The following is a 55,677-nucleotide window of genomic DNA, read 5'->3' as shown; positions in this document are numbered from 1 at the left end:
TTCCAGCGCCTTGAAGCTGGTCTGGCGCAGCAGGATCGGGCACCGACGCGGTGGTGGGCCTTCGATCACGGCCTTGGCGTCGATGCCACGGGCCAGCATGCCGTCCTGCGCAGCGTCGATGTCCAGCGTGCGCGGGGTCAGGTGATTGATGTGCGGGCCGCGGAAGCTGACCACATCGGCGATCAGCCGGTGCGCGTCATGCAGCGCGTGATAGGTATCCAGTGACACCGTGGCGTCGCCATGCCAACGGAAGGTCTCCAGTGCTTCGATGACGAAGCGGCGCGCATCGGCTTCGTCGAGGCCACCCTCGCGTTCGGCCTGCGCGATCAGGGCCAGCGCGGTATCGGTGAAGATCCGGCGCTGGGCGAGAATGGCAGCGGACTGCTCGCGCAGCGCGGCGTTCTCGATCAGCTCCAGCCGCAGCAGCGAGGTGAACACGCGGAATGGATTGCGCGCCAGCGCCTGCGCGGTGCGCGGGCGGAAGGCGGTGGAATGCACCGGCACGCCGGCCACCGAGAGGTCGTAGTAGCCGATCGGGTACATGCCCATCAGCGCGAACAGGCGGCCCAGCGTGGCCAGTTCTTCCGCCGTGCCGACCCGGATCGCACCATGGCGTTCCTGGTCCAGCCGGGCGCGTTCATCGGTGCGGTCCAACTGCTCGGCCAGCGCCGGAGTGGCGGTCAGCACGGCGTCGTTGATCTCGGCCACCAGGTCGACCAGGGTGCCGTACAGCGGCACCTCGGTGCGGTACATGGTGGACATCGCCTGGGCGAACAGGCTGCGGATATCGTCGGGTGAAACGAAACGGTCGGCGCTCATTACGTACTCGGCAACGGATCACGAGGGGGTGCAGCAATCGCGCATTGTCGCCGAGCGCGGGGGTTACCGCGATCTGCACAGCAGCAAAGAAGTCCCTCAGCGCGCGGGCGACGTGGGACTGCTCGCCGTGCGCTGGCGCTGCTCGCGGTTCCCCAGCTGGCGCTGCAGCGTCGCGTCCAGCTTCACCGGGCGGTCCCAGTGGTCGTGGCTGGCCACGATGGCGTGGCGCAGGGCACGCCAGTGCAGGTTGGTCGGCGTGACCGGCAGCTGGGACACCACCGCTTCCCAGCGTTTGGCCTCGCCCTCCTCCGGTACCGTACGCGACCACGTCTGCACGCTTTCGCGGCAGGAACGTTCGATCACATGCGCCCAGAAACAGGCGAAGTAGATGTCGCCGGCCTGCCAGCCGTGGGTGTGCATCAGCGCGGCGATGTAGCCGCGCGAGACGCCGGCATAGCGCGAGACTTCATCCAGAAAGCTGTCCGGGTAGCGCTCGGCGTAGTGGTTGATGTCCTGCAGCTGGGTGTCCACCCAGGCATCGCCGGTGTCCACCACGTAGGCGGCGGACTTCTCCGGGGTCTGCTCGGCCACGGCTGCCCAGGGCAGCATCAGCAGCAGCGCGAGCAGGCCGGCGCGCATCATCCGGCCTGTGCGGCCTTGGCTTCGATGGTCCGCAGCGCCTGCGGCCAGTCGAAGGCGGTCGGTGCATCGACCATGCGCGGTTCGTCGTCGGCCACGCCGTGCTGGGTTTCGTGCGCCCAGGTCACCGCGTAGGGAGTGTGGATGCCCCAGCCGCCGAGGGTGACCACCGGCTCGATGTCCGAGCGCAGCGAATTGCCGACCATCACGAAGCGCTTGATCGGCAGATCGAACTCCTCCAGCACGCGGGCATAGGTTTCCGGGTCTTTCTCGGAGACGATCTCGATGCGCGGGAACAGGTCGCGCAGGTTGGCCACCTTGATCTTGGCCTCCTGATGGAACAGGTCGCCCTTGGTGATCAGCACGACCGGGTAGTCGCGGGCGATCTCGGTGACCGACTCACGCACACCGTCGATCAGCTCGACCGGGTGGCGCAGGGTGTCGTGGCCGATGTCCAGCATCTGCTGCAGGTCGCGGGCGCTGATGGTCTGGTTGGTGATCTCGATGGCCGCTTCGACCATCGACAGGGTCATGCCCTTCACGCCGTAGCCGAACACGCCGAGGTTGCGCTGCTGCACTTCCAGCAGATGGCGCGCGGTCTGCGTGTCATGCACGTCGATGTAGCGCGACAGGATGTCCAGGTAGTCCTGCTCGGCCTTGCGGTAGAAATCCTCGCTCTTCCACAGCGTGTCATCACCGTCAAAACCAACCAGGCCGATAGCGCCTTGCGGCGTGGGCAGGGAAGTCATCATCGGCCAAGGATACCAACAGCGGCCCAGCGGCCCCACCCCCGGCAGCGCAAAAAGAAAGGGCGGCCGAAGCCGCCCTTTCCCCCTCACTGCGCTACCGGTGTCCCCGGTCCTTACTTGCTCTACTTGCTCTGCTGGGCGCCGTTATCGGCGGCCTTGCCCTGCTGGGCGGCCACATACGCCTTGTATTCATCCGGCGAGAGCTCGCCGTCCTTGTTGGTATCGGCCTGGTCGAACACCTGGGCAAGGCCCGCGTTGACCTGCGCCTCGGCCTTGCTGATGGTGCCGTTCCCGTCGGTATCGACGCTGGCCCACGTCTGGCCACCGCCACCATTGGCCTGCGCGGAGGCCTGCGCAGCGGCATTGGCCGCGGTATCGGCTGCGTCACCGGCCTGCGCCGCCGCCTGCTGTGCCTGGGCGGCCTGATTCTGCGCCTGCGCGGCACTGTGCTGTGCCGACTGGGCCATCGCCGGCATGGCCAGCACACTGCCTGCGGCGACGATCAGGGCGATCAGGGGCTTGCGGATGCGAGTAGTCATTGGGGTGGTCTCCTTGGTAGGTATTGCGCGGCCTGTTGTTTCCGCACGGCCCCACACTGCCACCCCGTTTGTGAATCGATATTGCCCCTCGACCGCGCTGCGCACGCGGCCTTAACCACCTGCGCGAACGTGTGCATTACCGCAGTGGTTAGCCGCAGGTGAGCAGTTGGTAACACGCCCATTCATTGGCCGGGCATTTAACCGGATGCGAACGCAATCTCACGCGGTGTTGCTGTTTTTTTCGCCTGAGCGGGAGCTGAACAAAAGCCACCCCAGCGCCACACCGCCGATCGCACCGGCCACTTCGAGCACCACGCGCGAGCCCAGCTCGTTCGGATCATGGATACCGGCGAGGAACAACCGCGCATACAGCGGCGACTCCAGCCGCATCATGCCCATATAGAAGAGATTCCACGCATCGATGCCGGCCGAGGCCACCACCGCGATCACGCAGGCCCAGCCGATCGCATGCCCGTCGGTCCAGCCTGCCCAGCGGCACAGGCGATGCCACAGCGCATACACCAGCAGCCCGACCAACAGCGCGATCAGCCCTGCCTCCAGCGTTCCCAGCAATCCAACGTGCAGCGGCAGGTTCATCGTGGTCCGATCCGGCGGTCAGCGCACAGTGTAGCGGTGCGCCTCAGCGGACCGGCACGTCGTAGGCAGTGGTCGGTGCCGGCTCGGGCTGCAGGGTGAAATGCCACCACTCCATCGGGTAGTTGGCGAAGCCATGCCGCGCCATCGCCTGGCGCAGGTGCTGGCGGTGGCTGCGCTGCGCCGCGCTGATCTCCGGCGCATCGGTATGCGCGCGCGGGCCGAAGAAATCGAAGTCGGTGCCCATGTCCACGGGCGCGCAGGGGCCGGTGCGGCAATCGAGCAGGGTCAGATCGACCGTGGCAGCGCGGCTGTGGCCGGAGGTCTCGGCGATGTAGCCACCGAGCAGGGCGGGCTTGTCGAGGTCCGGGTACTGCTGCGCCTTGCGCGACTGCTCGTGCGGATCCTGTGCCCAGGCGACGAAGGCCTTCACCGCGTGGGCCGGGCGGTAGCAATCAAAGAGCCGCAGCGCGAAGCCATCCGCACGCAGGTCGGCCTCCACCTGTGCCAGTGCAGTAGCCGCCGGGGCGAGCAGATAGCACTTGGGCGCGTCATAGCCGGGCACGCGCTGGCCAGTGAAGTTGTCGGGGCCGGCGTAGCGGATGTCCTGTTCGATCGCCGGTGTCAGCGTGCGGATGTCGACCAGTCCGGCCTCAGCCACATCGCGGGCGGGCGAGATCGTCACCGCTGGCGCTGCCGCGTGGGCACTGCCGGCCAGCAGCGCCAGCAACGCCCGCAGCAGCGGGCTACGGGCAATCGCCGGTGCGGGTGAAGTGCAGGTCCTGGTAGTCATAACTGAAGTCGATCTCCGGATCGATCGCGGCCAAGGTCAGGGCGGGCGTCGCGCCTGGCTGCAGCTGCAACCACGGCTCGGCATCGGCCCCGAGCGTATCCCACTGCACCAGCCAGCGCTCACCGAGCTGCATGACCTGGCCGCGCAGCATCGGCGACTTGGCCACGCTGAAACGCAGCACGCCCTGCTCCGGGCAAAGCAGCGCCTCGCCCAGCCACGGATCGCGATAACGGCCATGCGCGGCGGCGGTGGTGCGAAGCGAGGCGGCCCGGCGCGCGCCGGTATCCGGGCGCACCTGCCCGGCATCGCGGCGGCCAGTGCGCTCCTGGCCCAGCAGGGCCAGGTAGTGGCTCACGTCGGCCGTCTCCTCCGGTGCGGTGTAGGTCTTCAACGCGGCCTGCATCAGCGCGATGCGTGCATCCTCGGCGTCGCTGTTGATCAGGATCACCACGCCGACCTTGCGGTCCGGCAGCAGCGCCAGCGAGGAATACATGCCTGACAGCGTACCGGTGTGGGCCACCTTCCACTGGCCGTCCATATCCGACACGCGCCAGCCGTAGCCGTAGGCGGACACATGTGCGTTGTCCCAGCGGCGTTGGCGCTCGCCCAGCGGCATCGGCATGTGCGCGGTCCACAGCGCGCGGCGCTGCGCCGTGCTCAGCCAACCGGGCACGAGCGCCGGATCGAGCAGCACCTGCATCCAGCGGGTCATGTCGCGCAGGCTGCAGCGGATGCCGCCGGCGGCCATCGAGGTCAGATCGGCGCTGGTGTCACCATCGGCACCACGCACCACGTTGCGGCCGTCCTTCCGCGTGTGCGGCTGGGCAACGTTGCCCACCGCCGCGACCGACCACGCGCCGACCTGGCAGCGATCCATGCCCAGCGGCGAGAAGACTTCCTCGCGCAGCAGTTGATCGTACGGTTTGCCACCGGCTGCGGCGGCGACTTCGCCAGCGACCACATACATCAGGTTGTCGTAGGCATAGCCGCTGCGGAAGCTGGTGACCGGCTTGAGGTGGGCCAGCCCGGCGATGATGTCCTGGCGGGTGAAGCTGTTCGGCTCGGGCCACAGCATCAGATCGCCCGCGCCAAGGCCCAGGCCGCTGTTGTGGATCAGCAGATCGCGGACCTGCATCTGCTGCGTGACCCACAGGTCGTGCATGCGGAACTGCGGCAGGTACTTGATGACCGGGTCGTCCCAGCGCAGGAGACCGCGGTCGACCAGCCGGGCGAGCAGCGCGGCGGTCATCGCCTTGCTGTTGGAGGCGATCTTGAACAGGGTATCCGCATCGATGGCCTCGCCCTGCCCGGCGCGGCGCTCGCCACGGGTGCCGATGAAGACGGGGTTGCCATCGTCGACGACGGCCATGGCGATGCCCGGCAGCTGTTCGTGGGCGACGGTCTGATCGAGCAGGCGATTGAAGGTGTCGGTGGGCTCGGCTGCCCGTGCGCTGGGGGCGATGGCCAGGGTGCAGGCCAAGCCAAGCGTGAGAAGGCGGGATCGACTGTGTGTTGAAGCGCGTGACGGCATGGGTTCCCTCGTCATGACCGGAGGGCCTGCTTCTTTGGCCGCCGGTTGAAAGCTGTACCGACCAACGGTCGGTACCTACCAGTGGGTGTTTGAGGCACGTACCGACCAACGGTCGGTACCTACCGTATGGCGGTGAAGGCAGGTGCCGACGCACTGTCGGCACCTGCCACGCACGGGACGGATCAGAAGTTCCAGGTCACCATCAGCTGCGTGTAGCGCGGTGCCTGCCAGCGGGTGCCGGTGTTGAAGGTGTTCTCACGCACCTGGCCCGGCTGGGCTTCATAACGCTGGTGCACGTTGATGACGGTCTGGTTGTTGAACAGGTTGTAGACCGACAGGCGTGCGCTCAGGTCGATGCCCTCCACCGGCAGCCGCCAGGTGACGTTGGCGCCCATGGTCCAGGTCCACGGCAGGCGACCGAAGGCGCCGCGTGGGCTGTACTCGAACTGGCGCTGGTTGTACGCGCCCGAGCAGTTGGCCACGCACAGCCAGCCGGTACCGCCGCCGCTGCCTTCACTGGAGGTGCTGCCGCCGGCCACGGTGTCATTGGGCCACATCACGCCGAAAGCGGTGATCGGGCCACCGGACACCACCTGCAGCGTGGTGCCGAACGACCACTGCTCGTTCAGCGCGTAGGCGGCGCGGAACTTGAACTGATGGCGGAAGTCGTTGAACAGCGGGCCATAGCGCTGGTTGTTGGATGGATGATCCCAGTGCTGGACCATGCCGGTGTCGCCGTAGTTTGTATCCGAATTGACCGGACCTTCGAAGTTGCCATCGCTGCGCGACCACAGATAGGACGCGTTGAACAGCCACTTCTCATCCCACGCGCGGTCGATCTGGAATTCCAGCGCCTTGTAGGTGCGCTTGGGCTTGGAATAGCCCACCACCTCCAGGCTGCCGCCCTTGCGGTAGCCATCCTTGGAGGTATCAATGGTGATCCAGCCCTCGGTGGCGCAGCCGATGCTGGAGTCGCCCCAGATCGTCAGGCTCTCGCCCGGATTGGCGATCGGCCACAGGGTGGTGCCGGTCGGCCCGCACGGGGTGTGGTTGATGCGCATGTCATCCAGCGCGCGGTCCATCTTGCGGTAGGTGGCGTTGACGCCCCACGACCAGGCCTGGTTGATCATGGTCTGGAAGCCGAGGATGTACTCGTCCTGGTAGACCGCCTTCAGATCCTTGTCCACGCTCTGGCGCAGGTCGGCCGCACCGGTGTTCATGCGGGTATCGACCGGGCCGATCTGCTGGCCGATGACCGGGGCCATGTACGGCGCACCGGTGACCGGGTTGGCCTGCTGCTGCCAGCCGTTGAGCACGTAGTAGGAGTACTCGTCGGTGAGGCCACCGGCGAAGTTGACGTTGATGTTGTTGGTCACCGGCAGGTAATAGCGGCCGGCGTTGCCGAACAGCTTGGTGCTGCCGTCGCCCTTCATGTCCCACGAGAAACCGAAGCGCGGCGCGATCAGGTCGTCCATCTTGATGAAGGCGTCGCCATCGGCGGTGCGGTTCTCGAAGCGGTCCCAGCGCACACCGAGGTTCAACATCAGGTTCGGGGTGATGTTCCAGATGTCTTCCAGGTAGAACGCGTTGGCTTCGGTCTCGAAGGTGCCACCGGAGACGCGGTTGCGTGCGCGCAGCATCTCGGTCACACCGGCCGGCACATAGGCGTTGGCGCCATCCCACACTTCATCGCCGGGCCGGGCGACGTAGGCGGTGTAGCTGAGCTGGGTCGGGCCCGGGTAGCGGGTGGACTGCTCGGTGGTCATCAGCTCGCGGTCAACGCCGAAGCGCAGCAGGTGCGTGCCCAGCTGCCATTCGAAGTCCAACCGCGCGACTTCACGCGTGTCGTCGCGTTCGGCAACGGCCGCGCCGGTGGGGTGGCAGCCCGGGCGCAGGCCGTTGAGCTTGCCCAGACGTGACGCATAGCTGGCGTCGGTGAACACCGGGCTGCACGCTTCATCCAGCGAGGAGCTGGTGAAGGCGCGCTGGTTGTTCTCGCCCACCATGGCACGCGCGGTGAAGTTCTCGCCGAAGTGACCGGTGTAGGTTGCCGACCAGTTCTTGCCACCGGTCTCGGTGACTGAATCGCCGCCCCACGCACCGATCTGATCATCATCCCAATCGTAGTTGTACGCGCCGTTGGTGATCTCGCCCTCATCGGAGAACGCCAGCAGCGCCAGGCTGTGGTTGTCGTTGATGTTCCAATCCAGCTTGGCGCCCCAGAAGCCGTTGTCGCTCTTGTTCTTGAACCAGCTCAGTGCGTCGGAGGAGGTGTTGTGGCCGGTGTCGTCGCGGTCTTCATACATCGCGAACAGGAACAGCTTGTCCTTGATGATCGGGCCGGAACCCCAGACGTTGGTCTTCAGGAACGAGCTGTTGTCGCGGCTGGCATAGGAATGCGGCGTGCCGTCGCGGTGGAAGTGGTCACGTGGGCTGGAGCGCAGTGCGCTCGGTTCGGCAGTGACTTCCACGCCGCCTTGGAACTCGTTGGTGCCCGAGCGCGTCACCGCATTGATCACGCCGCCGGTGGAACGCCCGAACTCGACCGAGTAGCCACCGGTCTTGACCTGGAATTCGTTGAAGAACCCGAACGGCGCGCTGGAGAAGCCACGACGGGTGTACATGTCGGTGACGTTCAGGCCGTTGATGAAGACCGCGTTCTCAGCCACCGAGGAACCGGCGAAGGACAGGCCACCGAACGAGGAATTGCCGCCGACCACGCCGGGTGCCAGCAGCGCCACTGCCGATAGATCCTGCGCCACCGGCAGGCGCGACAGCTCCTGGCGGTTGACGTTGAACGAGGTCTCGGTGGAATACACATCCACGCGATTGACCACGCGGGCACCGATCACCTGCAGCGCATCGAGGTTGACCACGTCGCCGCTGCTGGCCAGGTTGACCGTGGTGGTGCCGCCGACTGCCACGCTCACCGCGAACGGCTCGCCCAGCTTCTGGCCATCACGGCTGAGCTGCAGCTGGTAATCGCCGACCGGCAACTGGCCCAGGCGGTAGCTGCCATCGCCACTGGCGGTGACCGTACGGGTCAGGCCGGTGGCGTTGCTGACCACCGTCACCTGGTCACCGGCCGTGGCACGACCGGCCACGGCACCACTGACGTTCTGTGCCGAAGCGCCCATCGGCACCAGGCTGCCCAGACACACCCCCAGCGCGGCGTACAACGCCGCACGCTTCAATCGCTTTGCATTCATTCCCTGCTCTCTCCTGCAGATGTGGAATCGTGGATACCGCCGTTTACCGCGTTGCCGCCAGTGGCACCACGTGCGACTGGACGTCGTAATGCCATTGATCGAAGTACAGGTTGCCGCCGGACCACTCGGCCTCACCGCGCTGGGAATCCACCGTGTCCGAGCGGACGTGCTGCTTGGCTGGCACCAGCGGCTGGCCGTAGTCGTCGTTGAAGGCGATGCGATAGGCATCCAGCCCGCCCAGATAGAAATCGCGCAGCGCCGGCTGCGGGCTGTCCAGCCGCCCGGTGGTGACATCCATCGGCACCCAGCCATACGGCGCCAGATACACCGCGCCCCAGTCGTGCAGGTTGTTGTAGCCGACCGCATCATCGGAATAGACCATGCCGGACTGCCAGCGCGCGGGAATCCCGTTCAAGCGCAACAGGGCGATCAGCAGCAGCGTCTGCTGCCCGCAGTCGGCATGGCCGGCATGCAGGGCGTAATCGCTGATGTTGGCGATCGTCGCGTACTCGCGCGCACCGGCCCACGGAATGGCGTCCACCGCGTCGAACAGCTTCTGCACGATCCGGTACGGATCGGTCTCCGTCCCGACTACCTTCGTCGAGAACGCGCGCAGCGCCGGGGTAAACACGATGTGCGGCGCCTGCTCGGCGAGGTACGGCTTCAGCGCAGGATCGTCCGGCGTGGGCTGGACCCTGGCCGGATCGACAGCGATATGCCGGGCGTACACAGTCACTGCGTAGCGGATCTGGAACTCCGTGGGCGCGCCGGCCACCGCCTTGCGCTCCAGGTAGGCGGTCCGCTGCAGGGTGGCTTCAGGCGCCACCTGCGCGCCGGCCGGTGTACCCACGATCCAGGTGATGTCTTGCTGCTGCCCGGGGATGGCGCGCGGGTACGGAATCCACGCGCGGATGATTTCGCCGGCAGGCACGGCATCGGGCTTGACCACCAGCGACTGGGTCACCTCGATGCGACGTGGCACCAGGCTGGTCGCGCCCGTGGCACGGGCGGCGGCGACGATCTCCTCGTGGTGAGGGTGCAGGTGCTCGTAAGGGCCGTCCTTCGGCACCGGGGCATCGGGCGCGCGCCGGGCGCGTGCCTCGGCGCTGATCCGGAACAGATTGGACGGCGCGCGTTTGAAGTAGCGGCGCTGGCCATCGATATCCAGGTGTTCGAGCAAGCCGGCCGCCTCCCAGCGTGCGAACTCGTCCTCGCGAAGGTCGGGGATCTGCCTGCGCAGCTGCGCCTTGGCAGCCGCCGCATCCAGGGTGAAGTCCAGGCGCATGCGTCGCATGCGTTCGCGCTCGAAGGCATAGGCCTGACGATCGGCTGCCGACAGGCGCGGATCCTGCAACGCCGTCGCGATGTCGGCCTCGGCCTGCGCGAACGCACCGCGGTCGATCCCGGCGATCACCGTCGGCAGCGCGGTCGGCGCAGCGGCCAGTCCCCACGGCGTTGCCAGCAGACCAGCGCACAGGCACCAGACAGCAGGCAGAGGCAATCGCGGTTTGCGCATCACAGGATCCACGGCGACACTTCCCAAGGTGCGGGTGGGGTAATCGCTGTGTAACACGGGCCTGATAGCCGGTCAATAATTTATTCTTGCTTTCGCCGAAAAAAGGAATAAATATTCCTGATGCTTCCGAGGAGGGTGACCGCGTGATGATCCTGACTTCCCCCCACCGCCCCGTGCGGTCCCGCTGGTTGTCGCGCACTTTACTGGCGGCGGTCCTTGCGACGACGCTGGCGCCGGCATGGGCCGAGGCGCCGCGTGCTGCGCCCACCGCCAATTTCGGCGGGGTCATCGCCCTGCGCGAGGCGTATCTCGCGCCCGGTTTCTGGGCCGATCGCCTGCCCGATCCGGACCGCGTGATCCTCGATCGCGCAGCTATCGCCGCGCAGAACGCCCGCATGCGTGCCGAAGACGCCTCGATCCACGATCTCCGCGCGCTGCCGGCGCAGCTGCCCCGCGCTCAAGTGCTGGGCAACATCCAGTCCCTGTCCACGTGGCCGGAGCGCACGCTGTATGGCCAGGATGGCAAGCCCATCAGCGACGGGCAGCGCAGTGAGACGCTGGCCAATCTCGCGCTGGACGCGATACCGGCGCAGCGCGCCCTCCAGTACGGCCTGGTGACCCATCGTGCCGCGCTGCGGGCGTTCCCGACCGCGCTGCGGGTGTTCAGCAGCCAGGGCGACACTGACATCGACCGCTTCCAGGAGTCGGCGCTGTTCCCCGGCGACGCGGTGGCGGTGCTGCATGAAAGCGCCGACGGGCGCTGGCTGTTCATCACCAGCGAACGGTATTCGGCGTGGATCGAGAAGCGCTTCGTGGGTATCGGCGATGCGGACACCGTGCTCGGCTACGGTCAGCACGGTCCTTACCGCGTGGTCACCGGCGCCACGGCGTTCACCGCCTACACGCCCGAGGAACCGCGGGTGTCGCGGCTTCAACTGGACATGGGCGTGCGCCTGCCGGTGATCGCCGACTGGCCGCTGGAGAAGACCGTCAATGGCCAGCAGGCCCACGCCGCGCATGTGGTGCGGCTGCCGGTGCGCGAAGCCGACGGTCGTCTGGCACTGATCCCGGCGCTGCTGCCGCGTTCGCAGGACACTGCGGATGACTACCTGCCGCTGACCCCGCGCACACTGCTGACCCAGGCCTTCAAGTTCCTCGGCGAACGCTACGGCTGGGGCCACGCTTACGACACCCGCGACTGCAGCGGCTTCGTCTCGGAGATCTACCGCAGCGTGGGCGTGCTGATGCCACGCAACACCAGCGCGCAGGCGATCAGCCCCGCGCTGGACCGCATCGCCTTCACCGCGAAGGACGGCAAGCCCACGCGCGACGCCGCCGTAAAAGAGCTGCAGGTCGGCGATCTGGTCTACATCCCCGGCCACGTGATGATGGCGATCGGCCACATCGACGGCCGCACCTGGCTGATCCATGACACCGCCGGCGGCGGCTGGATCGGCGCGGACGGCAAGCGCGTGCAGGCCCATCTCAACGGCGTGTCGGTCACTCCGCTGGAGCCGATGATGGCCAGCGATACCGTGAGCTACATCGACCGCATCACCAACATCCAGCGCCTTCGGCCACAGACCCCCTGAATGAAGATCACCGACATCGAACTCGGCATGCTGCGCGTGCCGCTGAAGACCCCGTTCAAGACCGCGCTGCGCACCGTGGACACCGTCGAAGACGTAGTGGTGCTGGTCCGCACCGACAGCGGCCACACCGGCTACGGTGAGGCGCCGGCCACGGCGGTGATCACCGGCGATACCCACGGCTCGATCATCGAGGCCATCGACAGCTTCATCAAGCCGCGCCTGATCGGCGAGGACGTGGCCAACCTCAACCGGCTCTGCGGGCTGATCCAGACCTCGATGGAACGCAACACCAGCGCCAAGGCGGCGGTGGAGATCGCGGTCTACGATCTGTGGGCGCAGCTGCACAACGCGCCGCTGTACCGCATGCTCGGTGGTGGCGACCCGGTGATCACCACCGACATCACCATCAGCGTGGACTACATCGACAAGATGGTGGCCGACTCGCTCTCGGCGATCGAACGCGGGTTCGAGTCGCTGAAGATCAAGGTCGGCAAGGACATCGGCCTGGACATCGAACGGGTCAAGGCGATCCACGCCGCGGTGCAGGGCCGCGCCCTGCTGCGCCTGGATGCCAACCAGGGCTGGACCGCCAAGCAGGCCGTGCACGCGATGCATGCGCTGGAAGAAGCCGGCGTGGTGCTGGAGCTGCTGGAGCAGCCGGTCAAGGCCGCCGACATCAGTGGCCTGAAATACGTCACCGATCGCGTCAACACGCCGGTCATGGCCGATGAAAGCGTGTTCAACCCCGGCCAGGTATTCGACCTGATCCAGCAGCGCGCCGCCGACATCATCAACATCAAGCTGATGAAGACCGGCGGGTTGTCCAACGCGATCCGCATCGCCGACATCGCCGCGATCTACGGCGTGCCGTGCATGATCGGCTGCATGATCGAATCGAGCATCTCGGTGGCCGCCGCCGTGCACCTGGCCGTCGCCAAGAGCGACATCATCACCAAGGTGGATCTGGACGGGCCGTCACTGGGCCAGTTCAACCCGGTCACCGGCGGGGTCAACTTCAACGAATCGGAGATCACCATCAGCGATGCGCCCGGGCTGGGCATCACCGAGGTGCGTGGGCTGGACATGATCACGCCGCGGCGGTGGTCCTGACCCCGTGCCCATGCCGCCCCTGGTGAAAATCCGCTCCGAGCGTGACCACATGTCGGCGATCGAACGTCGCATCGCCGACTTCATCCTCGACAACGCCCACCTCCTGCGCGATTACTCCTCCCAGCAGTTGGCCAGTGCATTGGGGATCAGCCAGTCCAGCGTGGTCAAGTTCAGCCAGAAGCTCGGCTTCAAGGGCTACCCCGATCTCAAGTACTCCATCGGCGAGGCCGTCGCGCGCGCCGGCAATGACCCGCACAGCCGACCACCCGCGCCGGAGGCGGCCGACGGCTTCACCCAGATCGCCGAGCGGCTGCGCGCAAGCAAAGCCGCCGCCGAAGAAGAAACCTGGCTGGCCAATCCACAGGCCGACATCGAAGCCATCGTGCAGCTGATCGACGGGGCACCCAAGGTGTTCGTCTACGGTCTGGGCGATGACGGCCTGTACGCGCGTGAGTTCGCCATGCGGCTGTCGCTGCTCGGCATGCTCACCGTGCACCACGCCGATCCGATCCTGATGATGGCCAACCTCTCGGCCGCGCGGCCCGGGGATGCGATGCTGGTGTTCTCCGAGTTCGGCAAGCTGCCGCAGTTGTTCCAGCTGTCGCGCCAGTTCCAGGACATGGGCGGCAAGGTGGTCTCGATCACCCGCCACAGCGCCAACCCGCTGCGCGCGCATGCAGATGCCAGCCTGGTGCTGTGCGCCCACGACCCGGCGCCGCACGTGGCGCAACTGCTGTACCGTTCCTCATTGCAGTCCCTGCTGGATGTTGTCTTCGTCCTGCTGTGCCACGCCAACCCGGACCGCCACCGCCAGCTCGGGGTGAACCTGGAACGGATCGAACACCTGATCGACAGCTGATCCCTGGAGTCCGCCACGATGATGTCGCTGTTCCGTTCCGTCACCGCCGCCGTGTTGCTGGTCGTCAGCGCGCCCGTTTTCGCCGCCACGCTGGAGGGCAGTACGCAGCTGGTCGTGGTCACCACCGAAGGCTGGGAGGCCACCCAGGGCAGGCTGCAGGCTTTCGAGCGCACCGACACGGGCTGGCAGCCACATGGCGCCGCCTTCGATGTGGCCGTGGGCCGCAGCGGCAGCGCGTGGGGCGAGGGACTGCATCCGGCCCAGGCCGGCACGCCGCAGAAGCAGGAAGGCGACGGGCGCAGCCCGGCCGGTATCTTTGCGATCGGGCCGGCCTTCGGCTATGCGCCCGGCGTCACCAGCGGCCTGCCCTACCAGCCGATGCGCGATACCAGCTACTGCATGGATGTACCGGATTCGCCGTACTACAACCGCATCGTCGATGCGGAGGTGGTCGGCGCCGAGGCCGTGGAAGGCTCGACCGAGCCAATGCGGCTGGACCTGCACAACAAGGGCGACGTGCGCTATCGCGAGGGCTTCGTCATCGAGCACAACCCCAGGGCCACGCCCGGCCGTGGCAGCTGCATCTTCGCCCACCTGTGGCGCGCGCCCGGTGAGGCCACCGCCGGCTGCACCGCGATGGAGCCTGCACGGATGACCACGCTGCTGGCCTGGTTGAATGCCAGCGCGCGGCCGCGCTTCGTGCTGCTGCCGCGTGCGGAGTACCAGCGCCTGCAGGCCGAGTGGCAACTGCCCGTACTGGCGGGGACCGTGCAGTGAGTACCGCACCGCCGGATCCGCAGCTCGAACGCGCGGTCAGCCGCTGGCAGATCGTCGGGCTCTCGATCAACGATGTGATCGGCAGTGGCATCTATCTGCTGCCGGCCGCCACCGTTGCCCTGCTCGGCCCCTTCAGCCTGTGGGGCGTGGTCGCCGCCGGCATCGTGGTCGCGCTGCTGGTGCTCTGCTATGCGCAGGCCGCCAGCTACTTCGACGAGCCCGGTGGCAGCTATCTGTATGCGCGTGAGGCGTTCGGCCGGTTTGCCGGGTTCGAGATCGGCTGGATGATCTGGCTGACCCGCATCAGCTCCGCGGCCGCGCTCAGCAATGCACTGGCCGATGCGGTGGCACGCTTCTGGCCGTGGGCCGGGCATGACATCGGCCGCGTCGCGATCATCGTCGTCTCGCTCGGTTTCCTCACCGCGGTGAATGTGGCCGGCGTGCGCTCGGCGGCACGCACCGGGGTCATCCTGGTGATCGGCAAGCTGTTGCCGCTGCTGTTGTTCGTGGCCATCGGCGTGTTCTACGTCGATACCGATCTGGCCTTCTCCGGCGTGCGCCCGGACCCGCACGATCTGCAGCGCATGGGCGAAGCCGCGCTGCTGCTGCTGTATGCCTACGCCGGCTTCGAGAACATTCCGGCCGCCGCCGGCGAGTACAAGAACCCGCGCCGCGATATTCCGTTCGCGTTGATCACCATGATCATCGCCGTCACCGTGATCTACGGCGCGGTGCAGTTCATCGCGCAGGGCACGCTGGCCGGGTTGGCCAGCTCGCCGACGCCGCTGGCCGATGCCGCCGCCAGCTTCGGTGGACTCACGCTCGCTTTGATCCTGACGGTGGGCGCGACGATCTCCATCCTCGGCACCAACAGCAACACGATGATGATGGGCCCGCGCTTCCTGTTCGCCTTGGCGCGCGATGGCTACGGGCCGAAGATCCTGGCCCAGGTGCACCCGCGCTTGCGCACACCGGCGGCGGCGATCATCGCGCAGGGCCTGATCGCGCTGGCGCTGGCCTTGTCCGGTTCGTTCGTGCAGTTGGCGCTGTTGTCGATGACCACGCGCCTGTTCGCCTACATCGGTACGGCCGCCGCGGTGCTGGTGCTGGCGCGGCGTTTCCGTGATCGCCCGGGTGCACTGAAGCTGCCGGGTGGCCCGTTGATTCCGATCCTCGCGCTGGTGCTGTGCCTGGCCCTGTTCGCCAGTGCGAGCTGGCAGAACATCGCCGCGGCGGGCATCGCGTTCGCCGTGGGTGCGGTGATCTACATGTTCCCGCGCCGCGATCACCAGGGCTGAGCAGATGCGCAGGTGAATGGCGCTTGATGTGTCATTCACCTCGCCGGTCCATGACGTTAACCCGGCTTTGGGTACGGTGAAACCTCACCCAACCGGAGCCAACACATGAGCACTGACTATCAGATTCCCGGCCGGGTGCCGGAAGACGGTGTCCCGCGCCAGGCCGTATCGGACTATTGGCGTGAGCGCTTTCCAAGCGAACCGTACTACGACAACAACCAGTTCTTCGATGATTACGAGCCCGCGTATCAGCTCGGTCATCGCACCCGTGCCGACGACATGATCCGCGCGTATGAAGAAGTGGAGGCGGAGCTGCAGTCCCGTTGGGCGCAGGAACACGGCCAGAGCAAGCTGAGCTGGGAACAGGCCCGCAATGCCGTGCGCCGCGGCTGGGATGAATCCACCGCGCTGCGCCAGGCGCACCTGGACAAGGGCGTGCCGCGCGGCACCTGATCGCGCTTGCCCGCAGAGCAACGGCGCAAACGACAACGGCGGCCTTCGGGTCGCCGTTGTCCTGTCTGCAGGACCTTTGGTCCACGCGGCCTTGATGGCCATGGTGTACAACAGGGGCTGGCCATCGCCTCCCCGACGGAGACTTCCATGACCCGCAAGCTGTTGCTCACCCTCGCCATCAGTCTCACCCCCGCCCTGTTCACCACCGCCTGTGTCGCGGCAGACACGGCCAGCCCGACCGCACCGGTCCTCAAGAAAGCCCAGTGGCCATTCGCCGCCACGGAGTTCGCCCGCTTCGACGAACCGTGGGCGATGAGCTTCCTGCCCGACGGCAGCCTGCTGGTCACCGAGAAGAAAGGCGCGCTGAAGCACTTCAACGTGCAGACCCGCAAGACCGCCACCATCACCGGCGTGCCCGAGGTGGCCTACGGCGGCCAGGGCGGTTTCGGCGATGTGCTGCCGCACCCTGACTTCGCGACGAACCAGCTGATCTATCTCAGCTACGCCGAGGAAGGCGATGGCGATACCCGCGGTGCTGCGGTGGCGCGTGCGCGCCTGGCACTGGCCGCCGATGGCAGCGGCACGCTGGAAGACCTCAAGGTGATCTGGCGCCAGACCCCCAAGGTCAGCGGCAAGGGCCATTACGGCCACCGCCTCGCCTTCGGTCCGGACGGCAAACTGTGGATCACCTCCAGCGAGCGCCAGAAGTTCGACCCGGCCCAGGACATGGGCGGCAATCTCGGCAAGCTGATCCGTCTCAACGACGACGGCAGCGTGCCGGCCGACAATCCGTTTGCCTCGCAGGGCGGCGTGGCCGCGCAGGTGTGGTCGCTGGGCCATCGCAATGCGCTGGGCATCGCCTTCGATGCGCGCGGCAAGCTGTGGGTGCACGAAATGGGTCCGGCCGGCGGTGACGAGTTGAACCTGATCGAGCGCGGCGCCAACTACGGCTACCCGATCGTCTCCAACGGCAGCCACTACGACGGCCGCGACATCCCCGACCACGACACCCGTCCGGAGTTCGCTGCCCCCAAGGTGACCTGGACCCCGGTGATCTCCCCGGCCGGTTTCATCATCTACAACGGTACGCAGTTCCCGGCGTGGAAGGGCAGCGGCTTCATCGGCGGCCTGTCGTCCAAGGCGCTGGTCCGCGTGGCCTTCGACGGCGACACCGCCCGCGAGGCCGAGCGCTTCGACATGGGTGAGCGCATCCGCGAGATCGAACAGGGTCCGGATGGCGCGATCTGGCTGCTGGAAGATGGCAGCAACGGCAAGCTGCTCAAGCTCACGCCGAAGGCCTGAGCCTTGGCAGGCTGCCGGCGCATCGCCGGCAGCCTGCATAACTCACGCGCGTTCCGGCGCTGCACCGGCTTATTGGATGGTCACGACCTTGACCTCGGTGCGGCTGCAGGCCGCATCCAGGCAGCTGCCGTTGAGCCAAACCTGGCCGTCGCCGATCATCACGCCCTGCTGGTTGACCATGACGTCGTCGAATTTCTGCGCGGCGATGGCCTTGCGCACGGCCGGGGTCAGGATGCGCTCGTAGTTGCGCTGGAACTCGCCGGGGCCGGTGATCCTGGCGCCGTTGGCGATGTTCAAGGGGAAGCGAACCTCCTCGACCACGGCGGCGCGATCGCCACCATTGACGGCTTTCTGGAAGGCGTTGAAGACGGTCTCATACTGGGCAGAATCGCCGAGGACCTGGTCGATGCGCTGGCGGACATCGCGGGTGCCAGCGCTGGTCGGCGCGGCGGGTGTGGCGGTGGCGTCCGCAGCAGGTGTCGTGGCACCGCCCGAAGCAGGCGCAGCGGCATCCGGCGCGGGGCTGCCGGCAGTGACCGCATCCGGCGACAGGCCCGAGGACGGCACGCTGTCACCCGGCGTCGGCCGGCCTTCGGGAATGGCCGTGGCCGGGCCCTGGGCGGGATCGGCGGCGGCGGCCTCGGCCGGCGGCGGCGCCGACGGACTGCAGGCGGCCAGCCACAACGGGCTGGCCAGGGCCAACAGCAACGGGGTACGGGTCAGGCGCATGGGGGGCTCCATCGGTTTCACGAGGGAGCCAGCGTACCCGCCGAAACGTCAGCCGCCGATGATGGCTCACGGTGGTGCCGGCCAGCGGCCGGCACTACGAGATGACGCGAGGCCGGCTCAGGCGGCCAGCAGCTCGAAGATCACCGGCTCGCCGCTGACCGACGATGCGCACACCCACAGCTCGAACTGGCCCGGCTCGGCGCGGAACACGCCATCGCGACCGGTGAAGCCCAGCGCATGGCGGTCCAGCGTGAACTGCACCTCGGTGCTCTCACCCGGCTGCAGGGCGATCTTGTCGAAGCCCTTCAGCTCGCGCACCGGCCGCACACGGCTGGCCACACGGTCGTGGATGTACAGCTGCACCACTTCCTCTCCCGCCACCGCACCGGTGTTGGTCAGCGTGGTGGTGATGGTCAGGGTGTCGTCCCAGCCCAGCTGCGCGCTGCTCAGCTGCGGCACGCCATAGGCGAACGTGGTGTAGCCGATACCGTGGCCGAAGGCGTATGCCGGCTCGTTCGGAATCTCGCGCCAGCGCGCCTTGAACTCGGACATGGTCGGCAGTTCCGGGCGACCGGTACGCGCGTGGTTGTAGAAGTACGGCTGCTGGCCGGACACCTGCGGGAAGCTGACCGGCAGGCGACCGGACGGGTTGTAATCACCGAACAGCACATCGGCCACGGCGTGCCCGGTCTGGGTGCCCAGGTACCAGGTGATCGCCACGGCATGCGCATTGCGCACGGCGCCCTGCAGGGCCAGCGCGCGGCCATTGCGCAGCAGCACCACCAGCGGCTTGCCGGTCATCGCCACTGCCTCGGCCAATGCCTGCTGCGCGGGCGGCAGCGTGATCTCCACGCGCGACTGCGCTTCACCGCTGTACCGCTGCGGTTCGCCCAGCGCGAGTACCACCACATCGGCACGCAGCGCGGCAGCGACCGCCTGTTCGATACCGTCCTGCACGGCCGCTTCCAGATCACAGCCCGCCACGATCTCCAGCAGCGCCTCATCGCTGATCGCCGCGCGGATGCCGGCTTCCAGGGTGACGTAGCGCGACTTGTCGCCAAACAAGGTCCAGCAGCCTTCGATGTTCTCGCGGTCCTGCACGAACGGCCCGATCAGCGCGATCTTCTGGCCGGCCTTCTTCAGCGGCAGCACCGACTCGGCATTCTTGAGCAGCACGATCGAGCGGCGCGCGGCATCGCGCGAGAGTTCGTCATGCGCAGCGATATGCGAAGTGTCCGCTTCGCGTGCCAGATCGAGCGAGCGGTACGGGTCGTCAAACAGACCGATCGCGTCCTTCAGGCGCAGGATGCGGCGCACCGATTCGTCCAGCGTGGCCATCGGCACTTCGCCGCTCTCGATCAGGCCCGGCAGGTGCTCGGCGTAGAAGCCGCTCTGCATGCTCAGGTCCAGGCCGGCAGTGAAGGCCTTGGCGGTGGCGTCGCGGTCATCGGCGGCGTAGCCGTGCGCGACCAGCTCCATGTCGGCGGTGTAATCGGAGATCACCACGCCCGGGAAGTTCCACTCCCCGCGCAGGATGTCGGTCAGCAGCTCGGCGTTGGCGCTGGCCGGCACGCCGTTGATGTCGTTGAAGGAGGACATCACGGTCAGGGCGCCAGCTTCGAAGGCGGCCTTGAAGGGCGGCAGGTGGACGTCGCGCAGGGTCTGCGGCGAGATGTCCACCATGTTGTATTCCATGCCGGCCATCACCGCGCCGTAAGCGGCGAAATGCTTCGGCGTGGCCAGCAGCGCATCGTCGGCGCGCAGGTCCGGGCCCTGGAAGCCGCGCACACGGGCGGCGGCGAATGCACAGCCCAGCACCACGTCTTCACCGGCACCCTCGGCACCCCGGCCCCAACGCTGGTCGCGGGCGATATCCACGGCCGGTGCATAGGTCCAGTGCAGGCCGGCGGCGGTGGCTTCCACCGCGGTGGCACGGGCGGTGCGCTCAGCCAGATCCGGCTCGAAGCTGGCGGCCTCGCCCAGCGGGATCGGGAACACGGTGCGCATGCCATGGATCACGTCCGCAGCCAGGATCACCGGGATCTTCAGGCGGCTTTCTTCCAGCGCGACCTGCTGGATGCGGCGGCCGGCTTCCACGCCCACGCCATTGAACAGCGAGCCCACCTTGCCCTCGCGCACCTGCTGCAGCACCTGGTCGGCGTTGCTGACGTTGGCTTCCGGATTCACATCCGGCGCGAACGGGCGGACCATGTCGGCGAACACACCCAGCTGGCCGACTTTTTCAACGACGGTCATCTGGGCAATGAGGGTTTCGATACGATCGGCGGCCACCGGCTGTCCTTATGAAAACGTTTACAAGCCCGGGATTCTAGCGTTCCCGAAGCCGTTGTGAATGACTTTTGCGTTCATTTTTCTTCCCCGGAGGGAGACCCCCGCCGCCGCGCGGGCGGCGACGGAGGCACAGGAGCTTACTCCGCAGCGGCCAGGCGCTGCTGCCCCGCCATCAACATGGCATCACTGGATTCCTGGAAAACCCGCAGCCCGAAGGCCGGGAGGATCGCCAGCAGGTGATCGAACACGTCCGACTGCACGCCCTCGTACTCACCCCACGCCGTGCTGCGGGTGAAGCAGTAGATCTCCAGCGGCAGGCCCTGTGTGGTGGGCTGCAGCTGCCGTACCAGCAGGGTCATCTCCGTATGGATGCCCGGATGGTGCTGCAGATAGCGCTCCACATAGGCGCGGAAGGTGCCCAGGTTGGTGACCCGGCGCGCATTGACGGCCGCTACGCCCTTGGCCTGGAGTTCGGCGTTGTACTGCTGCAGCTCGGCCTGCTTGCCGCGCAGGTAATCGCCCAGCACCGCGAACTGCTCCAGCTCGGCCAGCATCGGCGCATCGACGAAGCCGACACTGTGCTGGTCCAGATACAACGAGCGCTTGATCCGGCGCCCGCCCGCTTCCTGCATGCCGCGCCAGTTCTTGAACGACTCGGTCACCAGCTTCTTGGTCGGGATCGTGGTGATGGTCTTGTCGAAGTTCTGCACGGTAATGGTGTGCAGCGCGATATCGATCACGTCGCCATCGGCGTTCTGGCTGGGCATTTCGATCCAGTCGCCCAGCCGCACCCGGCCATCGCCGCTGATCTGCACGCTGGCCACCAGCGACAGTATCGTGTCCTGGAAGATCAGCATGAGTACCGCGGTGGCCGCGCCGAGGCCGGTGACCAGCGGGCCGAGCTTCACCCCCAGCAGGGTCGCCACGATCGACAGGCCGGCGATGACGAAGACGATGATCTTCACGACCTGCAGGTAGCCCTTGATCGGCTTGTTGCGCGCATCCGGGCGGCGCTCGTACAGATCGTTGGCGGCGTCCAGCGCATGCGAGACGGCCAGCGCCACGGTCAGCACCGCCCACGCCCGGCACGCCCCGATCACGAACTCCACCAGCTCCGGCGGCAGATCGGGCACGATCCGGATGCCGGCGGCGATCACCATGCTCGGCACCACGTTGGACAGCCGCGAGATCACCCGCAGGTTGTTGCCACCTTCATTGCCCGCGCTGTGGCCAGGCAGGCGGTTGACCAGCTTGCGCAGACCGCGCAGCAGGATCTTCTTGGTGACGAAGTTGGCCAGCCAGGCCGCCAGGGCCAGCGCCGCCAGCACCAGCAGGGTGTAGGCCCAGGGCCAGGGTTCCAGGGTCCGCTGGACACTGTCCAGCCATCGGGTTGCCACTACCGCATCCAACATCGTGTATCGCTCTCCTATCAGGGGTATCAGGGCGTTGCCAGGTCCTGCGCGCTGCGCTCGATGATCACGCCGACCGCGCGCGCGCCGCGTACCGCGCCGGGCTTGCTGAGCTTCAGGCGCAGCCACTGCACGTTGAATTCACGCAGCACGATCTCGGCGATGCGCTCGGCCAGGGTTTCGACCAGGCCGTAGTCCGAGTCACGCACGAATTGCTCGATGCGCTTGCTGACGGCTTTGTAATTGAGGGTATCGGCGATGTCGTCGCTGGCCGCCGGGCGGCGGTTGTCGAAGCCCATTTCGAGATCGAAACGCAGGGTCTGGCGGATCCGCCGTTCCCAGTCGTAGATCCCGATCAGGGCATCGATTTCGAGCCCTTCAATGAATACCTTGTCCATAGCCATGCCACGTGGAAGATGGCGACCATGGTAACGGGGCTGTCCGGAATGTGCCGGAACCGGGGTGAGTGGGCGCGCCCTACACCGCCGGCAGCGTCGCCATATCCCAGCGCGGCGTGACCTGCACCTGGGGCGGAGTGTGCTGGCCCGCTTCCAGACGCAGCGCGCCAGCGAAGGCGATCATCGCGCCGTTGTCGGTGCACAGCGCCGGGCGCGGGAAGCAGGCGCGGCCACCACGGCGGGCAGCCATCTGCTGCAGCTTGGCGCGCAGGCGCTTGTTGGCCCCGACCCCGCCGGCCACCACGATCACATCGGTGCCCGCCGCCTCCAGCGCGCGCTCGCACTTGATCGCCAGGGTGTCGACCACGGCATCTTCAAAGCCCCGTGCGATGTCAGCGCGGGTCTGCTCGCTCTGGTCACTGTCGCGCCAGGCCAGCAGGACCTGGGTCTTCAACCCGGAGAAGCTGAAATCCAGCCCGGGGCGGTCGGTCATCGGGCGGGTGAACTTGAACCGGCCCGGCGTGCCGCGCTCGGCCAGGGCGGCCAACTGTGGGCCACCGGGGTACGGCAGGCCCATCAGCTTGGCGGTCTTGTCGAAGGCCTCGCCGGCGGCGTCGTCCAGGGTCTCGCCGAGCAGGCGGTACTGGCCGATCCGGTCCACGGCGACCAGCTGGGTATGCCCACCGGACACCAGCAGGGCCACGAAGGGCGCCTGCGGCGGATCGTCTTCCATCAGAGGGGCCAGCAGATGCCCTTCCATATGGTGTACACCGACCGCCGGCACCTCCAGCGCCCAGGCCAGCGAACGGGCCACGCCCGCCCCGACCAGCAGCGCGCCGACCAGACCGGGGCCGGCGGTATAGGCCACCCCGTCGATGTCGGCCACGCTCATGCCGGCCTCGGCCAGGGTCTGCCGGATCAGCGGCAGCAGCTTGCGCACGTGGTCGCGGCTGGCCAGCTCGGGCACCACCCCGCCGTACTCGGCGTGAAGGGCAATCTGGCTGTAGACCGCATGGGCGCGCAGGGCGTGGATCCCGGACAGGGAGGTGTCATACACCGCCACGCCGGTCTCATCGCAGGAAGATTCGATACCAAGGACTCGCATAACGGGTATTATGGACCTCTTCAGGCCCCGGCAGACGTACGCTGGCCTGTCTGCGCATCACCCGTGGCCAAGAAGTTCGCCGGGGTGGGTTGCAACTTCTTTTCTCGCCGCTATAATGTGCGGCTCTCACCGGGCGTGACCCGGTTCTACTGTGTCCCGGAGATTCCATGCCCAGCGTTAAAGTCCGCGAGAACGAGCCCTTCGAGTTTGCGCTCCGTCGCTTCAAGCGCACCTGCGAAAAGGCCGGCGTGCTGGCCGAAACCCGCAAGCGCGAGTTCTATGAAAAGCCGACCCAGGAGCGTAAGCGTAAGGCTGCCGCTGCTGTGAAGCGTCAGCTGCGCCGTTCGTCGCGCGACGTCACCAAGCGTCAGCGCCTGTACTGATCGGACGCAACTTCGATACGGCAGGCCTTGGCCTGTCGTGACGGAGCCGAAGCCGGAACGCGCGAGCGTTACCGGCTTTTTGCGTTCCAGCGCTTCGGCGCCCCGCTTTCCTTTTCCACCGACACGAGGTGTTCCCATGAGCCTGAAGCAGCAGCTCACCGATGACATGAAGGCCGCCATGAAGGCCGGCGAGAAGCACCGCCTGGGCGTGATCCGCCTGATGAACGCCGCGATCAAGCAGCGCGAAGTCGACGAGCGCATCGAGCTGGACGACGCCGCCGTGCTCGCCGTGCTGGAAAAGATGGTCAAGCAGCGCAAGGACTCGGTCAGCCAGTTCGAAGCCGCCAACCGCGAAGACCTGGCCGTGATCGAGCGCGAGGAAATCGTGGTGATCGACCAGTACCTGCCGGCCAAGCTGGGCGAAGCCGAGATCGTGACCGCCATCCAGGCCGCGATCGCTGAAACCGGCGCGGCCACCCCGGCCGACATCGGCAAGCTGATGGGTGCGCTCAAGCCGCGCCTGGCCGGTCAGGCCGACATGGGCCTGGTGTCCAAGCTGGTCAAGCAGCAGCTGGCCGGCTGATCCCGCCGCCACGCCGCAGTGAAAAGGCCCGCATCTCGCGGGCCTTTTCAGTTGCAGCAGGCCCGTTGTTACGAGGCCTGGCGGCAGTTGCGCAGCGTCATCGAGCTTTCCTCGATCGAACTGATCTCGCCTTCCAGCTTGGCCCAGTCGCGCTCGCGCAGCATGGTGAAGTTGGCGGCCTGGTCCGACGCGAATTCGCAGCGGATGGTGTAGTTGTTGTTGTTGAACGTGTCGTTCTGGCGGACGCGCAGCAGGCCGCGGGTCGGGGTGACCAGATAGTTGATCGAGCCGACCTCGCCGGGCTTGGTCGAATACGTGTTGGTGTTGACCGTATAGATCTGGCCGTCGATCTGATAGCGCCGCCCCACGTACTTCGCGTACAGCGGCAGGAAGGTGGCCGAGCGATCGCCCTTGTCTTCCTTGTTGGTGGTGGTCCCCAGCAACATGTCCTTGAAGGCGCCGGCACTGCGGTACAGCGCCATGGTGTCTTTCACTTCCTTGCCCATTTTCTTGGACAGGTCCGGCGCGGCCACCGTCTCTACGGCCGGCATTGGATACTGCGAACGCCCCGCCGCAGCGAGCGCATCGCCCTGGCTGCCTGCCTTCAGCTTGCCAAGCATCTCGCACATCGACTGCTTGGCCGCCTGCGGCTCGATCGTCTGGCCGCGGGCCAGCTTGGTCGCCAGGGTGACGCGGCCGGTGCGGTCGGCCGTCGCAACCATCACCAGCGGGGTGCGCAGGCCTTCTCGCTGGATCAGGTACTGATCGCCGCTGTCGCCGTCCACCAGCTGGCCGCCGACCTCGAACTTGTCATCGCCGCCGATCTTGCGCAGCTGGTCCAGCGCGCTCTGAACCTTCAACCCCGGCAAGGTGAGATCGGCCATGTAAAGCGCGCCGTTGCGCGGATCCCCTACCGTCTTGAAGGCCTTTTCGCAGGCCGGGGACGCCATCGCTGGCCCTGCAGCGGCCAACAGCACCATCGTCGTGTAGACCATTCCTTTCATGAAGCGTCCTTTCTGCTGTGAAGGTGGAAAACCGGGCAAAAGGATAACGCGATATCCGTCAAGATCTTGACCTGATCGAACCACTTCACCCGGCTGAGCCCGGCGATTTGCTAGAACGGAGGCCTCGCTCCCGATCTGACGCCGTCCATGCCGCATACGCGCCCTTCCCTGTCCACCGTCCGCAAACACCTGGCGCGGCTGGAGCAGAGCTTCCCCGCCGTACTGCTGCGCCGCTTCATCGATGCGGACGTGATGACCCAGGCCGCCGCGCTGGCCTTCTACGCCCTGCTCTCGATGGCGCCGCTGCTGGTGCTGCTGCTGTGGCTGACCGCCTCGCTGTACCCCCCGGCGCAGCAGGCGCTGCTGGGCCAGATCAATGACGTGGCCGGCACCAGCGCCGCCTCGGTGGCGGAGACCGTGCTCAGCAACGCCAACAACCAGCCGGACATCGGCACGCTGGCCGGCGTGTGGAGCACCCTGCTGCTGTTCATTGGTGCCACGGCGGTGTTCGCGCAGCTGCAGAACGCCCTGAACCTGATCTTCAACACCAGCGGCGAGCGCCTGGACGGCATCGTGGCCTGGTTGCGCAAGCGCGTGTTTTCGTTCGGCGTGGTGCTGGCGCTGGGCTTCCTGCTGATCCTCTCGATGACCGCCACCACGATGCTGCAGGTCGTGTTCGCGCACCTGCCCTCGGTGCTGCCGGCGATCGGCTATCTGACCAGCCTGGCCCTGTACACCGTGGGCTTCGCCTTCCTCTACCACTACCTGCCCGACCGCCGCGTGGCGTGGCGCCAGGCCTTCATCGGTGGTGCGATCACCTCGGCCCTGTTCGCACTGGGCCGCTATGGCATCGGCCTGTACATCGCCACCGTCGCACCGGGCAGCGCGTATGGCTCGATGGGCGCGCTGGTGATCTCGCTGGTGTGGATCTACTACGCCACGGTGGTCTTCTTCGTCGGTGCACTGATGACCTCGGTGATTGATGAGCGCCTGCGCGCCCATGCCGTCCTCGCCGAGGCTGGGGTGGAGCCACCGAAACCGGGCGAACCGGCCGGCAGCTAGTAGACTAGCGGTACCCCCGCTTCCGTGCGTGGCCGTGACCGGCCATGCCCCCGCCTGCTGCCCATGGCCCGTATCCCCGACGCATTCATCGACGACCTGCTGGCCCGCTCCGACATTGTCGAGGTGGTGGGCAGTCGCGTGCCGTTGAAGCGCCAGGGCAAGGAATACGCAGCGCGCTGCCCGTTCCATGACGAGCGCTCGGCCTCGTTCACGGTCTCACCGACCAAGCAGTTCTATCACTGCTTCGGCTGCGGCGCGCATGGCACGGCGATCAGCTTCCTGATGAATTACGACCGCCTCGAGTTTCTCGACGCGGTCGATGAGCTGGCCAAGCGCGTGGGCATGGAAGTGCCGCGCGATACCCAGCCGCGCACCGCCCAGCAGCAGGACGACAGCCGCGATCTGTACTCGGCGCTGGATGCGGCCACGCGCTTCTTCCAGACCGCGCTGAAGGGCAGCGACCAGGCGCGCGCCTACCTGGACCAGCGCGGAGTCGATGAAGAGAACCGCGAGCGCTTCGCCATCGGTTACGCACCGGATGGCTACAGCGCGCTGAAGGATGCCCTGGGCAAGGACGAGCGGCGGATGAAGCTGCTCGACCGCGCCGGCCTGTTTTCCAAGAACGACCGTGGCCACGTCTACGACAAGTTCCGCGACCGGGTCATGTTCCCGATCTTCGACCGCCGTGGCCGCGTGATCGCCTACGGCGGCCGGGTGATGGAAAAAGACGACGGCCCGAAGTACCTCAACTCGCCCGAAACCGCGCTGTTCCACAAGGGCCGCGAGCTGTACGGCCTGTGGCAGGTGCGCCAGGCCAACCAGAAGATCGAGCGGCTGATCGTGGTCGAGGGCTACATGGACGTGGTCTCGCTGTTCCAGTTCGGCGTCACCCAGGCGGTGGCGACACTGGGCACGGCGACCACGCCGGACCACGCCGAGCTGCTGTTCCGCAATGCGCCGGACGTGTTCTTCTGCTTCGATGGCGATGCCGCCGGCCGGCGCGCCGGCTGGCGTGCGCTGGAGTCGGTGCTGCCGCGCATGAAGGACGGCCGCCAGGCCTTCTTCCTGTTCCTGCCCGATGGCGAAGACCCGGACACCATCGTGCGCAAGGAAGGCCGCGAGGGCTTCGATGCCCGCCTGCAGCAGGCCACGCCGCTGTCGCAGTTCTTCTTCGACGAGCTCACCCGTGAGGTCAACATGGGCACGCTCGACGGCAAGGCACGCTTGGCCGAACGGGCCAAGCCGATGCTGGCGCAGATTCCCGATGGCGCCTTCGGCGACCTGATGAAGCAGCAGCTGACCACGCTGACCGGCCTGGGCGCCAAGCCCGGTGCATCCGCGCAGCCCTCACGCCAACCGCAGCGCGCGGTGGCACCGGCACAGCGCCGCAGCCTGGTGCGCGCGGCCATCGCGATCCTGCTGCAGCAGCCCTCGCTGGCGATGACCTTGGACGGCCATCACTTCACCGGCCTGCGCCTGCCCGGCATCGAACTGCTGACCGAACTGCTGACCCTGGTCGAACAGCGCCCGGACATCAGCACCGGGGCGTTGCTGGAGCACTTCGAAGGCCGCGAGGAGCAGGAGTCGCTGCACAAGCTGGCCGCGCAGACCCTGCCAGGCGACGAGGCGATGTGGACCCAGGAGCTGCATGACGCGGTGGCCCAGCTGGAGAAACAGCTGCTGATGCAACGTCTGGATGAGCTTCAGGCAAAGCAGAGCCAGCAGGGTCTGGACGATACTGACAAGTACGAGCTGCGCGAACTGCTCAAGGCGCGCAGCACCCTCCGCTTCTGACCAACGGAGCCGTCGTGGCCTCCCTCCTTGCGAACCCCGCTGCATCGATTCTCCGCTGGCTCCGCGCTGCCGTAATCGCCGCACTGCTGGCGCTATGCATGCCCGCTTGGGCCGCGGAGCTGCCCTTCGCGCAGCCACGGCCGCAGCTGTACACCGCAGGACAACCCAGCGCCGCTCAGCTGCAGCAGGCCGCCGCGGCCGGGGTCACGACGCTGATCGACCTGCGCCAGCCCGACGAAGCGCGCGGCTTCGATGAAACCGCCGCGGCCGAACGCCTGGGGCTGCGCTATGTGCGCATCCCCGTTGCCGGTGCCGCCGGCCTGACCGACGCCAATGCGCAGGCCCTGCGTACCGCGCTGGCGCAGAGCCAGGGCCCGGTGCTGCTGCACTGCGCCTCCGGCAATCGCGCCGGTGCGCTGCTGGCACTGCTGCAGGCGCGTGACGGTGCCTCGGTGGATCAGGCCCTGCAGTTCGGCCGCGCGGCCGGCATGACCTCGCTGGAAGCGCCGACCCGTGTTTTGCTGGAGCAGGACGCCGCGCGTTGACCCTGCTCTTCTTCCCCCGCTTACTTCCCTGCTCTACAGGAACCTGCCCACCATGACCCGCTGGTGGTCGCGCCTGCGACCGGACAACTTCACCCTCGCCCTGCTCTGCACCGTGCTGCTGGCGTCCTTCCTGCCGATGCACGGCGCCGCCGCGATGGTGCTCGACGATGTCACTGACGTCGCCATCGCCGCGCTGTTCTTCCTGCACGGCGCGCGCCTGCCGCGTGAATCGATCGTCGCCGGCCTGCTGCACTGGCGCCTGCACCTGACCATCCTGGCCTGCACGTTCGTGATGTTCCCGCTGCTGGGCCTGATGTTCAAACCGCTGGATGGCTGGCTGCTCACGCCCGAGCTGTACATCGGCGTGCTGTTCCTGTGTGCGCTGCCATCCACCGTGCAGTCCTCGATCGCGTTCACCTCGATCGCCCGTGGCAACGTCCCGGCGGCGGTGTGCAGCGCCTCGCTGTCGAGCATCCTCGGCGTCTTCCTGACCCCGCTGCTGCTGGCCCTGCTGGCCGGCACCGAAGGCGGCATGCACAACCCCGGCCAGGCCATCGTCAGCATCATGCTGCAGTTGCTGGTGCCGTTCGTGGCCGGCCATCTGCTGCGCCCGTGGATCGCCCGCTGGGTCGAGAAGCAGCGCGCGCTGCTGCGCTATACCGACCAGGGCACGATCCTGCTGGTGGTCTACTCCGCCTTCGGCGAAGCGGTCAGCGAAGGGCTGTGGAGCAAGACGCCGCTGTTGTCGCTGCTCAGTGTGGCCGTGGTGGCGGCGGTGCTGCTCGGCATCGCGATGCCGCTGATCCGCTTCATCGCGCGCCGGCTGGGCTTCAACCGCGAAGACGAGATCACCATCCTGTTCTGCGGCTCCAAGAAGAGCCTGGCCACCGGCGTGCCGATCGCCAAGGTGCTGTTCGCCGGCGGCAGCCTCGGTGCGATCGTGCTGCCGATCATGATCTACCACCAGATCCAGTTGATCGTCTGCGCGATGATCGCGCAGCGGTATGCACGTGACCCGGTCACCCCGCGGTAGGGTCGCTCGACAGACGACCGCCGATATCGCAAGTCATCTGTCGAGCGACCCTACCGGAGGACAGCCCGTGGAAGCGTTGCGCTGTTATCGCCGTCGTATCAATCTTTCACACCAGCGGCGATCTGTTGCAACACGATGGCTTTTTGCTCCACGTCGCCTTCCCCGATAGCGATCAGCGAGTAGGCCTTGTTTTCCCCTGCCCATTCCAACGTTGCGCGGCTGCGCCCAAGATCATCCGAGACTTGTTCCAGCTGCGCAGGCACACCGTTAACGCGGATGTTCTGAAACTCTGCGATCACCTCTACTTTGCTGCCTGGGGCACGAAAGTTGTGTTCATTGAACTCGACGATACCCAAGCCATTCACGCGATAGAAACGGGTTAGACCGGTGGATTTGAGCCCATCCAGTGCGCCGCTTGGCTCCATTCCGATCAGCTCCGCCGCACCGAGAATTGTGCGTTGGAGATCGGATGGCGGCGAAGGCAATCGCCGACGCAGTTCTGCGTTGGAACGTACGGTTCTCGGAAGCGAAGAGATCAGCTGGCCCTGCGATGGGATCTCGCCATTGGAAACCCGTCGCACTCCGGCTCGACTTAGCGCTATTTCGGCACGGAAGTGTTGCTTGACTTCTTCGGGTGCATCCAACTCAGACAGGGGAATGACCTGATAGGTACCCTGCTCCGACGAGCGGCGCACTCCATTGCTGCTGTCTTCCATTGCGGCGCGCATGGTTCGCTCATTCAACCACTTTCCTACCGCATCCACGTCGTTCTGGGCACTGAAGCTCGGGGCACTGTACAGCGACGCGACAATCAGCAACGACACGGCCAAAGAATTCATGAGGGTCACCATTCGGTCAGATTGCAGTTGACTGCGTAAGTGCTTTCGGTATTTACCTTGCCCCTGAAAATCCAAGTGTGGTAGCCCTTCACCGTGATCCGCTCGTTGTGAGACTGGTCGCCCGCGCGAAACCGCCACCACACCGTTCCATTATTGGGCGCGCCCAGGGTGTGCCTCGGTTTCAGTTCACCTTGCGCATGATGTGTGCTCGCGGCTGATCCCGGCATTCTCCTGAAAAGCGGCCTGTCATACGTGATTGATTCATTGACGGACAACAGACAGTTGGCACGACTCAGGGTTTTCATCGCAGCAGATGCTTCTGCACTGATGAGCAGGCCAGTAGCCATCGCGGCTACGACCCCGATGTCTCTTATGGACGTCACTTGAGCACCATGAGATTGAGCGAGCAAAGTCTCGCGACGTCATTTCTACGGGGTTGTTTCTGATGAAAGTGAGCGCTGTGTATCGTTGCAGGTCGTGCAATCGGTTCCCCCCCCCTCGACGCGGGGGTTCCTTACAAGAGACCGTGCCTCAAGCGCCATCCATGTGAGGGGAGTGCCGGGAGGTCGTCTCCCAGATGACACCGCGCATGGATGCAGCGCGGCGCGGTCGCAGGATGCGGAGAAGCGCCCCGCCGGTATCGATGATTGGCGGAGGGTAAGCGCGGTCGCAAACGTAACGGCGCTTACAAAGCCGAACTCCGGTAAAGGTCATGCCTTACCGGGCTGGTGGTGTCTGCGTGCGGTCGTTTGGGAAGGGACCCTACCAGGGCACCGCATCCTCGGCATTCGGCCTCGCTACGGGTCCGTCAGCGTCCCCACGCTCAGCGCCGGCAGATGCACCCACACGTCGTAGGACCGTTCCGGATCCGTTTCGACGACCGGATCCTGCGCCGGCAATTCACGCAGCGTGAGCGCGCGGCAGGGGTTCATGCAGCCCCAGAACTGCCCACGCAGCGCTTCCACGCGCACGCTGTACAGCGGAAGGTCCAGCAGGTACGACGCCATGGTGCGGTGCTTCATCTCCGGCGGCGCGTCCGCGAAGGGGTGGCGCATCGCGTGCACGTTACCAGTGAGCACCACCATCCGCGCCCCGGCCGGCAGTGCGTTGAACTGCTGGCGCAAGTGCGTGGCCATCGCAGCGTCGCGATCCATATCGCTGTCGTACGTACTGATTTCAATGTCATAGCCGGCCACGCCTATGTCGCGCCCCTGCAGGCGCAGCACGCGCAGCGTCTCGATCAGCGCCAGCATGTCCCGGCTGCGGCGCCCGTCGTGCTGGTCGTCCTTTACCTGCCAGAACGGCGAGGTGCGCAGTGCCGCCCGCGCATCAGCATCGCCGCTGGAGCGCAGGTAACGCGCCAGAGCGGCGTTCTCGCTCATCGGCAGTTCCAAGCCCAACCGCACCGGTGCGGTGTCGCGGCTGTAGCGTTCCATCAGGTCGGCCACCAGCAGCGGTGTCTCGGCGGTGCCGTGGTATTCGCCCAGCATCACCAGCCGGTGGTTGCCCGCCAAGGTCACTATCTGCGTTGCGGTGTCAGCGACACTGCCTGCCGGCACGGCAGCGGCTGTGCCGCACACCATCGAAGCCACCATTACAGCCATCCAGAGCCATCGCTTCATACCGTCACGTCCTGTTGGGGTCATGAAAGCAATGGCGATGCTATGGCCGGTTTCAAGGCCGGCGCAGGAAGCTCACAGGAACGGCAGCATCCAGTGGTCCACCATCAGGAAGGCGAACAGCGCCATCAGGTAGACGATGGAGTAGCCGAACATCTTCATCGAGAACAGTTCGTCCGGCGGATTCAGCATGCGCCAGGCGTACCAGAGGAAGACCGCGTTGAGCACGATCGCGCCGCCCAGGTAGAACATGCCGCTCATGCCGAACACGACCGGCAGGAGGCTGACGATGGCCAGGGCGATCGAATAGACCATGATCGACTTGCGGGTGTACGCCACGCCGTGGGTGACCGGCAGCATCGGGATTTCCGCCTTGGCGTAATCCTCGCGGCGGAAGATCGCCAGCGCCCAGAAGTGCGGCGGGGTCCAGATGAAGATGATCAGCACCAGCAGCGACGCGTAGGCCCAGTCCCACGGGCCCTGCATGCCGGTGATCGCGGCCCAGCCGAGCATCGGCGGAGTCGCACCGGCGAGGCCGCCGATGACGATGTTCTGCGAGGTCGCGCGCTTGAGGTACACGGTGTAGATCACCGCGTACCCGATCAGCGAGGCGAAGGTCAGCACGGCGGTGATCACGTTGACCCAGACCACCAGGATCGTCATCGACAGCGCGATCAACAGGCCGGCGAAGACGAGCACCTGCCACGGCTTGACCTTGCCCACCACCAGCGGGCGCCACGAGGTACGCGCCATCTGTGCATCGATGCGCGCGTCCAGCAGCTGGTTGATCGCTGCGGCGGCCGAAGCGGCCAGCCAGATGCCGAGGAAGCCGAGGGCGCCGTCCAGCGCCTGCTGCGCGGTCGGCACGCCGGGGATGGCCAGGAACATGCCCACCAGCGCGGTGAACACGATCAGGGCGACGACCTTGGGCTTGGTCAGATCCCAGTACTGACGGTAACTGGCCATGCCGTCAGCCTGCCTGCACGGCAGTGGACGCAGCGCTGGCCTTGCCACCCTCGGCATCCGGCGCGCGCAGGCGCGCCAGCAAGGTCACCAGCACGAACAGCAGGGCCACGGCGCCCCCGCTGTGCGCGACAGCCACTTCCAGCGGCACCGCCAGCTTCACGTTGAGGATGCCCAGGGTGATCTGCAGCACCACCAGCAGACCCAGGGCGCTCGCCCAGCCGCGCATGCTCGGCAGGCGGAACAGGCGCACCGACAGCCACAGCAGGTACACGGCGACCACGATCGCCATCAAGCGGTGCGCCATCTGGATCGCGATGCGCGAGGCGCCATCGAGCACGCCCCCTTCGTAATCCACGCCGATGCCACGCCAGAGGGTGAAGCCTTCCTTGAAATCATGCGGCGGCCACCACTGGCTGACGCAGCGCGGGAAATTGTCCAGCGAGGCGCTGCCGCCACCGCAGGCGAGTGCGGCGTAGTTGGCGCTGACCCAGCCGCCGAGGGCGATCTGCGCGACCAGCACGGCCACGCCGGCGCGGATCAGCCACTTCAGCTTGGGCGCCTCGGCCAGGGTGATCGGCATATGCGTGGCGCGCCACGCCATCCATACCAGCAGGCCGAACATGAGCATGCCGCCGAGCAGATGGCCCATGACCACGATCGGCTTGAGCAGCCAGGTGACCGTCCACATGCCGAGCAGCGCCTGGAAGATCACCACTGCCAGCGTCAGCAAGGCGGCACGGGCCAGGTCGATGTTGGTCCAGCGCAGCGCGGCGATCAGCAGGATCGCTTCGCCGATCAGGGCGATGATGCTCGCGGGGACGTGCATGCCCATCATGTACAGCGGTATGCCGGTCGCCACCAGCACACAGGCAGTGATCACCGCCGTACTGCCCCAGCGACGACGACGCGTGGCCAGCAGCGCCAGGGTGAGGATCTCGATGCCGAGTGCACCGGCCAGGAAACGGTGCACCTGCTCGCGCCACGCCTTGTGCGTTTCCAGCGGACGGATCTTGGCGGCCTCGTGGCCGATCACTTCCTCGGCGTGCTGCGGCCAGGTGACACGGCCATAGCAGGTCGGCCAGTCCGGGCAGCTCAGGCCCGCATCGGACAGGCGCACGAACGAACCGAACATGATCGTGCTGGCGGTCATGATCAGCGCAAACCACGCCAGACGGTGGAAATTGCGGTGCAGCACCGGGCGTGCGGAGAGGCTCATCTAAACGGAACTCACTTCAGTTTCAGCAGCGTGGCCAGGTCTTTGCGCAGACCGGCCATATCGAATCCCGGCGCGTACCGCATGATCACGAATCCGTTGGGATCGATCACATACACAGGCGTGCCGGCGGCGTCATCCACGGCGGGCAAAGCGGCACGCAGGTCCGGTTGGGCGCGCAGCGCGCGCAGTGCGGGCATGCCCTGGACCTCGGCCGGCGGCGTGCCCAGCCACAGGATCTCGACATTATCGGCGTTATGGCCGAACAGCTGCCACACCTTGCCCAATCCCTGCGACAAAGTGACGCACTCGCTGGTACAGCTGGCAGATGGGGCCACCAGGATCCGCCAGGTGCGATCGTTGGGGTTCCACGGGTACGGCTGACCATCGGCCAGGGTCGGCGGCAGTGCGCGCAGATCGGCCGGCGGCTGCAGCAGCTGCCCGGTATTGCGGTGCGAGGTCGGCTGCCAACCGGAGAAGCGCAGCACGCCCGCCAGCGCCATGGCGCCGAAGAACACGCCGAACAACGCGATCAGGGTCCAGCGGCCGCGTGAACGGGACGGCAGCCGGGCCGGGGAAGTGGCATTCATGGGCGGCATTTTCTCATGTTGAGCCGGTCAGCGCCGGGGAGTGCCACGCCGGCGGCGATGGCGACGGAATTCCAGGACCAGCGCGACCACCAGCACGGTCAACGCCAGGCCGAACCATTGCACGGCGTAGCCCAGATGGCGACTGGGCGGCAGGGTATTGGGCAGCAGCTCCAGATCGCGCGCGTAGCCAACTGGCAGCGCCGGATCCAACCGCAGCACGCTCGCGCCCAGGCTGCCCGGCGGCAGCGACAGCGCGCGCGCCATGTCCTCGGGGGGCATCCGGCTGGCCAGCCACACGCCCGGCTGTGGCGCGGGCGACAGCGCCGGCCCGAGGGCCAGCCCGGTGGCCGGTGACGGCGCCAGCAGGCCGCTGATGGCCGTGTGGCCGGCAAGCGGTGTGATCGGTGGGATGACACGATCCGGCGGCATCGGCAGCCAGCCCAGATCGACCAGCACGCGTGCGCCGTCATCACTCTGGAACGGCTGATACACCTTGAGGCCGGCGCGGCCTTCGCGGGTCTGGTTGTCGAGCAGGATCGTGCCGGGCAGGAAGCGACCGTGATCCTCCACCCAGCGCAGCAACGGCGGGGCGGCCTGGGCCTGGTGCAGCGTGAGCGACTGCGCGCGGGCGGGCAGCTGCTGGGCCAGCAACGCTTCTTTGGCGTGCATGCGCTGCAGTTGCCAGCGGCCCAGCTGGCAGAACGCGAGGATGACCAGCACCGCGGCGATCCAGCCGATCAGGCGTGTGTGCTTGCGCATCATGACAACGCCGGCAAAACGCGGTGATATAGGCGCACCCGCCACGCCATCGAGCCGCGCATGAATGATTCGTTGAAGACCCTGCTGGTAATCGCGTTTCTGATCGTCATCGTCTGGAATCTGGGCGCCGGGCTGTATTACCTGCTGGTCGATCGCGGCCAGACCAAGCGCACCGTCAATGCCCTCACCCGCCGCATCGCGGTATCGGTGGCGCTGATCGTGCTGGTGGTCATCGGCATCTACAGCGGTTGGATCAAGCCCCACGGCATCGGCGGCTGAGGCCGCACCGGCGTCGATGCGGCAGGAGGTCGCACCGACGCTACAGCACGTAGACGAACAGGAACAGCATCAGCCACACCACGTCGACGAAGTGCCAGTACCACGCGGCGGCTTCGAAGCCGAAGTGATTGTCGCGGGTGAAATGCCCCTTCGACGAGCGCAGCCACATCACCGCCAACATGACCGTGCCCAGCAGCACGTGCACGCCGTGGAAACCGGTGAGCATGAAGAAGGTGGAGCCGTAGATGCCCGAACCCAGGGTGAGGTTGAGTTCCTTGTAGGCGTGGATGTACTCCTCCGCCTGCAGGGTGAGGAAGCCCACGCCGAGCAGCACGGTGATGCCCAGCCAGACCAGCAGCTGGCGGCGGTGACCGGCCTTGAGCGCGTGGTGCGCGATGGTGAGGGTGACGCCGGAGGTGAGCAGGATCAGCGTATTGATCAGCGGCAGACCCCAGGCCGGAATGGTCTGGAAATGGCCGCCGATCGCACCCGGGCCATTGGTCGGCCACGCCGCCGAATACCCGTCCCACAGCAACTCATTGGTCATCACGCCATCGCCCGCGCCGCCCAGCCACGGCAGGCCCAGGTTGCGGGTGTAGAACAGCGCCCCGAAGAACGCGCCGAAGAACATCACTTCGGAGAAGATGAACCACACCATCCCCATCCGGAACGAGCCATCCACCTGGCGGTTGTAGCTGCCGGCCTGCGATTCGCGCACCACGTCGCTGAACCACCAGAACAGGGTCAGCACCAGCATCGCGATGCCGGCGTAGAAGGTCCACTTGCCCCAGCCGGAATCGTTGAGCCAGCTGGCCACGCCGACCATGGTCACCATCATCGCAATGGAACCGATGAACGGCCATTTGCTGTGCGTGGGCACGAAGTACACGTTCGCATCGGGGCTTTGCTGGGCCATGGTCTTGGGTCCGGTCCGGATCAGGGAGCTGCACGCGCGCCGGTCGGCAAGCTGGCCGGAGCCAGCTGCGCGGACAAGGCGTCGTTCTTGTAGAAGGTGTAGGACAGGGTGATCGTGGTGATGTTGGCCGGCAGGTCGGGATCGACGATGAAGCGCACCGGCATGTCGCGCTTCTCACCGGCCTGCAGGGTCTGCGCGGTGAAGCAGAAGCACTCGGTCTTGCTGAAGTAGCCCGACGCCTTGGCCGGTGCCACCGACGGCACGGCGCTGCCCACCAGCGCGCGATCGCTGTCATTGCGCGCGTAATACAGCGCCTCGTTGAGCTCGCCGGGCACCACGTCCATCGTCAGCTGTTCGGGATGGAACGCCCACGGCAACTTGGAATTCACGCCACCATCGAACTCCACCCGCACCGTGCGCTTGCCGGTGGCGGCTGCAGTGCCTGCCGCCGCGCCGGGGCCACGCTCCAGGCGCACACCGAACACCTTCTCGCAGGCGATGCGGTACAGCGGCACCAGCGAGAAGGTCAGCACGAACACCGCCAGCGCCACCCCGATCAGGCGGGGCAGGCCCGCATGACGCGCGGTTGCCGGGCGCGGATCGCTCATCGCCCGATCACCCCGCTGAGGATGAAGCCGCCATAGACCATCAGCGCGACGATCCCGACCGCCCACGCGGTGCGATGCGCGCGGCGACGTTGCAGGGCCTGCTCATCCGGCGTGCGGGTGGTACTGGTCATGAGCGGCCTCAATGGGTGATGTCGTCATGGGCCAGATCACCCGGACGGATGGTCGGCGGCGTGGTGAAGGTATGCGCCGGTGCGGGCGAGGGAATCGTCCACTCCAGGCCCCGTGCGCCTTCCCAGCAGCGGTCGGCAGCCTTCGCGCCGTGACGCAGCGAGTGCCACAGGATCGCGGCCATCATGAAGGGCGTGACGAACATGCCGAACGCACCGATCGAGCTGATCAGGTTCCAGTCCGCGAAGGCCACGCTGTAATCGGGAATACGCCGCGGCATACCGGCCAAGCCGAGGAAGTGCTGCGGGAAGAACAGCAGATTCACGAACACGATCGACCACCAGAAATGCACCTTGGCCCAGGTTTCGCTGTACATGCGCCCGGTCCACTTCGGCCACCAGTAGTACACCGCGGCGATCAACCCGAACACCGCACCGGTGACCAGTACGTAGTGGAAATGTGCGACCACGAAGTAAGTGTCGTGGTATTGGAAATCGGCCACCACGATCGCCAGCATCAGGCCGGAGAACCCGCCGATGGTGAACAGGATCACGAAGGCCACCGCCCACAGCATCGGCGCTTCGAAGGTGAGCGAGCCGCGCCACATGGTGCTGACCCAGTTGAACACCTTCACCCCGGTCGGGATGGAGATGAGCATCGTGGCGAACATGAAGTAGATCTCGCCGCCCAGCGGCATGCCCACGGTGAACATGTGGTGGGCCCAGACGATGAAGGACAGGAAGGCGATCGCGGCGATCGCGTAGACCATGGCCTGGTAGCCGAACAGCGGCTTGCGGCTGAAAGTGGGGATGATCTCGCTGACCACGCCGAACGCCGGCAGGATCATGATGTAGACCTCCGGGTGCCCGAAGAACCAGAAGATGTGCTGGTACATCACCGGGTCACCGCCACCGGCGGCGTTGAAGAAGCTGGTGCCGAAGAACTTGTCGGTGAGCAGCATCGTCACCGCGCCGGCCAGCACCGGCATCACCGCGATCAGCAGGAAGGCGGTGATCAGCCAGGCCCAGCAGAAGATCGGCATCTTCAGCAGATCGATGCCGGGCGCGCGCATGTTGAGCACGGTGGCGATGATGTTGATCGCGCCCATGATCGAGCTGATGCCGGCCACGTGGATGGCGAACACGCTGAAGGCCACGTTGTAGCCGCCCTGCAGCGACAGCGGCGGGTACAGCGTCCAGCCACCGGCCGGTGCGCCGCCGGGCAGGAACAGGGTCAGCAGCAGCAGGCTGAAGGCCACCGGCAGCAGCCAGAACGACCAGTTGTTCATGCGCGGCAACGCCATGTCCGGCGCGCCGATCTGCAGCGGGATCATCCAGTTGGCCAGGCCGACGAAGGCCGGCATCACGCCACCGAAGATCATCACCAGCGCATGCACGGTGGTCATCTGGTTGAAGAACTCGGGCTTGACGAACTGCAGCCCCGGTTGCGCCAGCTCGGCGCGGATGATCACGCTCATCGCCGCACCGATGATGAACATGATGAAGCTGAAAAGCAGGTAGAGCGTGCCGATGTCCTTGTGGTTGGTCGAGAAGAACCAACGCTCGAAGAACCCCTGCTGATGCCCGTGATGCCCGTCGTGGTCAACTGCGGAATGCGCCATCGCAACTACACCTCACTGTATCCGGTGGTACCCGCATCCGCCGGCTGGCGGACGCGGCTCGATTTCAGGCGTTGCTGTCTGTTGCTGCCGCGGCAGGCTCGCTGGCCGGTGCCGGTGCCGGGGTGGCCTCGGCCGGGGCAGCCGGCGCGGGCGCCGGAGCGGCCTCCGGTGCAGGAGCTGGCGCGGGCTTCTTGGAAGCCAGCCATTTCTGGTAATCCTCCTTGGAGACCGCCTCGACCACGATCGGCATGAAGCCGTGATCCTTGCCGCACAGCTCGGCGCACTGGCCGCGGTACACGCCGACCTGTTCGATGTTGGTCCAGGCCTCGTTGATGAAGCCGGGAATCGCATCCTGCTTCCAGCCGAGCGCCGGCACCCACCATGCGTGGATGACGTCGTCGGAGGTGATCACGAAGCGCACCTTGGTATCGACCGGCAGCACCAGACGGTTGTCGACATCCAGCAGGTAATGCGGATGGCTGTCCCGGGTCGGCACCACGCCACTCTGGCGCACGCGGTCGGACTCACGGTCCAGGCGGCTGGTGAAGCTGACGTTCTCGCCGAGGTAGTCGTACTTCCACATCCACTGATACCCGGTGACCTTGACGGTCATTTCCGAATCGCGGGTGTCGTAGAACTTGATCAGATTGGCCGTGGCCGGCCAGGCCATCACCACCAGGATGATCACCGGGATCACCGTCCAGATGACCTCGGCCTTGGTGTTGTGGCTGAAGGTGGCGGCCACCGCGCCCTTGGATTTGCGGAATTTGAAGATCGCGTAGAACAGCGCACCGAACACCAGCACCCCGATCACGGTACAGACCCACAGCGAGAACAGGTTGGACTCCCACGCCAACCGCGAGCTCTGGGTCACCCCCTTGCCCATGTTCAATTGCCACGGTTTGGGGTCGGCCGCCTGGGCCCACGCCATGGCCGGCGCCAGCAGCGCGGCCCCGCTCAACACTGACTTCCCGAACGTCCTGCCCCACTTTCTGCATTGCTTCATTGCCTAGACCCTTAGCGTCGTCGGTTGCGGCCGTCATTGGCCGCGAGCAAGCCTTCTAGTTTCTGAGCCAGTACCTGGCGTTCGGCCGGTGCGAGGAAACTCCCCACGTCCACCTGCCGACCGCTGGATGCCAGCCGGACTCTGCGTTCGTCGGCGATCAGCCTCACCCAGTGCGGGTGGGCGCTGAACACCGGCGAATGCCCGGGTGCGGGAATCACTTCCACACACGCCGGCACCACCCGGATCTCTTCCTGCCGTTCTCCACTGCGCCACACCGTGCGCAGCGCCACTGCCAGCAACACGCTGTACAGCAGAGCAAACACGGGGGCGAATACATTGCCGGTGAACCAGCCCAGGCCAGCCGCCAGCCACATCACCCCCGCCAACACCACAAACAACAGGACGAACTGCCGGGCATCGAGCGCCCGTGGGGGGCGCAGCCGCAGTTGCGTCCCTGATCCGTCCGGAGCGATGAGCACCTCGATCATGTCGCAACCGCGTTTTTCCTGCCGCGGGAAACGTCTCGATGGTAGCCCCGCTCTCCAGCGAGTAGCAAGGGTCCATTCACAGTTTCAGGAATGTTGCAATACAGCATTGCCTGCGGCGGCGGTTTTGACGAAAACAGCACAATAAATGGCAGGCGGGTCGAATCCGCCGAATCCCCCTGTATGAAAGGCTATGCGCCGCATGGGCGCGACCACGAAAACCACTTGACTCGCCAAAAAAACGATTAAAATGGTCAAGTTCTCCACGAGCCGACCGGCATGACTGCATCCTCTGTCCTTCCCCCTGCCCCGGCATCGTCCGGCGCCGCCCGCCCGCCGCTGCTGTCCCCCGAGCTGCCGGCCGTTCCCAACGCGTTCCGCCAGGCGATCACCGATGCCTGGTTGAAGGACGAGGCCACCCATGTGCGCGAGCTGCTCGAGCAGGCACGCCTGCCGGCCGCCGAGCAGGCCAAGGTGCAGGCCACCGCTGCCGACCTGGTCAAGCGCGTGCGCGTGCGCGCCCAGGACCAGGGCGCGATCGAAGCCTTCATGCGCCAGTACGATCTGGGCAGCGAGGAAGGCGTGCTGCTGATGTGCGTGGCCGAAGCCCTGCTGCGCATTCCCGACCAGGAGACCGCCGACAAGCTGATCCGAGACAAGCTCGGCGAGGCCGACTGGAAAAAGCACATGGGCGGCAGCGACTCGGTGCTGGTCAACGCTTCCACCTGGGGCCTGATGCTGACCGGCCGCCTGGTCCAGATCAACGATGCCACCCGCGCCGATGTGCCGGGCGCGTTCAAGCGCCTGATCGGCCGCGTGGGTGAGCCGGTGATCCGCCTGGCCGTGCGCCAGGCGATGAAGATCATGGGCCACCAGTTCGTCATGGGCCGCACCATCGACGAAGCGCTGTCGCGCTCGCACAAGGGCGACAACGCCAGCTACCGCTATTCGTTCGACATGCTCGGCGAAGGCGCGCTGACCATGAAGGATGCCAAGCGTTACCTGGAAGACTACCGTCGGGCGATCCACTCGATCGGCGGTGACCACAAGGCCCGCGGCGGCCGTCCCGATGGCGACGTCAATTCGGCACCGGGCATCTCGATCAAGCTCTCCGCGCTGTACCCGCGCTACGAGCATGCCAAGCGCGCACGCGTCATGGCCGACCTGGTGCCGGGCGTGCTGGAACTGGCGCAGCTGGCCAAGTCCTACGGCATCGGCTGCACCGTCGACGCCGAAGAAACCGACCGCCTGGAACTGTCGCTGGACATCATCGAGACCGTGGTCAGCGATGCCTCGCTGGCCGGTTGGGAAGGCTTCGGTGTGGTCGTGCAGTCCTACCAGAAGCGCACCCCTTACACGATCGACTACCTGGCCGACCTGGCCCGTCGCATCGGTCGCCGCCTGCAGGTGCGCCTGGTCAAGGGCGCGTACTGGGATGCGGAGATCAAGCGCGCGCAGATCGACGGTCTGCCGGCCTACCCGGTGTTCACCCGCAAGCAGAACACCGACGTCTCCTACCTGGCCTGCGCCAAGCGTCTGTTCACGCACAGCGATGCGATCTACCCGATGTTCGCTACGCACAACGCGCACACCATCGCGGCCGTGCAGGCGATCGCCAAGGGCGGCCAGTACGAGCACCAGAAGCTGCACGGCATGGGCGATGACCTGTATGCCGAAGTGGTGCCGGCCGACCGTCTGAACGTGCCGTGCCGCGTGTATGCGCCGGTCGGTTCGCATGAAGACCTGCTGCCGTACCTGGTGCGTCGCCTGCTTGAAAACGGCGCCAATTCCAGCTTCGTCAACCGCATCACCGACGAGAACGTGGCCATCGACGACCTGATCCGCGATCCGGTCGAGGTGGTCTCCTCGTTCGCGTCCATTCCGCATCCGAAAATCCCGCTGCCGGTCGATTTGCTGCGCAGCCAGAACCATGACAGGAAGAACTCCATGGGCGTCAATCTCGCCAACGACAACGATCTGCGTGCCCTGGCCGAGCAGCTCAACGCCGCCGTGCCCGCGCCGGGTAAGAGCGGGTGGCACGCCGCGCCGCTGGTGCCGGGTGCCAACCCGACCGGCGCACTGTTGAACGTGACCAACCCGGCCGACACGCGCCAGGTGGTGGGCCAGTGGCAGCCGGCCGACAGCGCCACCGTCGAGAAGGCGCTGGCCAATGCCGTGGCCGCGCAGCCGGCCTGGAACCGCACCCCGGCCGCCAGCCGCGCGGCGATCCTGGAACACGCCGCCGACCAGCTGGAAGCGCGCATGCCCGAGTTCATGGCGCTGTGCGTCAAGGAAGCCGGCAAGAGCCTGCCCGACGGCATCGCCGAAGTGCGCGAAGCGGTCGACTTCCTGCGCTACTACGCCAAGCAGGCGCGCGAGCAGTTCGGCCACGCCGAAAAGCTGCCCAGCCCCACCGGTGAATCCAACGAACTGCAGCTGCACGGCCGCGGCGTGTTCGTCTGCATCAGCCCGTGGAACTTCCCGCTGGCGATCTTCCTGGGCCAGGTCAGCGCCGCGCTCGCCGCCGGCAACAGCGTGATCGCCAAGCCGGCCGAGCAGACCAACCTGATCGGCTACTACGCGGTGAAGCTGCTGCTCGACGCCGGCGTGCCCGAAGGCGTGCTGCAGTTCCTGCCGGGCGACGGCGCGACCGTCGGTGCCGCATTGACCGCCGACCCGCGCGTGGCCGGCGTGGCCTTCACCGGCTCCACCGACACCGCCCGTGCGATCAACCGCGCGATGGCCGCCCGCGACGCTGCGATCGGTGTGCTGATCGCCGAGACCGGCGGCCAGAACGCCTTCATCGCCGACTCCTCGGCGCTGCCGGAACAGCTGGTCAAGGATGCGATCGGGTCGGCCTTCACCTCCGCTGGCCAGCGCTGCTCGGCCGCACGCGTGTTGTTCGTGCAGGACGACATCGCCGACAAGGTGATGACCATGTTGTCCGGCGCGATGGCCGAACTGAAGGTCGGTGACCCGGGCCTGCTGTCGACCGACGTCGGCCCGGTGATCGATGCCGATGCACTTCAGATCCTCAAGGATCACGCGGTGCGCATTGAGAAGGACGCCCGCCTGATCGCCGCTGCCACGCTCAGCGACGACGCCGCGCACGGCACCTTCTTCGCACCGCGTGCCTACGAGCTGAAGAACCTGGACCAGCTGCACAAGGAGATCTTCGGGCCGGTGCTGCACGTGATCCGCTGGAAGGGCGACCAGCTCGATGCGGTGATCGACCAGATCAACGCGACCGGCTACGGCCTGACCCTGGGCGTGCATTCGCGCATCGATGAAACCGTGGACCGCATTTCATCGCGCATCAATGTCGGCAATGTGTACGTCAACCGCAACCAGATCGGTGCAGTAGTCGGCGTGCAGCCGTTCGGCGGCCAGGGCCTGTCCGGCACCGGCCCGAAGGCCGGCGGCCCGCACTACCTGCTGCGCTTTGCCACCGAGAAGACCGTCACCGTGAACACCACGGCAGCCGGCGGCAATGCCTCGCTGCTGACCCTGGGCGACTGATCTCCGGCGTCCTGCGGTAAACAAAAAACCCCGCGAACGCGGGGTTTTTTGTAGGTCACGGGCTTTCGATGGACTCGATCTGGTCCTGCATCAGCAGCTCGTTACCCATGTAACGCTCGAACTTGATGCGGCCGAAGCCGGCGGCGTACCACGCCTCGATGCGGTTGTCTTCGAAGGTCGCGGTGACGTGGCAGGTGTCCTTGAACGTGCGCGGCTGGTTGTCGACGTCCGCGTCAATGTCTTCGAATCCGACGAAGGTGTAGTCGGAGAAGCCGTCGTAGTCGACCGGTTCAACGGTTTCGTCGACATGGTTCGTGCGCTCGCCCGTGCCGGTGAGTTCGAAACGCTCACCCGGCTTGGCGCTCTGCGGGAACGTCGGCGCCGGCTTGAAGGTGTCGGTCCGCGTGGGGCCGTCGCTGGACATGCTGTAACGCTCCTGGCCCAGCAGCTGGCGGCCGCTGATGTCATGGAACGTGGCCATCCCGATGCCACCACCGGCACTGTGCATCTTGATGGCGTTCTGGCCAGCGAAGGTCACTTTTTCGATGGTCAGCGTTTCATCGGCATTCGACCAGGACAGACCCGGGGTCAAAGTGAAACAGGCGGCGAACTCCGGCGCGGCAATGGCAGGCAGCGAGAGACCGGCCAGACCAATGGCGAGCGTGGAGCGCAGCAGCAGAGACGACATATACAGATCCTTGTCAGTAGTCACGGGACGGCAGGGCGCAGTCCGGGCGGGGATTGTACGTCGTGCTGGATGTCATTCCAGTGTTCATCGTTTCGGCCGCGCGGCGCGCGTGATCATGCCGATGCGAGCTGCGATTGCAGATGCGCGTAACCGGCCGCCTGTACGAAGTCGTTCAAGTGCCACAGTCGGCCGTTGGCCGCCCAGTGGCCATCGGCGATATCGGTCATCACGATCGAACTCAGCAGCACGCGTGGATCGCCCGGTGCCACGCAACCGGCGATGGCGTCGTGCAGGTGCAGCGCGTACTCGGCGCGTTGCTGCGCATCCAGCACGCCCTGCGGAATCCGCACCTCGACCTGGCAGGGAATGCCGCGTGCGCCGATATCCAGGCCGCCACACAGCCAGTGGCCGGCCGCGATTTCCTGCAGCATCACCCAGCACAGGCGCTGCTGGGCTGGCTCGGCACCCAAGCCGCTGGCGCGGACGGCGGCGTCATGCACCGCCTGTAGCAGGCGTTGCCGGGTAGCGGCGTCGAACGCGTTGGCGGGAAGGATGAGGGTGATGTTGGGCATGGGGATCGACCGGTTGCGCAAAGGGACTCCATTGGAGCCGAACGCCGCCCCGGGCAACATCGGCCGATCCGACATCTTTCGTGCACAATCAGCCAATGCACGATTTCACTGTCATCGTCCTGCCGGGCGCGTTCGCCTCCAGCGTCGCGCTCACCTTGGACATCCTCACCACGGCGGCTACCCTCGCCCCGCGCCTGGGTCTGCCGGTGCCGCGCTGGCAGGTCTGCAGCCCGGCACGCGGCGCTGTCCGACTGGGCACGCACCTGCAGCTGCGTGCCGCGCCGATGCCACGCGTCGCCGATGCGCAGGCGTGCTGGATCGTGCCAGGGCTGGGCGTGGAGGATCCTGACGCGATCGCACAGCGGCTGGGCGAGCCCGACATCCCGGGTGTGGTGCGGGCGCTGCGCGCGCACGTGGCGGCGGGCGGGCGTGTCGCGGCCTCCTGTGCCTCCGTCTTCCTGCTGCACGATGCCGGGCTGCTGACCGGGCGCAGCGTGACCACCACCTGGTGGCTGGCCGGCGCGTTGCAGCGGCAAGCTCCGGAGTGCCAGGTCGATCCAGACCGCATGGTGATCGACGACGCGCCGCTGATCACGGCCGGTGCCGCGCTCGGGCACACCGACCTGATGCTGTACCTGCTCCGGCAGCGCTTTGGCCCGGCGCTTCCCGATGCGGTGGCACGGGCGCTGCTGCTGGATCGCCGGCAACTGCAATCGCCGTTCATGGTCCCGGCGATGATGGCGCAGGGCAACGCGCTGATCGCCTCACTCACCGCCCACATCGAAGCCACGCTGCCGGCCACGGTCAGCGTCGGTGCGCTCGCCAAGTACGCCGGCATGTCCACGCGCACGCTGTCGCGGCAGGTGGGCAAGGCAACCGGGCAAGGGCCGCTGCACCTGATCCGCAGTGTGCAGTTGAACCAAGCGCGCACCCTGCTGGAGAACAGCCGCTACTCGGTGGAGACCGTGGCCGAGCGCGTGGGCTACCGCGATCCCACCGCCCTGCGCCGGCTGATGCGCAAGCGCCTCAACGCCACGCCACGGCAGTTGCGCTGACCGCTTTCGCCTTGTCTGCAGGCAACAAAAAACCCCGCTTTCGCGGGGTTTTCTGCTGCTGCGTTCAACCGATCAGTGCTGCGATGATCAGAACTTGTAGTTGAACGAAGCGGCCAGCACGTCGCCACGGACCTTGTACTTGCCGTTGAGCGAGTTGCCCTGGTTGCCCTGGGTCGGCTTGACCAGGATGTTCGGCTCGCTGGTGAACAGGTGGGTGTAACCGAAGTTGTATTCGGTGTTCGCCGACGGGGTCCAGCCCACGCCCAGCGACAGCCACTTGCGGCTGGTATCCGGCACGCGGACGTCGCGGTGCGCGTCGGTGGTCGGGGTCTGGTCAAGCGCCACACCGCCACGCAGGGTCACGGTGTCGCTCAGCTTGTAATCGGTACCCAGCGAGACGAAGGTCGTGTCGCGGTAACCAAAGTTCAGGTCCGAGTTCGGCTGGTTGGAAGCGAAGTCGATGGTGACCGTGTCGAACGCGGTCGACCACGCGGTGCGGGTCACATCACCCATGACGGTCCAGCGGTCATTGATGTTGTGGGTGACGCTCAGGGTGGCCGAGGCCGGCAGGGTCAGCGTGGCCTTGCCGCTGGTGTTGACGAACACGCCCGGCTGGGTCGCTGCCAGGATCGACGCCGTCCGGCCACCATCGCTGGGCAGATCAAAGTTGGCATCGCCGCCGGTGATCTTGTGCTCGACCTTGGAGCGGTAGCTGATGCCGATGTGGGTGTTCTCGTCCGGGCTGAACAAGCCGCCGACGGTCCAGCCCACAGCGTTGTTGTCACCCTTCACGGTCGACTTGCCATCGGCGCTGCCCGGCGCGTAGCCCGGCACGCGACCGGCAAAGAGGGCGCCGAAGTCGACAGCCTGGCTCAGCTCGATGGTCAGGTGCTCGACGAACACGGACGCGCCGAAGGACACGTACGGGTTGACGTCGTAGGACGCGGCAAAGCCCAGGTCGATGGCCTTCATGTCGGTCTTCAGACCACTGTAACGGCCGACCCAGCCATTGTCGTAATCGGTCTTGAAGCCGAACGGGGCGGTCAGCGAGACGCCGAAGTGGGCCTGCTCGCCGATCGGCATGTGGAAGTACGCGGCCGGAACCGGGGCGATCATGCCGGCGTCGCCGCCGTTACCGCCCGTCTGCGGCTGACCTGCGCCATTGCGGCCGGTGCCCTTGTACTTGGCCGAGAAGCTGATGGCGCTCAGGTCGCCCTGGACCTGCATGCCTTCGAGCTGGCGCATGCCGGCCGGGTTGACGGCCATGATCGAGGCGTCGCCGGCGGCGCTGCCGGAACCGGCGAAGGCGCGGCCGAGGCCCTTGGCGCTGTTTTCCTTCAACTGGAAGGCGGCAGCGTTGACGTGGCCCACGGCCAGGACACCGGCGATGCCGACGGCCAGGGCGGTGACGCGGGCAAGAGTGGAAGCGGTATGCATTGTTGGTTCTCTCCGGAAAGCGGTGATGTTGGCAACGCGCGCCTGCGCCGCCCCTCCCCTTGATGGGTCAGGACAACGCGCCGGATTCCCCTCCCGACATACGACGCCGTATGCGAGTATACCGAGAGCGGTTAATGAAACAATAACGTAAGTCGCCCTTGTGGCTATTCATGCTGAACGCGACATATCCCCGTCAGCTCAGCCTCCGCGCTAGGCTAGTGCCCGCATGTTCGTGTCGACCCCCTCCCGCAAGAAAGCCGCCTACCGCTGGGCCACCCCCCTGCTGTTCGCCGCGCTGTGGGTAGCCTTCCTGTGGTCGATCTCGCGGCCGGACGATGCCCGCCGCAGCCTGTGGATGGACTGGGGCGCCCTCTCGACCGGCCTGACCCACCCGCTGGACTGGTGGGCGACGCTGCAGGATGGCAGCGTGCTGCGGCTGTTCACTGCGCTGTTCCTGCACGCGGACTGGTCGCACCTGCTGGGCAACCTGGTGTTCCTGCTGATCTTCGGGCTGCCGGCCGAACGCGTGCTGGGGCCGTGGCGGCTGATGCTGCTGTTCCTGGTCGGCGGGGCGATCTCGAATCTGACCGCCATCTACACGATGGGCAGCCCGGACCAGATCATCATCGGGGCCAGCGGCGCGGTGTCGGCCTTGATCGGCGCCTACCTGGCCCTGTTCCCGGGCGCGCGGCTGGGCGTGGTGATCCCGCTGGGCCTGTTCCTGGAATTCGTCCGCGCCCCGGCCTATCTGCTGATCGGGGTCTGGGCAGCGCTGCAGGTGGTATTCGCCTACATCGGCCCGACCTTCGGCATGGTGGCCTGGTGGGCGCACATCGCCGGCTTCGTGTTCGGCCTGGGCTACGGCGTGTATGTGCGTGCGGCCATCGCGCGACGGCTGCGCAAGCGGCATGGGTTCTAAGCGAACACCCATCGCGCTGTGGTAGTGCCGGCCGCGGGCCGGCGCCACGTACGGTTGGATTTCTGCTGAGCCGGCCAGCGGCCGGCACTACCGTTCAGGGCTTGACCGGCGCTGTCGACGCCGGTGCATCCGGCTTGGCAGGCGCGGGAGGAGCCGGCGCAGTCGCAGGTGCTTCCGCCGGCTTCGTTTCTGATGGCTTCGCATCTGATGACTTCGCGTCGGCCGGCTTGACCGCGGCCGCTGCCGGCTTGGCTGCCGGCTTCTTCGCCGCGTCCGCCTTCTGCCTGGCCAGCACCGAACCGGGCTGCTTCAACTCGGCCAGCGCGTCATTGATCGGGCCATCGCCCGGCAGCACATCACCGGCCTTGTAGCCTTCGGTGCCTTCCTCGTCACCGCGCAGGTGGCCGGGCAACGTGGCTTCGCTGTAATCGGTCAGGCTGGCCGGCAGCTCGTCGTCACCGGCGCGCTTCTCCGGCTGCAGCAGCACATCGGGAATGATGCCGGTGGCCTGGATGGACTTGCCGCTCGGGGTGAAGTACCGCGCGGTGGTGAGCTTCACCGAATCGCCGTTGTCCAGCGGCAGCACGGTCTGCACCGAGCCCTTGCCGAAGGTGCGGCTGCCGACCACGCGGGCGCGGCCGTTGTCGCGGAGCGCGCCGGCCAGCACTTCGGAGGCACTGGCCGAGCCTGCGTCGGCCAGCACCACGACCGGCGCGCCCTTGAGCAGATCGCCCGGGGTCGCATCGAAACGGGCATCGCTGATCGAGATGCGGCCACGGGTGCTGACGATGTTGCCCTTCTCGAGCAGATCGTCGGCCACCTGCACGGCAGCGGTAAGCAGGCCACCCGGGTTGCTGCGCAGATCCAGCACCAGGCCCTTGAGCTTGCCCCCGGCCTGCTGCTGGAGCTGGGCAACGTGCTTCTGGAAATCGGCACCGGTGTCGGCCTGGAAGGTGCTCAGGCGGATGTAGCCATAGCCGGGTTCCAGCATCCTGCTGCGCACGCTGGTGACGCGGATGGTCTCGCGGGTCACCGTGACATCGAACGGCTTGGGCTTGCCCTCGCGCACCAGGGTCAGCACGACCTTGGTGCCGGCCACGCCGCGCAGCGGTTCGGTGGCTTCGATCGCGCTGATCGGCTTGCCGTCGATGGCGATGATCAGATCGCCGGCGAGAATGCCCGCGCGCGCTGCCGGGGTATCGTCGATCGGCGAAATGACTTTCAGGCTGCTGTTGTCGGGCTGCTGCTGCAGCTCCACGCCGATGCCGTCGTAGGCGCCGTTGGCCTGCTCATCGAAGGCTTCGGCGTCTTCCTTGTCGAAATAGGTACTGTGCGGATCCAGGTCCAGCAGCAGGCCGCGGATGGCGGACTGCATCAGTTTCTTGTCGTCCACCGGATCCACGTAGGCGGCGCGCACCGCGTTGTAGACGGCGACGTAGCGGCGGATCTCTTCCAACGGAACCCGTGAGGTCACCGCTTCTTCCGTGGTGGCCGCATCGGCCCCGCGTGCCGGCGCTTCGGCGGTCTGCTGCGCCCAGGACACCGCGGGCAACAGGGCCAGCAGCAAGGTGGCGGAACGGGCTACGCGCATGAAGCACTCCAGGGTGAGCGGGGGACGGTTGACCACGCACGGGGTGCGTCGCCCGATTATGCGCGAAGCGACGATAAATTCCCGTTGAACCCCGTGCCTGGCGGCGCGCCCGTGTTGGGCGCGGTTTATCGCCGCTGCAGCCAGCTGCCCGGGTCCACCGGCTGTCCGTTGCGGCGCAGTTCGAAGTACAGCGCGGTCACGCCCTGGCCACCGGAATTGCCGACCTTGGCCACCGCCTCGCCCTTCTTCACCGTGGCGCCGGCATCACGCAGCAGCGTGTCGTTGTGCGCATAGAGGCTCATGTAGCCGTTGCCGTGATCGACGATCAGGATCATGCCGTAGCCGGTCATCCAATCGGAAAACACCACCGTGCCATCTGCGACGGCGGTGATGGTGCTGCCGGCGGGCGCGCCGATCAGCACGCCACTGCTGGTGCGGCCATCGGGCAGCTTGCCGCCGTAGCGGGCGAGCAGATTGCCCGACAACGGCCAGCCCAGACCGCCCACCTTGGGCGCAGGCGCGGAGGCAACCGCAGGGGGCGTCTTGGTCGCACGCGGCGGTGGCCGGGTACCATTCGCGGCGGCGGCCCGGTCCGCCTTCTCGGCGGCCGCCTTGTCCGCGGCGGCGCGGCGCGCGGCAGCACGACGCTCGGCTTCGGCACGGGCGGCGGCGGCGCGCAGATTGGCCAGCAGGGTTTCCAGCGCCTTGGCATCCTGGCCCAAGGCTTTTTCGCGTTCGCTGCGGTCTTTGTACCGTTCGTCCAGCGAGGCGACCGTGGCCGCCCGTTCGCGACGATCGTCGGCCAGCGTGGCGACCTGCTGTTTCTGCTGTTGGCGGGTGCCTTCAAGTGCCTTGCGCCGTTCGACGATTTCCGTCTCCACGCGCTGCAGTTCGGTGAGGTCAGCCGTCAGGGACTGGATACGCTGCGCGCGCTCGCGCTGCAGATACCGGTGATAGGCCAGGCTGCGGTTCGCATCGGCAACACGGTCCTGCGACAGCAGCAGCTTCAACGGCGCGTTGTTGCCGATGCGGTACGCCGCGCGCAACAGCGAGGCCAGTTCCGCCCGCTGCTGCTCCAGGCCGGCCTGCAGCGCATCGCGCTTGGCCTGCAGTTCGTTCATGGCGCGGGTCTCGCGCTGCAATGCGGTTTCGGTCTGGGCCAGCACGCGCCCTGTGCGGGCGACCTTCTCGTCGGCGTCGCGCAGCTGGCGCGACGCCTGCCCGCGCTGCCCTTCCAGATTCCGCCGCTCCTGGGCCACGCCCTTGAGCTCGCTGCGCAGCTTCTGCAGCTTGCGTTCGGCTTCCTTGGAGGATTGTGCAGCCAGCGGGCTGGCGCCGAGAACGGCCACGGCCAGCAGCAGCGCACGCAACGCCGGGGTCAGCCACTGCGTGCGACCGCGTCCGTCGGTCGGATTGTTATCCCGGCGTGAGGAAAAGGCGTTGTGGCGCAAGGGCTTTCCAGTGACTTCAGGCAGATGCGGATTGCAACGATGCATGGTGACATTCCTGCAGGCGGCCTGCCAGCCGCGCTCCACCATCGAGGTTCCCATGAAACGCTCCCTGCTTCCGCTGCTGCTGGCCCTGACGCTGCCCTGTGCGCCGGCCTTCGCAAGCGACAACATCAGCAAGGTCAACGGCAGCATCTCCGCCGAGCCCGGCCAGAGCTACGGCAATCTGGAGACGGTCAACGGCGGCATCAAGGTCGCCGAAGGCGCGGTCACCGGTCGCATCGAAACCGTCAACGGCGGCATCCGCGTGGCCGATCGCGCGCGTACCGGCGGCATTTCCACGGTCAATGGCAGCGTGCGGGTGGGGCGCGAAGTGGTTGCCAGTGGCGGCGTGGACACCGTCAACGGCGGCATCTTCCTGGATCGCGGCACCCAGATCGACGGCGGGCTGGAAACGGTCAACGGCAGCATCGGGCTGGTCGAAACGCGCGTGGCGCGCGGCATCGAAACCGTCAACGGTGACATCACCGTGGGCGTGGGTTCGCAGGTCGAAGGCGGAATCGAGGTCAAGAAGCCGAATTTCAACCTGTCGCTGACCCCCGGCCGCAAGCCGCGCGTGATCATCGGGCCGAACGCGGCGGTCAACGGCTCGCTGCAGTTCGAGCGCGAGGTCACCCTGTATGTGCACCGCACTGCCCGCATCGGCCCGGTCAGTGGTGCGGTGGCCGTGCCCTTCGATACCGACACCGCACCGCAGGATTGATATGGTGGTGACTGGTGCCGTGCGCACCCGCCTTTCCCGTTCCAGGAACCGATGATGCCCCGCAAACTTCTGTTGTGCCTTGCCGCTGCCGCTGCGTTGACCGCATGCAAGGGCGAATCCGCCGCGCCCACCGCGGCGCCTGCCACCGACGCGGCACCGACCGCACCGGGCCATGCGTTCTCGCCCGAGATCAATGCCGGCGACTTCGCCGAGCTGGTCAAGACCTTGGCTTCGGATGCGTTCGAAGGCCGCTCCCCGGGCAGCAAGGGCGAAGAGCTGACCGTCAATTACATCCGCGACCAGATGCAGCGCATCGGCCTGCAGCCAGGCAATGGCGACAGTTGGTTCCAGGACGTGGCGATGACCGAGACCACGGCCGATGAGTCGACCGTGCTGACGCTGGACCAGGCCGGCAAGACCCGCGAGCTGACGTTCGGCACCGACATGGTGATCGGCACCCGCAGCGGCCAGCCAGACGTCAAGGTCGAGGCCAGCGACCTGGTGTTCGTCGGCTACGGCGTGGATGCGCCGGAGCAGAAGTGGAACGACTATGCCGGCCAGGACTGGAAGGGCAAGACGGTCGTGATGTTCGTCAACGATCCCGGGTTCCACGTCAACGACGAGAAGCTGTTCGACGGCAAGCGCATGACCTATTACGGGCGCTGGACGTACAAGTTCGAAGAGGCCGCACGCAAGGGCGCCGCCGCCGCGCTGATCGTGCATGACACCGCCGGTGCCTCCTACGGTTGGGACGTGGTCAAGAACTCGTGGGCCGGCCCGCAGTACGACCTGCCGGCCAAGGATGACCCGGAAGCGCGCCTCCCGGCACAAGGCTGGCTGAGCGCCGACGCCGCCCGCCAGCTGTTCGCCGAGGCCGGCCTGGATCTGGACAAAGCGTACAAGGACGCCAGCAAGCGCGGCTTCAAGCCGGTCCCGCTGAAGGCCAAGGTGTCCTTCGATCTGAAGAGCACCATCGCCGAGAAGAAGTCGCGCAACGTGGTCGGCGTCCTGCCGGGCAGCAAGCGTGCCGATGAAGCCGTGCTCTACATGGCGCACTGGGATCACTTGGGCAAGCACGAAGGTGAGCAGGGCGACACCATCTACAACGGTGCCGTCGACAACGCGACCGGCGTGGCCGGCATCCTGGAGGTCGCCGATGCGATGGTGCACCAGCAGCCAGCACCGGAGCGTTCGGTGGTGTTCCTGGCAGTGACGCTGGAAGAGTCCGGCCTGCTGGGCTCGAAGTACTACGTCAGCCACCCGACCTTCCCGCTGGACAAGATCGCCGGTGTGATCAACATCGATGCGATGTCGGTGGCAGGCCGTGCCAAGGACATGACCGTGACCGGCTTCGGCAGCTCCGAGCTGGAAGACATCCTCAAGCCGCTGGCCGCGAACCAGGGGCGTACCCTGCACGGCGAGACCGCGGTGCAGAGCGGCTTCTACTTCCGTTCGGATCACTTCAACTTCGCCAAGGCGGGTGTGCCGGCGCTCTATGCGGACGGTGGTGAGGATCTGCGCGACGGCGGTGTCGAGGCGGGCCGCAAGGCGGCCGAGGACTACGGCAGCCACCGTTACCACGGCCCGAAGGACGAGTTCGATCCCGCAACCTGGAAGCTGGATGGCACGGTTGAGGACCTGCAGCTGCTGTACGGGGTTGGCAAGGAACTGGCCGGCGGCGACCGGTGGCCGAACTGGTACGAGGGCAATCCGTTCAAGGCGGCACGCGATGCGATGATGAAGGGCAAGGGCGCTGAGACGCGGGCCGCGGAGTCTGCACGCTGAGCGGTTGATTGCTGTGACGTGATCTTTGCTTCATGAAAACGGCGCCTTTCTAGGCGCCGTTTTTTTTGGGTCGGCGGCTGGGTTGGTCGGGCTTTGGGGCGCGATACCCTTGCCGGTGACGCCCCCGGCCGCCGCCTTGCGGCGACGCCCTCCTCCTTGATTTCGCCCACAAGGGCATCGCGCCCCATGTGTGGAGACCACTGGCGCCTCAAAGCAGGCTCCGGTTAGCAGTGCGCGTACCGCATCCGAGCGTCGTAGCGGCCGGTAGGTCCCTGGGCAAAATCAACGAGGAGGGCGTCGCCGTCAGGCGGCGGCCGGGGGACTTGCCGAGGGGCCTGCCGGCCGCTACGGGGCCCTCACGCTCGCGGAAGATGCAAGCGGAGACGCCACCATTCCCAAAACGCAGAACTACCCAACGACACCCACCGCACTGGCCGCATACGCATGACCGTGCTCATCTGCTGTGGCACATGAAATGAGGCGCTCCCATCCGTCGGGAGAAGGACAAAAAAAAACCCGCTGCGTGAGCAGCGGGGTTTTGGGTGTAAACCCTGGCGATGACCTACTCTCGCATGGCTTAGGCCACACTACCATCGGCGCAGCTGCGTTTCACTTCCGAGTTCGGGATGGGATCGGGTGGTGCCACAGCGCTAATTTCACCAGGGAGACGGTTGGAGCAGCGCGTTGCGCCAGCTCGGCAGAGGTCTCTTCCGAGAAACAGATACCTGTAAAAACCAGGTGCCTGCAATAAAA

52 protein-coding genes and 1 rRNA gene (1 of these 53 only partly in view) are annotated in these 55,677 nt (G+C 66.5%); 19 read left to right on the top strand and 34 right to left on the bottom strand.

The features are described 5' to 3' along the window. The 9 genes from hglS to ACW6W5_RS06620 all read right to left on the bottom strand — a co-directional run. Window positions 1–819, bottom strand: partial view of a 2-oxoadipate dioxygenase/decarboxylase HglS gene (gene hglS / locus ACW6W5_RS06660; protein ID WP_152153775.1) — the 5' portion only. 549 nt of this gene lie to the left of the window's left edge; 819 of the gene's 1,368 nt are visible here — the first part of the coding sequence; its start codon is at window positions 817–819; the stop codon falls past the left edge of the window. Between the two features lie 96 nt (window positions 820–915). After that, a complete protein-coding gene (locus ACW6W5_RS06655; protein ID WP_152153773.1) occupies window positions 916–1,461 on the bottom strand; it encodes a hypothetical protein in 546 nt (181 codons plus the stop codon). After that, complete coding sequence (locus tag ACW6W5_RS06650; RefSeq protein WP_121042309.1) at window positions 1,458–2,210, bottom strand: HAD family hydrolase; 753 nt, start codon at window positions 2,208–2,210, stop codon at window positions 1,458–1,460. Before ACW6W5_RS06650 ends, ACW6W5_RS06655 begins: the two co-directional genes overlap by 4 nt. A 119-nt stretch (window positions 2,211–2,329) precedes the next feature. Beyond that, window positions 2,330–2,746, bottom strand: coding sequence for an EF-hand domain-containing protein (locus ACW6W5_RS06645; RefSeq protein ID WP_152153771.1), 417 nt, complete (start codon window positions 2,744–2,746; stop codon window positions 2,330–2,332). A gap of 219 nt (window positions 2,747–2,965) precedes the next feature. Then, the gene (locus ACW6W5_RS06640; protein ID WP_121042305.1) at window positions 2,966–3,343 is read right to left on the bottom strand and encodes a hypothetical protein; all 378 of its coding nucleotides are present in this window, start codon (window positions 3,341–3,343) and stop codon (window positions 2,966–2,968) included. Between the two features lie 43 nt (window positions 3,344–3,386). Next, the gene (locus ACW6W5_RS06635; protein WP_226956689.1) at window positions 3,387–4,133 is read right to left on the bottom strand and encodes a M15 family metallopeptidase; all 747 of its coding nucleotides are present in this window, start codon (window positions 4,131–4,133) and stop codon (window positions 3,387–3,389) included. Continuing rightward, window positions 4,087–5,664, bottom strand: coding sequence for a serine hydrolase domain-containing protein (locus tag ACW6W5_RS06630; RefSeq protein WP_152153768.1), 1,578 nt, complete (start codon window positions 5,662–5,664; stop codon window positions 4,087–4,089). Before ACW6W5_RS06630 ends, ACW6W5_RS06635 begins: the two co-directional genes overlap by 47 nt. Before the next feature lie 182 nt (window positions 5,665–5,846). Then, window positions 5,847–8,873: a TonB-dependent receptor gene (locus tag ACW6W5_RS06625; protein ID WP_152153766.1), complete on the bottom strand. Its 3,027-nt coding sequence runs from the start codon at window positions 8,871–8,873 to the stop codon at window positions 5,847–5,849. 43 nt (window positions 8,874–8,916) lie between these two features. Further along, the gene (locus tag ACW6W5_RS06620) at window positions 8,917–10,401 is read right to left on the bottom strand and encodes a transglutaminase-like domain-containing protein (protein WP_152153764.1); all 1,485 of its coding nucleotides are present in this window, start codon (window positions 10,399–10,401) and stop codon (window positions 8,917–8,919) included. Between the two features lie 134 nt (window positions 10,402–10,535). Here ACW6W5_RS06620 and ACW6W5_RS06615 point away from each other — a divergent pair, with 134 nt between their 5' ends. The 7 genes from ACW6W5_RS06615 (at window position 10,536) to ACW6W5_RS06585 (ending at window position 17,780) form a co-directional block, all read left to right on the top strand. Continuing rightward, window positions 10,536–11,981, top strand: a complete 1,446-nt coding sequence (locus ACW6W5_RS06615; protein ID WP_226956688.1) for a C40 family peptidase — start codon at window positions 10,536–10,538, stop codon at window positions 11,979–11,981. Next, complete coding sequence (locus tag ACW6W5_RS06610) at window positions 11,982–13,091, top strand: dipeptide epimerase (protein WP_152153762.1); 1,110 nt, start codon at window positions 11,982–11,984, stop codon at window positions 13,089–13,091. Window positions 13,092–13,101: 10 nt separating this feature from the next. Then, window positions 13,102–13,950, top strand: a complete 849-nt coding sequence (locus ACW6W5_RS06605) for a MurR/RpiR family transcriptional regulator (RefSeq protein WP_121042293.1) — start codon at window positions 13,102–13,104, stop codon at window positions 13,948–13,950. 18 nt (window positions 13,951–13,968) lie between these two features. After that, window positions 13,969–14,727 carry a L,D-transpeptidase family protein gene (locus ACW6W5_RS06600; RefSeq protein ID WP_152153759.1) on the top strand — a complete coding sequence of 253 codons (759 nt, stop codon included), beginning with the start codon at window positions 13,969–13,971 and terminating at the stop codon, window positions 14,725–14,727. After that, window positions 14,724–16,025, top strand: coding sequence for an APC family permease (locus ACW6W5_RS06595; protein WP_152153757.1), 1,302 nt, complete (start codon window positions 14,724–14,726; stop codon window positions 16,023–16,025). The genes ACW6W5_RS06600 and ACW6W5_RS06595 overlap by 4 nt, the downstream gene beginning before the upstream one ends. A gap of 105 nt (window positions 16,026–16,130) precedes the next feature. Then, window positions 16,131–16,478 (top strand): hypothetical protein, encoded by a 348-nt coding sequence (locus ACW6W5_RS06590; RefSeq protein WP_152153756.1) that lies wholly within the window; start codon window positions 16,131–16,133, stop codon window positions 16,476–16,478. 147 nt (window positions 16,479–16,625) lie between these two features. Then, window positions 16,626–17,780 (top strand): PQQ-dependent sugar dehydrogenase, encoded by a 1,155-nt coding sequence (locus ACW6W5_RS06585; protein WP_152153754.1) that lies wholly within the window; start codon window positions 16,626–16,628, stop codon window positions 17,778–17,780. Window positions 17,781–17,849: 69 nt separating this feature from the next. Here ACW6W5_RS06585 and ACW6W5_RS06580 read toward each other — a convergent pair whose 3' ends face one another. From ACW6W5_RS06580 to tsaD, 5 genes are all read right to left on the bottom strand, one after another. After that, window positions 17,850–18,509 carry a hypothetical protein gene (locus tag ACW6W5_RS06580; protein ID WP_226956687.1) on the bottom strand — a complete coding sequence of 220 codons (660 nt, stop codon included), beginning with the start codon at window positions 18,507–18,509 and terminating at the stop codon, window positions 17,850–17,852. Window positions 18,510–18,626: 117 nt separating this feature from the next. After that, complete coding sequence (gene bglX, locus ACW6W5_RS06575; protein ID WP_152153752.1) at window positions 18,627–20,801, bottom strand: beta-glucosidase BglX; 2,175 nt, start codon at window positions 20,799–20,801, stop codon at window positions 18,627–18,629. Between the two features lie 137 nt (window positions 20,802–20,938). Further along, on the bottom strand, window positions 20,939–22,213 hold the full coding sequence (locus ACW6W5_RS06570) for a mechanosensitive ion channel family protein (RefSeq protein ID WP_121042281.1): 1,275 nt from the start codon (window positions 22,211–22,213) through the stop codon (window positions 20,939–20,941). Window positions 22,214–22,239: 26 nt separating this feature from the next. Beyond that, entirely contained in the window at window positions 22,240–22,608 is a 369-nt protein-coding gene (gene folB, locus ACW6W5_RS06565) for a dihydroneopterin aldolase (protein ID WP_088434566.1), read from the bottom strand. Between the two features lie 79 nt (window positions 22,609–22,687). Next, window positions 22,688–23,713: a tRNA (adenosine(37)-N6)-threonylcarbamoyltransferase complex transferase subunit TsaD gene (gene tsaD / locus ACW6W5_RS06560; protein ID WP_152153750.1), complete on the bottom strand. Its 1,026-nt coding sequence runs from the start codon at window positions 23,711–23,713 to the stop codon at window positions 22,688–22,690. A 167-nt stretch (window positions 23,714–23,880) separates the two neighbouring features. Here tsaD and rpsU point away from each other — a divergent pair, with 167 nt between their 5' ends. After that, entirely contained in the window at window positions 23,881–24,096 is a 216-nt protein-coding gene (rpsU, locus tag ACW6W5_RS06555; protein ID WP_002808376.1) for a 30S ribosomal protein S21, read from the top strand. Between the two features lie 136 nt (window positions 24,097–24,232). Further along, complete coding sequence (locus ACW6W5_RS06550; protein WP_152153749.1) at window positions 24,233–24,679, top strand: GatB/YqeY domain-containing protein; 447 nt, start codon at window positions 24,233–24,235, stop codon at window positions 24,677–24,679. 68 nt (window positions 24,680–24,747) lie between these two features. Here the strand turns inward: ACW6W5_RS06550 and ACW6W5_RS06545 are convergent, their stop codons facing one another. Beyond that, window positions 24,748–25,683 carry a hypothetical protein gene (locus ACW6W5_RS06545; RefSeq protein WP_226956686.1) on the bottom strand — a complete coding sequence of 312 codons (936 nt, stop codon included), beginning with the start codon at window positions 25,681–25,683 and terminating at the stop codon, window positions 24,748–24,750. Window positions 25,684–25,830: 147 nt separating this feature from the next. On the opposite strand from ACW6W5_RS06545, the gene ACW6W5_RS06540 reads away from it, so the two are divergent. The 4 genes from ACW6W5_RS06540 to ACW6W5_RS06525 all read left to right on the top strand — a co-directional run bounded on the left by ACW6W5_RS06540 (window position 25,831) and on the right by ACW6W5_RS06525 (window position 30,117). Next, on the top strand, window positions 25,831–26,745 hold the full coding sequence (locus tag ACW6W5_RS06540; RefSeq protein WP_121042273.1) for a YihY/virulence factor BrkB family protein: 915 nt from the start codon (window positions 25,831–25,833) through the stop codon (window positions 26,743–26,745). A gap of 63 nt (window positions 26,746–26,808) precedes the next feature. Continuing rightward, complete coding sequence (gene dnaG / locus ACW6W5_RS06535) at window positions 26,809–28,539, top strand: DNA primase (RefSeq protein ID WP_152153747.1); 1,731 nt, start codon at window positions 26,809–26,811, stop codon at window positions 28,537–28,539. A gap of 98 nt (window positions 28,540–28,637) precedes the next feature. Next, complete coding sequence (locus ACW6W5_RS06530; RefSeq protein ID WP_193222847.1) at window positions 28,638–29,084, top strand: protein tyrosine phosphatase family protein; 447 nt, start codon at window positions 28,638–28,640, stop codon at window positions 29,082–29,084. Between the two features lie 52 nt (window positions 29,085–29,136). Next, window positions 29,137–30,117, top strand: coding sequence for a bile acid:sodium symporter family protein (locus tag ACW6W5_RS06525; protein ID WP_152153742.1), 981 nt, complete (start codon window positions 29,137–29,139; stop codon window positions 30,115–30,117). Between the two features lie 98 nt (window positions 30,118–30,215). Here the strand turns inward: ACW6W5_RS06525 and ACW6W5_RS06520 are convergent, their stop codons facing one another. From ACW6W5_RS06520 to ACW6W5_RS06490, 7 genes are all read right to left on the bottom strand, one after another. Then, entirely contained in the window at window positions 30,216–30,956 is a 741-nt protein-coding gene (locus ACW6W5_RS06520; protein WP_147433907.1) for a hypothetical protein, read from the bottom strand. A gap of 5 nt (window positions 30,957–30,961) precedes the next feature. Further along, complete coding sequence (locus ACW6W5_RS06515; protein ID WP_152153740.1) at window positions 30,962–31,303, bottom strand: hypothetical protein; 342 nt, start codon at window positions 31,301–31,303, stop codon at window positions 30,962–30,964. A gap of 450 nt (window positions 31,304–31,753) precedes the next feature. Continuing rightward, a complete protein-coding gene (locus tag ACW6W5_RS06510) occupies window positions 31,754–32,551 on the bottom strand; it encodes a TraB/GumN family protein (protein WP_121042263.1) in 798 nt (265 codons plus the stop codon). A 99-nt stretch (window positions 32,552–32,650) separates the two neighbouring features. Then, complete coding sequence (gene cyoE / locus ACW6W5_RS06505; protein ID WP_152153737.1) at window positions 32,651–33,541, bottom strand: heme o synthase; 891 nt, start codon at window positions 33,539–33,541, stop codon at window positions 32,651–32,653. A gap of 4 nt (window positions 33,542–33,545) precedes the next feature. Next, on the bottom strand, window positions 33,546–34,757 hold the full coding sequence (locus tag ACW6W5_RS06500) for a COX15/CtaA family protein (RefSeq protein ID WP_152153735.1): 1,212 nt from the start codon (window positions 34,755–34,757) through the stop codon (window positions 33,546–33,548). 11 nt (window positions 34,758–34,768) lie between these two features. Beyond that, on the bottom strand, window positions 34,769–35,344 hold the full coding sequence (locus ACW6W5_RS06495) for a hypothetical protein (protein WP_102788907.1): 576 nt from the start codon (window positions 35,342–35,344) through the stop codon (window positions 34,769–34,771). A 27-nt stretch (window positions 35,345–35,371) separates the two neighbouring features. After that, a complete protein-coding gene (locus ACW6W5_RS06490; RefSeq protein ID WP_152153733.1) occupies window positions 35,372–36,106 on the bottom strand; it encodes an SURF1 family protein in 735 nt (244 codons plus the stop codon). A gap of 57 nt (window positions 36,107–36,163) precedes the next feature. Here ACW6W5_RS06490 and ACW6W5_RS06485 point away from each other — a divergent pair, with 57 nt between their 5' ends. Continuing rightward, on the top strand, window positions 36,164–36,382 hold the full coding sequence (locus ACW6W5_RS06485; RefSeq protein ID WP_019185993.1) for a twin transmembrane helix small protein: 219 nt from the start codon (window positions 36,164–36,166) through the stop codon (window positions 36,380–36,382). 40 nt (window positions 36,383–36,422) lie between these two features. Here the strand turns inward: ACW6W5_RS06485 and ACW6W5_RS06480 are convergent, their stop codons facing one another. The 6 genes from ACW6W5_RS06480 to ACW6W5_RS06455 form a co-directional block, all read right to left on the bottom strand. Further along, window positions 36,423–37,298, bottom strand: a complete 876-nt coding sequence (locus ACW6W5_RS06480) for a cytochrome c oxidase subunit 3 (protein ID WP_152153731.1) — start codon at window positions 37,296–37,298, stop codon at window positions 36,423–36,425. A gap of 20 nt (window positions 37,299–37,318) precedes the next feature. Then, window positions 37,319–37,906, bottom strand: coding sequence for a cytochrome c oxidase assembly protein (locus ACW6W5_RS06475; protein ID WP_152153729.1), 588 nt, complete (start codon window positions 37,904–37,906; stop codon window positions 37,319–37,321). After that, window positions 37,903–38,037, bottom strand: coding sequence for a hypothetical protein (locus ACW6W5_RS06470; protein ID WP_259462181.1), 135 nt, complete (start codon window positions 38,035–38,037; stop codon window positions 37,903–37,905). The genes ACW6W5_RS06475 and ACW6W5_RS06470 overlap by 4 nt, the downstream gene beginning before the upstream one ends. Before the next feature lie 8 nt (window positions 38,038–38,045). Continuing rightward, a complete protein-coding gene (ctaD, locus tag ACW6W5_RS06465; protein ID WP_019185997.1) occupies window positions 38,046–39,656 on the bottom strand; it encodes a cytochrome c oxidase subunit I in 1,611 nt (536 codons plus the stop codon). Window positions 39,657–39,720: 64 nt separating this feature from the next. After that, window positions 39,721–40,662 carry a cytochrome c oxidase subunit II gene (gene coxB / locus ACW6W5_RS06460; protein WP_152153727.1) on the bottom strand — a complete coding sequence of 314 codons (942 nt, stop codon included), beginning with the start codon at window positions 40,660–40,662 and terminating at the stop codon, window positions 39,721–39,723. 11 nt (window positions 40,663–40,673) lie between these two features. Continuing rightward, on the bottom strand, window positions 40,674–41,150 hold the full coding sequence (locus ACW6W5_RS06455) for a DUF2244 domain-containing protein (protein WP_121042248.1): 477 nt from the start codon (window positions 41,148–41,150) through the stop codon (window positions 40,674–40,676). Between the two features lie 276 nt (window positions 41,151–41,426). Here ACW6W5_RS06455 and putA point away from each other — a divergent pair, with 276 nt between their 5' ends. Continuing rightward, window positions 41,427–44,666 (top strand): bifunctional proline dehydrogenase/L-glutamate gamma-semialdehyde dehydrogenase PutA, encoded by a 3,240-nt coding sequence (gene putA, locus ACW6W5_RS06450; RefSeq protein ID WP_152153725.1) that lies wholly within the window; start codon window positions 41,427–41,429, stop codon window positions 44,664–44,666. 55 nt (window positions 44,667–44,721) lie between these two features. Here putA and ACW6W5_RS06445 read toward each other — a convergent pair whose 3' ends face one another. Both ACW6W5_RS06445 and ACW6W5_RS06440 read right to left on the bottom strand, forming a co-directional pair. After that, on the bottom strand, window positions 44,722–45,354 hold the full coding sequence (locus ACW6W5_RS06445) for a hypothetical protein (protein WP_152153723.1): 633 nt from the start codon (window positions 45,352–45,354) through the stop codon (window positions 44,722–44,724). Window positions 45,355–45,467: 113 nt separating this feature from the next. Further along, window positions 45,468–45,926, bottom strand: a complete 459-nt coding sequence (locus tag ACW6W5_RS06440) for a tautomerase family protein (RefSeq protein WP_152153722.1) — start codon at window positions 45,924–45,926, stop codon at window positions 45,468–45,470. Between the two features lie 95 nt (window positions 45,927–46,021). Here ACW6W5_RS06440 and ACW6W5_RS06435 point away from each other — a divergent pair, with 95 nt between their 5' ends. Then, complete coding sequence (locus tag ACW6W5_RS06435; protein ID WP_152153720.1) at window positions 46,022–46,981, top strand: GlxA family transcriptional regulator; 960 nt, start codon at window positions 46,022–46,024, stop codon at window positions 46,979–46,981. 87 nt (window positions 46,982–47,068) lie between these two features. Here the strand turns inward: ACW6W5_RS06435 and ACW6W5_RS06430 are convergent, their stop codons facing one another. Beyond that, window positions 47,069–48,418 carry an outer membrane protein transport protein gene (locus ACW6W5_RS06430; RefSeq protein WP_152153718.1) on the bottom strand — a complete coding sequence of 450 codons (1,350 nt, stop codon included), beginning with the start codon at window positions 48,416–48,418 and terminating at the stop codon, window positions 47,069–47,071. 226 nt (window positions 48,419–48,644) lie between these two features. Here ACW6W5_RS06430 and ACW6W5_RS06425 point away from each other — a divergent pair, with 226 nt between their 5' ends. After that, complete coding sequence (locus ACW6W5_RS06425; RefSeq protein ID WP_019186003.1) at window positions 48,645–49,337, top strand: rhomboid family intramembrane serine protease; 693 nt, start codon at window positions 48,645–48,647, stop codon at window positions 49,335–49,337. Between the two features lie 94 nt (window positions 49,338–49,431). On the opposite strand, the gene ACW6W5_RS06420 is transcribed toward ACW6W5_RS06425, so the two are convergent. Then, the gene (locus tag ACW6W5_RS06420; protein ID WP_152153715.1) at window positions 49,432–50,928 is read right to left on the bottom strand and encodes a S41 family peptidase; all 1,497 of its coding nucleotides are present in this window, start codon (window positions 50,926–50,928) and stop codon (window positions 49,432–49,434) included. A gap of 125 nt (window positions 50,929–51,053) precedes the next feature. Beyond that, window positions 51,054–52,379 carry a murein hydrolase activator EnvC family protein gene (locus tag ACW6W5_RS06415; RefSeq protein WP_428999844.1) on the bottom strand — a complete coding sequence of 442 codons (1,326 nt, stop codon included), beginning with the start codon at window positions 52,377–52,379 and terminating at the stop codon, window positions 51,054–51,056. 97 nt (window positions 52,380–52,476) lie between these two features. Here ACW6W5_RS06415 and ACW6W5_RS06410 point away from each other — a divergent pair, with 97 nt between their 5' ends. Further along, on the top strand, window positions 52,477–53,139 hold the full coding sequence (locus ACW6W5_RS06410) for a hypothetical protein (RefSeq protein WP_152153713.1): 663 nt from the start codon (window positions 52,477–52,479) through the stop codon (window positions 53,137–53,139). Window positions 53,140–53,193: 54 nt separating this feature from the next. Next, on the top strand, window positions 53,194–54,924 hold the full coding sequence (locus ACW6W5_RS06405) for a M28 family metallopeptidase (RefSeq protein WP_152153711.1): 1,731 nt from the start codon (window positions 53,194–53,196) through the stop codon (window positions 54,922–54,924). Between the two features lie 549 nt (window positions 54,925–55,473). Here ACW6W5_RS06405 and rrf read toward each other — a convergent pair. Then, window positions 55,474–55,588: ribosomal RNA gene (gene rrf, locus ACW6W5_RS06400) — 5S ribosomal RNA — on the bottom strand. Window positions 55,589–55,677: the final 89 nt, after the last annotated feature.

It is taken from the genome of Stenotrophomonas sp. IS26 (assembly GCF_054188265.1).
The sequence above is the reverse complement of the archived record's forward strand: the minus strand, read 5'-3'. Positions and strand labels throughout refer to the sequence as shown.

What these genes read in the sequence shown, in the direction of transcription:
- ACW6W5_RS06655 (WP_152153773.1), bottom strand. Translation starts at nt 1,461, where the DNA reads ATGATGCGCGCCGGCCTGCTCGCGCTGCTGCTGATGCTGCCCTGGGCA.
- ACW6W5_RS06650 (WP_121042309.1), bottom strand. Translation starts at nt 2,210, where the DNA reads ATGATGACTTCCCTGCCCACGCCGCAAGGCGCTATCGGCCTGGTTGGT.
- ACW6W5_RS06645 (WP_152153771.1), bottom strand. Translation starts at nt 2,746, where the DNA reads ATGACTACTCGCATCCGCAAGCCCCTGATCGCCCTGATCGTCGCCGCA.
- ACW6W5_RS06640 (WP_121042305.1), bottom strand. Translation starts at nt 3,343, where the DNA reads ATGAACCTGCCGCTGCACGTTGGATTGCTGGGAACGCTGGAGGCAGGG.
- ACW6W5_RS06635 (WP_226956689.1), bottom strand. Translation starts at nt 4,133, where the DNA reads ATGACTACCAGGACCTGCACTTCACCCGCACCGGCGATTGCCCGTAGC.
- ACW6W5_RS06630 (WP_152153768.1), bottom strand. Translation starts at nt 5,664, where the DNA reads ATGCCGTCACGCGCTTCAACACACAGTCGATCCCGCCTTCTCACGCTT.
- ACW6W5_RS06625 (WP_152153766.1), bottom strand. Translation starts at nt 8,873, where the DNA reads ATGAATGCAAAGCGATTGAAGCGTGCGGCGTTGTACGCCGCGCTGGGG.
- ACW6W5_RS06615 (WP_226956688.1), top strand. Translation starts at nt 10,536, where the DNA reads ATGATCCTGACTTCCCCCCACCGCCCCGTGCGGTCCCGCTGGTTGTCG.
- ACW6W5_RS06610 (WP_152153762.1), top strand. Translation starts at nt 11,982, where the DNA reads ATGAAGATCACCGACATCGAACTCGGCATGCTGCGCGTGCCGCTGAAG.
- ACW6W5_RS06605 (WP_121042293.1), top strand. Translation starts at nt 13,102, where the DNA reads ATGCCGCCCCTGGTGAAAATCCGCTCCGAGCGTGACCACATGTCGGCG.
- ACW6W5_RS06600 (WP_152153759.1), top strand. Translation starts at nt 13,969, where the DNA reads ATGATGTCGCTGTTCCGTTCCGTCACCGCCGCCGTGTTGCTGGTCGTC.
- ACW6W5_RS06590 (WP_152153756.1), top strand. Translation starts at nt 16,131, where the DNA reads ATGAGCACTGACTATCAGATTCCCGGCCGGGTGCCGGAAGACGGTGTC.
- ACW6W5_RS06585 (WP_152153754.1), top strand. Translation starts at nt 16,626, where the DNA reads ATGACCCGCAAGCTGTTGCTCACCCTCGCCATCAGTCTCACCCCCGCC.
- ACW6W5_RS06580 (WP_226956687.1), bottom strand. Translation starts at nt 18,509, where the DNA reads ATGCGCCTGACCCGTACCCCGTTGCTGTTGGCCCTGGCCAGCCCGTTG.
- ACW6W5_RS06570 (WP_121042281.1), bottom strand. Translation starts at nt 22,213, where the DNA reads ATGTTGGATGCGGTAGTGGCAACCCGATGGCTGGACAGTGTCCAGCGG.
- folB (WP_088434566.1), bottom strand. Translation starts at nt 22,608, where the DNA reads ATGGACAAGGTATTCATTGAAGGGCTCGAAATCGATGCCCTGATCGGG.
- tsaD (WP_152153750.1), bottom strand. Translation starts at nt 23,713, where the DNA reads ATGCGAGTCCTTGGTATCGAATCTTCCTGCGATGAGACCGGCGTGGCG.
- rpsU (WP_002808376.1), top strand. Translation starts at nt 23,881, where the DNA reads ATGCCCAGCGTTAAAGTCCGCGAGAACGAGCCCTTCGAGTTTGCGCTC.
- ACW6W5_RS06550 (WP_152153749.1), top strand. Translation starts at nt 24,233, where the DNA reads ATGAGCCTGAAGCAGCAGCTCACCGATGACATGAAGGCCGCCATGAAG.
- ACW6W5_RS06545 (WP_226956686.1), bottom strand. Translation starts at nt 25,683, where the DNA reads ATGAAAGGAATGGTCTACACGACGATGGTGCTGTTGGCCGCTGCAGGG.
- ACW6W5_RS06540 (WP_121042273.1), top strand. Translation starts at nt 25,831, where the DNA reads ATGCCGCATACGCGCCCTTCCCTGTCCACCGTCCGCAAACACCTGGCG.
- dnaG (WP_152153747.1), top strand. Translation starts at nt 26,809, where the DNA reads ATGGCCCGTATCCCCGACGCATTCATCGACGACCTGCTGGCCCGCTCC.
- ACW6W5_RS06530 (WP_193222847.1), top strand. Translation starts at nt 28,638, where the DNA reads ATGCCCGCTTGGGCCGCGGAGCTGCCCTTCGCGCAGCCACGGCCGCAG.
- ACW6W5_RS06525 (WP_152153742.1), top strand. Translation starts at nt 29,137, where the DNA reads ATGACCCGCTGGTGGTCGCGCCTGCGACCGGACAACTTCACCCTCGCC.
- ACW6W5_RS06520 (WP_147433907.1), bottom strand. Translation starts at nt 30,956, where the DNA reads ATGAATTCTTTGGCCGTGTCGTTGCTGATTGTCGCGTCGCTGTACAGT.
- ACW6W5_RS06515 (WP_152153740.1), bottom strand. Translation starts at nt 31,303, where the DNA reads ATGGCTACTGGCCTGCTCATCAGTGCAGAAGCATCTGCTGCGATGAAA.
- ACW6W5_RS06510 (WP_121042263.1), bottom strand. Translation starts at nt 32,551, where the DNA reads ATGGTGGCTTCGATGGTGTGCGGCACAGCCGCTGCCGTGCCGGCAGGC.
- cyoE (WP_152153737.1), bottom strand. Translation starts at nt 33,541, where the DNA reads ATGGCCAGTTACCGTCAGTACTGGGATCTGACCAAGCCCAAGGTCGTC.
- ACW6W5_RS06500 (WP_152153735.1), bottom strand. Translation starts at nt 34,757, where the DNA reads ATGAGCCTCTCCGCACGCCCGGTGCTGCACCGCAATTTCCACCGTCTG.
- ACW6W5_RS06495 (WP_102788907.1), bottom strand. Translation starts at nt 35,344, where the DNA reads ATGAATGCCACTTCCCCGGCCCGGCTGCCGTCCCGTTCACGCGGCCGC.
- ACW6W5_RS06490 (WP_152153733.1), bottom strand. Translation starts at nt 36,106, where the DNA reads ATGATGCGCAAGCACACACGCCTGATCGGCTGGATCGCCGCGGTGCTG.
- ACW6W5_RS06485 (WP_019185993.1), top strand. Translation starts at nt 36,164, where the DNA reads ATGAATGATTCGTTGAAGACCCTGCTGGTAATCGCGTTTCTGATCGTC.
- ACW6W5_RS06480 (WP_152153731.1), bottom strand. Translation starts at nt 37,298, where the DNA reads ATGGCCCAGCAAAGCCCCGATGCGAACGTGTACTTCGTGCCCACGCAC.
- ACW6W5_RS06475 (WP_152153729.1), bottom strand. Translation starts at nt 37,906, where the DNA reads ATGAGCGATCCGCGCCCGGCAACCGCGCGTCATGCGGGCCTGCCCCGC.
- ACW6W5_RS06470 (WP_259462181.1), bottom strand. Translation starts at nt 38,037, where the DNA reads ATGACCAGTACCACCCGCACGCCGGATGAGCAGGCCCTGCAACGTCGC.
- ctaD (WP_019185997.1), bottom strand. Translation starts at nt 39,656, where the DNA reads ATGGCGCATTCCGCAGTTGACCACGACGGGCATCACGGGCATCAGCAG.
- coxB (WP_152153727.1), bottom strand. Translation starts at nt 40,662, where the DNA reads ATGAAGCAATGCAGAAAGTGGGGCAGGACGTTCGGGAAGTCAGTGTTG.
- ACW6W5_RS06455 (WP_121042248.1), bottom strand. Translation starts at nt 41,150, where the DNA reads ATGATCGAGGTGCTCATCGCTCCGGACGGATCAGGGACGCAACTGCGG.
- putA (WP_152153725.1), top strand. Translation starts at nt 41,427, where the DNA reads ATGACTGCATCCTCTGTCCTTCCCCCTGCCCCGGCATCGTCCGGCGCC.
- ACW6W5_RS06445 (WP_152153723.1), bottom strand. Translation starts at nt 45,354, where the DNA reads ATGTCGTCTCTGCTGCTGCGCTCCACGCTCGCCATTGGTCTGGCCGGT.
- ACW6W5_RS06440 (WP_152153722.1), bottom strand. Translation starts at nt 45,926, where the DNA reads ATGCCCAACATCACCCTCATCCTTCCCGCCAACGCGTTCGACGCCGCT.
- ACW6W5_RS06435 (WP_152153720.1), top strand. Translation starts at nt 46,022, where the DNA reads ATGCACGATTTCACTGTCATCGTCCTGCCGGGCGCGTTCGCCTCCAGC.
- ACW6W5_RS06430 (WP_152153718.1), bottom strand. Translation starts at nt 48,418, where the DNA reads ATGCATACCGCTTCCACTCTTGCCCGCGTCACCGCCCTGGCCGTCGGC.
- ACW6W5_RS06425 (WP_019186003.1), top strand. Translation starts at nt 48,645, where the DNA reads ATGTTCGTGTCGACCCCCTCCCGCAAGAAAGCCGCCTACCGCTGGGCC.
- ACW6W5_RS06420 (WP_152153715.1), bottom strand. Translation starts at nt 50,928, where the DNA reads ATGCGCGTAGCCCGTTCCGCCACCTTGCTGCTGGCCCTGTTGCCCGCG.
- ACW6W5_RS06410 (WP_152153713.1), top strand. Translation starts at nt 52,477, where the DNA reads ATGAAACGCTCCCTGCTTCCGCTGCTGCTGGCCCTGACGCTGCCCTGT.
- ACW6W5_RS06405 (WP_152153711.1), top strand. Translation starts at nt 53,194, where the DNA reads ATGCCCCGCAAACTTCTGTTGTGCCTTGCCGCTGCCGCTGCGTTGACC.